Raw genomic sequence first — 57,671 nt, forward strand, 5'->3', positions numbered from 1 at the left:
GAATCTCTCGGCGTACTTTTCCTCGTCAATCTTTTTTACGCGGCTGTCTATCCAGCCAAAACAGATTGCTTCTTCCAGGGCTTCGGTGTAAGAGAATCTGCTTTTTCCGGTATCTTTTTTGTAAAAGATCAGCCAGATTTCTGTCTTCCTCGAATGGTTTGCTTCAAGCCAGTTTCTCCATTCTTTAATGGATTCAACTTCTAAGGTATTCATGAAAGTAGATTTGAGTTGATTCGTTTATTATGGTTTGGCTTACTTAGAGACAATTTCAATAAGGTTTAAATCTAAAAGGCTAGAGAAATTCCATTTTAATCCCATTTGAAACGCTATTGGTGATGAGGCATTAGGATTAACTCTTCAGTTTCTTCAAAACGAAAACCATTATATAGTATACAAGTGTATTCATTTGTATTCAATAGCATTGTATTGCATCATGAATTTAATCTTACTACATACTGAAAGGAGATACAACATGAGAACAATAGAAAAATCCTTTGTGACATTGGTTGTTCTTGCTTTGCTTCTTTTCCAGCCTATTGCGGTTAGTGCATTAACTGCCGGTGAAGCTAAACAGGCATGGTATGACGCAAAGGAGGCAACTCTTGAAGCTCAGGAAGAGCACAGGGATGCTAAACTCGCATGGGCCGAAAACAAAACCGATGAAAATAATGAAAAAGTAATTGAGACAGGGAAAGATTCCTTAAATGCAGCTCTTGATGAAGCTGAAGCCTGGCTAGTGTGGAAGAATCTTGAAGTTGAGGAAAACCCGGAAATTCCGGAAGACCTGAAAGAAACAATTCAGGAGGATGTTGACACAAATCTCGCGAAGATTGATGACTTGAGAGCAGAAGTCGACGAAGTGGAAAACCGGCTTGAACTGGGAATTGTTTTCCTGAAAATGGTTGGCAGTTATCTTGAGCTTGTTTCCGATGTTGCAAGGAATTCCGGCTTTGTTTGGGTTCATATTGCAGATGAGCATGCAGGTACCCTAGAGGAATACGAGTCAGAGCTGCGCATGATAGCAGATGACATGGACGACAATGACGAGATAATTGAGAAGCTGGATATGGCAAAATCAGAAATTGAAGATGCCCGGGAGAATATCGATAATGCTGAAGAAGAATACGAGCAAGTACGTCTTCCCGGAACTCCTCTGGTTATGTTTTCCAACGGGAACAACTATCTTCGGATTGCAAGAGGCAACATGATCACTGCTCATGGTCATCTCAATGAAGCCTATACATTAATCGTCAGGGGAGCGTGATAAAATGAAAACCACAATCCTGATTCTTGGAATCATAATGGGACTCCTGCTTGTCAGTGGATGCGCCCAGCAAACTGATATTGTTGAAGAAGGTACAACTGATGAAGTTGTTCAGGAAGAAATTCCGGAAGAGTCATCAGGGGACGAGAACCTTTCCAACGAATCAGAGGACCTTCCCATTTCACAGGAAGAACTTGATAACTTAAAAGAAGAACTTGAAGGGCTTGAGTTTGAAGATCTGGGCGGTCTTTCCGAGTAAATTCTTTCTGAATATGGCACATAGGCATGATTGTTGTCAATCAGTTTTTGAACTTGATTTCAACAATCTTTCCTCTTTTTTTGTGTAAATCTTTATCTTCCACAAATAAACCAATAAGTAAAAATACTAATCGTCTTTTTCTAAATAGAAGCTTCATTTAAAGATCCCTGAAATAGAAAATGCAAAGGAAACAAAATGGAAAACGTCCTTAAAATCGTAATAACAATTTTATTTTGCTCGCTTTTTGTTTTCACATTATATGCCTCTGACATAAGTCCATCCATGGAAGAGGAAGTGATTAGCAGTTATAACTACAGGGTTGATATAAAATCCGGTGAACCGATTTATGATGTGACATTGTATTTACCTGTACCACTTTCTGAAGATGGGAACGTTTTAACTGCAAATGATTTGACCAATATTCCATCCGGATGGAACTGCAGTATAATCAATACTTCCGAAGGACGAATGCTCATGCTAAAGGCTCCCATTATCAATCCTAATTTTCATGGTTCTCCAAATGAAAATGACGACATTGATGAGAATGTAAACTTGCAGGCTCAGACTTCTCCAAACAATATTTCTTCACCTTTTTACCATCAGGGGATTAGCATCAATAAAAATTCTGATCGTGAACTCAATACCATGAATCCTTTTGAGGGTGAACCTTTGCTTTTTCCGAGATATAGCCTGGCTAAAATGGATACGAGATCATCGGATGAACATTTTTATGTTCCTGATTTTTCATTGCATGGTTACGAAAGCAGGGTTTATACTTACTATAGAACCTCGCCAAGAAATAATGTTGAAATTCTTGTAGAAATTTCCGGTTATAATCAGTGGTGGACGTCAGGATGGACGGGAAACAAGTATACTGATCAGGTAACTATAGCTTCAACAGGTACCCAGATGGGATGGCAGAATGCCAGAGGACTTATAACTTCAGGTACAGGGAACTATCAGTAATATTTTCCTGTGTAATTGTGCCTTTATTCCTCGTCCTGATTCATTTCATCTTCCTGTCCATGCTCTTTCTCTTGCTCGTCAACAACACGTTGTTGTTCGGCAATAGCTTCAACATGTGCCACTTCACCGCGAAGTCCGCGACGACGCCTGTCTAATTCCTGTATAGCTCCCCCTCTTCCGTAGAGCAGGAGTACATCCCTGTCCATTATCTTTGTAGTAGCAACAGGTGCACCAATGTATTTCCCACCGGGTTTTTGTATTCCCAGAACAAGCAGGCCTTCATCAGCCAGTTTGGAATCTGCAAGAGTCTTTTCAGCCAGCCAGTCCTCAGGTGAGACTTCAAGCTCGGAAACCTGATAATCACCGCCAAGGTAGATCAGGCTTGCAGAATCGGATGTTTCAAGATCGGTCCATCGCCGAAGTGCAATCGTAATAAGTCGGGATAGTCTCTTGTCCACCCACGTACTTTTTGTTAGCAATAGAAGACATGTAAGACCGAGAATAATTACCAGTCCCTGTACTTCAATATTGTCAGAGCCGGCATTTGCAACTACCAGAATTGCTGATGCAATCACTGTAACAATTCCTGCATTTCCCACTAGCATTAGCAGCATAAGAATCCTGCGTCTTACCGGGTGATTCATCATTTTTTCGGATTCGGAAGTTGTAAATCCTGCTCCTGTCAGAGCTGAGCGCGCCTGAAACCGTGCGACTTCCCTTGAAATCCCGGTCAGGGTTAATGCAATCGTTGCGATACGTGTGATAATCAGTGAAATAATGATAATTGCAAATAATGTGATGAATGCTGCTAACATGGAACTCTGACCCGTTTTTAATCTGTTAATCCTTATTAAATTATTTTTCCCAGTTTAACTAAGTTAAACCGTAATTCCATTTTCTTCAATTTCCTCAGGGTATAAATCCTTAATGTGTTTCATAGTTTTCCAATTGTTTTTCAAATACATGTATATTATTTGTTTTATATTATTATTTCACAGGTCCGGTTATTATGGCATTGCTATTACAAGAGTTTATAAAAGTAGGTAACAATTAGAGTATCAGGTGATTTCATGAAAGTAATTTCAATTGATTCAGAAGCTTGCACCAGTTGTGGTACCTGTGTGGACGTATGTCCATTTGGGCTCATAGTTTCAGTCGATGATTCATCTGTGCCTTTTATGCCTGACGAAGTCGGGGATTTTTGTTCCGAATGCGGGCATTGCGAGGTATGTTGTCCCGAAGGGGCGATTTCAACGGAATTTAAACTTCCACGTGCCGGAATTTCAGGTTCTGCTTCATCGGCTATATCGCCGGAGCAGCTCGGCAATTATATGCTACATCGCCGTTCGGTACGTAATTACAGTGATAAAATAGTTGAAAAGGATAAGATTGAATCTATCCTTGATGTTGTAAGATATTCTCCTTCCGGCATGAACAATCAGCCAGTACACTGGACGATTATACACGATCCCGCAAAAGTCCGCAAACTTGTCAGCCTGACCATTGACTGGATGCGTGAAATTGCAGAAAGCGAGGAGGAACATCCTCTTAAAATGATAGTTTCCGAATTGATTTCATCTTATGAAATGGGAGGGGACCCTATCTGCAGAGGTGCACCTCATCTGGCAATTGCCCATGCTTCTTCCAAAAACCCTATGGCATACACTGATTCCATTATCGCCCTTTCATGGTTTGAGCTTTTAGCACCTTCATTTGATCTTGGAGCGTGCTGGGCAGGTTTTTTGCAGATAGCTGCAACTTCTTACCAGCCACTAATTGATGAATTGGATCTTCCAGAGGGGCATGCAGTACAACATGCAATGATGTTTGGTTATCCTGAGTACAAGGTACACAGGATTCCAGGAAGGCAGCCTTTGAGAATTAACTGGAAGTGAAATTTGGAATGAAGTCCACAGGCTTCATTTTTTCTTTTTCTCTTATTTTTTCACACACAGGTAGTCAGCCATAAAGTCGTCCTGATAGTCAACCAGTTTTATCTGGAAGCCGGCTCTTTCAAGCAAGCCCTCCATAACCCATTCAAAAGTAGAGAATTCTTCCCGGATATGTGTTTTTATTTCTTTTATTGTTTCTTCCCCGGCTTTTTCTGAGATAGCTTCCATAGCATCAAAAAGAAAGTTTTCATATTCATTCGTTTCAGGAGAATAAACCACATCTTTCAGGTAAAACTGTCCACCATCTTTGAGCATTGAATGAATGCGTTTTAATGCAATAATTTTCCAGAAATCGGGTAGATGATGCAGAACTAATTGGGAGACTACAGCATCAGCTTTTTCACCATCATGCTCATAAGTGAGAAAACCGGCATTATGAAACTCAATGTTTTCCACATTTCTTGACTTTGCTTTCCTATGTGCATATTTGATCATTTCATTGGAAATATCGATTGCAAAAACTTTCTGGCAGCGCTTTGCTATTTCAATGGAAAACTCGCCGGTACCACATCCAATTTCAATAACAAGGTAATTTGGTTTTATATGGAGTAATTCAAGGATATCTTTAGTTTCTTCCTTTACATCCCTCATTTTTTTCATATTCTCATCGTAGTTGATTACCTGTTCGATATCGGTGTAATCGACGCCAGCCTGTACAAACTCATCATAATACCAGTCTGGTTGATCCATTTATTATCTCCTCGATTGCAATCTTGTTTGATATCCAGTTTGTTTTGATGGTATCTTAGTTCTTTTGTCTGAAATGATAGGTTAAACTAGGAAAAGAACAAAATTATGGTTATTCAGGGGAAATGGAGGATTTGAATGTCAAAAGGAAAGGCAATTCAAAATGATATTCATCAAGCTCTTTTGGAACTGGATGAGGGTAGAGTCGAGCATCTTACTTCAGAGTACTTGCGTGCTGGATATGAAGTTACCAGTTTGCTACAGACAATGAGTAATGCCGTATCTGAAATTGGAGCAAAATTTGAAAATGGGGACTGTTATCTTCCACAGCTCATCAATTCTGTTGAAATAATGGAGAATACAATCAAACTGATACACGAAAAGCTTGCTGAATCAGATGAACTAGCTGAGGAAAAAGGAGTCCTTGTTATTGGAACTGTGAAGAACGATGTTCATGATCTGGGAAAAAACGTTACTTCCAGTATGCTTAGGATTGCTGGCTTTAGGGTAATCGATCTGGGCACGGATCTTCCTGCTCTCGACATTGTGGAAGACGCTCTTGAAAACGACGCGGATATCATTGCAATTTCATCTATGACGACAGTAACTATGCCGTGCCTTGCTGAAGTAATTGCAATTCTTGAAAACATGGGTGTAAGGAGCCGTTTCAAAGTACTGATTAGTGGAGCTCCGGTTACTCAGGAATATGCCGAACTGATTGGTGCGGATGCATATGTGAAATCTGCGGAAGAGGCGGTAGTAACTGCAAAGCGGCTGATGGGGAGATAAATTAATTATCTGAAATAGGAAACCCGCCAAAAATGAAAAGGGAGGTGGTACTCCTGGCGGGTTTGAATGGATGCTGCCTATAAAAATTCTGAGAGTTCCGCTATGGACAGATGTATCACAGCACATAATGATATGCATTTTTTTCCGTATAAAGATAACCCTCAGTAATTTCCAATCGTTCTGAAAAATAATTTTGATGAAATTACTTTATTTTCCACCATATGCCCTGACGTGATTCCATGCATTATGATATTTCTGAAAGGTATTTTTTTGTTCATACATCCGTATGTTTTCCCTCTGATATGTCTCCCTATCTTTTCCTATAGGACAAACCTTGATACAGATCCCGCATGGCGATATGTGCCGCTCCCGGAGTTTGGAACTGTATAAGGCACAGGCTTTTTTGTTTGTAATACCTTCCGGGTAGTCTTTTTCATCAAGGGCATTTACCGGACAATGTTTGACACACAGCATACATCTTGTGCAAAGTTCCTCATCAGCTATAGGATACGCTTCCAGCTTTGCCGTGGTAAGAATGGTTCCAAAACGTACCCTTGGACCATATTTCGATGTCAATAAGGTGTTATTTACTCCAAAGGTTCCCAACCCTGCAAGAAAAGCTGCATGGCGGTGTGAGAAGAATGCAATTGGTTTTTCCAGCAAAACATCGATAGATCCATATCCATCCCTGGGTATGAAGATAGATGGGTGACCCTTTTCCGTGAGAAAAATAGACAACCTGTAAGTGTATTGATCAAGAAGAGAGTTTATTGTCCTGTATAATTCGTGATAATAAATTGATGGTGTGGTTTCCAGAACAGGAAGATTAACAGGTAAGCCAATGACAATTGCAGACCTTGCTTCCGGATATATCGACCGGGGAAAAAACTCTTTCGGCATCCATGGATGGAAAGGCGGAGTCTCCCAGCTTTCCACACTGGCAACTCCCACGATGGGAATTTCCATCTCCCTGCATTTGTCCAGAAGAATTCTCTTCAGGTCTTTGTTCATGCTTCACCATTGCAGAATCGGGAAGGCAATCATGGATTTTCCCTTATTTTTCCCACGAGTTCGGCAGATAGTTTCTCTATATCCTGATAATCCTTGTCGGTTGGAGGACCATTTACATCAATGGCACCCAAAATTTCGATTTTAGTGCCGCTAAGCATTTCTTGTGCCTGTTTTATTGAGCCTCCTCCCCAACCGTAGGAACTCAGGGCTACAGCATATTTTGCCGGTGGTTTGAGGGCTTTTACGAGGTAAGTGCCATACACGGCCAGCGGGTGCATGCCTCCAAGGACTGTTGGTGTGCCAAGGACTATGGCCCTTGAATCCACAAGTTCACGGGCTATATCCCCAATATCGGAATTTTCAAGGTTGAAAACTTTCACATCCATGCCAGCCCGCACAAGCTCCTGAACCATCCTGTCAACCATTTTTCGGGTTGAGTTCCACATGCTTACATATACAACAATGACTTTTTCCAGTGTTTCTCCAGCAGTCCATTTTTTGTAAGCTTCCAGAATTAGTTCGGGATTGCGATGAATAGGTCCATGGCTTGGCGCAATGATTTCAATATCGAGATCCTCGATTTTGCTAAGGGCTTTTGCACCCAGCTTGCGGAAAGGCATCATTATTTCACCGAAATAGCGTTTTGCCATGGGGATTAAATCTTCAACTTCATCCGAATAGAATCCTGCTGCAGTGTGGGATCCGAAGAAATCACAGGTGAAGAGAGTTTTTTCTTCTACCAGATATGTGAACATGGTTTCTGGCCAGTGGAGCCAGGGTGCAGCGATGAATTTGAGAGTTTTTCCTCCAAGATCCAGCGTGTCACCATCCTGAACGATTTTTATCCGTTCCTCAGGGACATCATATTGAACCATGGCCATTTTTGCTCCCTTTTCAGAAGTTATCAATGTGGCTTTTGGAACACTATTCATTATTGACTGGATTGTAAATGCATGGTCGGGTTCCGCATGGTTCATTATAACGTAATCGAGGGAATCCACTTTTGAGTACCTGTTGATGTTTTGCCTCAATTGTTCTTCAAAACCCGGATTGACGGTGTCTATGAGGGCGGTTTTTTCGTTGCCCTGAACAAGATATGAATTGTAAGACGTGCCCTGTGGAAGAGGTATTAACGCATCAAACATGCGTCTGTCCCAATCTTTCACACCTACCCAGTACACACTTTCAGATATTTTGGTTATGTCACCCATATTACCAACTTCCCTAAGTAAAGATCAAGACACTGGAATATATCTGTTTGGATTGCGGCTATTTGATGCTGTTTTTAAGTATAAATTTGAAGTGGATACCAATACGATAATAAAGAACTGAGGATAATATATTGGTTGACTAACGAGGTGATATGTATGAAAAAGACAATTGAAAACCTTTCCAAAGCTTTTGTAGGCGAAAGCCAGGCCAGAAACCGCTACACAATGTATTCCAAGATTGCAAAGAAGGAAGGCTATGAGCAGATTGCAGATATCTTCCTTGTAACGGCAGATAATGAGAGGGAGCATGCAAAATGGGCTTTCAGGCTGATTAACGAGCTAAAAGGAAATGATGCTTCACTTGATGAACTCATGATTGAAGCTGCGGTTCCTACCATTCAGGGAAACACCATTGAAAACCTGAAAGCTGCAATTGCAGGCGAGACCTATGAAACCACTACAATGTACCCCGAATTTGCAGATGTTGCAGATGAAGAAGGTTTCCCGGAAATCGCAGAGCGCCTCAGGGCAATTGGTGAAGCTGAAGCACATCACAAGGACAGGTATGAAAAACTTCTCAAGGAAGTGGAAAACGGCACGGTTTTCAAAAAGGAAGAAGAGGTCGAATGGGTATGCCGGAAATGTGGTTACGTTCACAAGGGAACCAAACCTCCTGAGGAATGTCCTTCCTGCGATCATCCCTCCAGCTATTTCGAGAGAAAGTGTGAAGCTTTCTAAAACTAAAGTGATTGAGGTTTTTATTCCTCAATCCTCACTTTTTTTATCAATCTATACACTTTAAAAGTTTGATGAGGCACTGAGTGGTACCTCACTGACTATCTGGGAAGCATTTCCCTGCTGGTGGATGTCAACGGCACTGAGTTACTCTACGGTGACAGCTCAAAAAACCACGTAAAATTCATATCCCATACGGTTTATTGGAAGTGCCAATGTGGCTTGATGCATTGTACATGGCTTTTGATTATCTCATCAAAGTCATTCCCCCCATCATCATTGGCGTTCTTGTGATGGATTTCGTTGTGGAAATGGGCTGGGTTAAAAAAATCGGCTTTATTGCTTCTCCACTCATGCGCTTTGGTCATCTCCGTGAGGAAATCGGGCTTAGCTTTATCACTTCTTTTGGATCTTCCGCTGCAGGAAACTCCATGATAGCAAGACTGCATGATGACAATCACATTGACCGGCGGGAAACCATTGTTGCAACCATGGTGAACTCATTCCCCTCAAGCATTGTACTTTCAAGGGATCTGCTTCCTGTGGTGGTCACACTGCTTGGAACCACAGGTCTGATTTATCTGGGAATTGTGATTCTCATCGGTTTCCTGAAAACGCTCATGGCACTGCTGGCAGCACGTTTTCTTCTTACACCCCGCTCATTTGAGGAAATACACTACCACAGGGAAAAAATAAGTTACCGGGAAGGTGTATCAAAAACCCTTCGCAGATCTAAGCCCTCCCTGACACGAATTACACTTACCTTGATAGTTGTTTCAATTCTTGTTTTCCAGCTAATGGAAACCGGCATATTTGACTGGATTGCATCCATCATGCGTGAATCCTTCCTGGTTGGGTACGTTCCGGCCGAAGGGTTGCCCATAATCGCAGGCTGGTTTGCCAGCAATATTGCAGCATACACCATAGCAGGCAATCTCATGACTGCTGATATACTTTCCACCAGGGACATTATTCTGGCTCTGCTTGTGGGGAGAGTACTGGCAAGTATTCCCCGGATAAAAAGCATGATGCCATATTACGTTGGTATATTCAGGCCAAATCTCGGAATACGGATAATGTTCGTTTCTCTTGCAATGCAGAATGGTATCATGCTGGCAATGGTTGCAGCAATTCTCTGGTTCTGGTAAAAAAAAGAATGTTAGAAGAGACATGAAGAAAAAGCTTACTCGAGCTTCTCCTTCAAATATGCTTTAAAGGCATCATAATCAGTGTTGAGATGATCCATGAATTCCTCCTTTGCCTCAACATCTTTCAGGCTCTGGGGCGGTTCAGGATCTACTCCGGTTGCAGCAATCACTTCTGCCGGGAACTTTGCCGGATGGGCTGTTTCAAGTGTAACCGCAAGCGTATTGTCGCCGGTGGTTTCCCTGTAATCCAGCAGTCCTTTTATACCCACAGCCCCGTGAGGTTCGATGCTGATGTTATAATCCTCAAAGAACTTCCTGATGGTGGCTTTTGTTTCCTCGTCGGTTACTGATACGGATGAAATGTCGTTATTCAGTTTTTCCATGTCAGGAAGTTTGCTGATGTTTCCTTTTTCGTCCATTACCCCGCCATAGACAGCTATCAGTCTTGCGAGGTTGCTTGGATGCCCGACGTTCATTGCATTGGACAAACAATTTCTGGAAGGTTCAATCTTTGCATATTTCCCGGTTTCAAGGAAAACCGGCACTTCATCGTTTTCATTAACTGATGCAAGGATTCTCTTTATAGGAACTCCCATCTCCCGGGCAAGAACACAACCCATCATGTTACCGAAATTTCCTGAAGGAATTGAGTAAATGATTTCTTCGGGATAGTTCCTGAGTTTTGCATAAGCATAGAAATAGTATATTGATTGCGGGATAAGACGCCCGATGTTAATGGAATTCGCAGATGAAAGATTCAGGTGTTCGAGCTCATCATCAGCAAATGCCTGTTTGGCCAGTGCCTGACAGTCATCGAATTTACCATCCATGGCAAGTGCGGTGATATTCTTATCAAGAGTGGTCATCTGTTTTCTCTGGCGATCAGAGACTTCAGTTTCCGGGAATAAGACAATGACCTTTATGTTGTCAAGACCGTAGAAAGCATGAGCAACAGCGCTTCCTGTATCGCCGGAGGTGGCCGTGAGAATTACCAGGCTCTTATTTTCCTGTTTAAGGTAGTACTGCATGAGCCTTGCCATCATACGAGCTGCAAAGTCCTTGAAAGAAGCTGTAGGGCCCCGGTCAAGTCTCATAATGTAGGTCTTGTTGTCCACTTCTTCCAGAGGCACATCGTAGTTGTATGCGTCGTACGTGATTTCCCGGAGAGAATCATCATCGATTTCGCCTTCCAGAACCTTTGAGAGGATCCTGAATGCTATTTCCGGATACTTTTCATTCTTCAATGAATTAAGTTCTTCTTCCGAAAAATGTGGAAGTTCTTTTGGCAGGTATAGCCCCTTGTCAGGAGCAAGACCTTTGATAAGTGCAGTTTTGAAGGTTGCTTCATCTGCTTTGAGGTTAGTGCTGTAGAGTTTCACGGTTATCAGTCACTTAGCTTGGTATATGGTAACAGGTAAGTATACAATAATTAGGAATAAGAATATGAAAAGATTACTTTTTTAATTAACATTTCGCTGAAAATCCCAAATCATCCACGAACCTCTGCATGTTTTTTGGAAATTAATTGCAAGAAGGATCCAGCAGGGTAAGTTGCTTTTTGGAACCTTCGTTTGGTATCGAAAAGGTAAACGTACTGCCCTTTTCAGGTTCGCTTTCAACCCAAATTTTGCCACCATGCATTTCCACATATTTTTTTACCAGAGCAAGCCCAAGTCCGGTTCCATCATATTGCCGGCTGGTGAACGAGTCAATCTGGGTGAAAGGAGCGAATATTTTGTCCATATCGTCCTTTGATATTCCAATACCAGTGTCGGAAACAGAAATATAAATGAAATTCCTTGCACTTTTTACAGTGACTTCAATCTTTCCGCCGTTGGGAGTGAATTTAATTGCATTGCTGAGCAGGTTATATAGTATCTGCTTCATTTTTTTCTTGTCTGCATATAAAGCAAGGTATTTTGCTTCCGTATGAATTGAAAAACTGATCTCTTTTGCTGCCAGTAAAGGGAAAACCAATGCTTTTACCTCATTTAAAATCGTAGGAATCTGGAAACTTTCATATTCCATCTCCATGGTTCCTGCTTCGATTTTTGAAAGATCCAGTACCTCATTGATAAGATCAAGGAGATGTTTTCCGCTTCTTACAATGTTGGAAACGTATTTTTCCTCAATGTTATCCAGATTTCCATTCTGGTTTTTGGCCAGTATCTGGGAAAAACCAATTATTGAGTTAAGGGGTGTGCGGAGTTCATGACTCATGGTTGCAAGAAATTCACTCTTTAGCTGGTTTGCTTTCTCAGCCAGGATTTTGGCCTGAAGCAGCGATTCTTCAATTTCTTTTCTATGGGTAATATCCCTGCCAATACCCACTACGCCGATAAGCTGCCCCTCAGAATCGTACATGGGAGTTTTAATAGTTTCAAGGAGTTCCGTGTGGCCATCGTCTGCATACGTCACTTCCTCTTCATTAATGATGGATTTGCCGGCCTCAATTACATTCCTGTCATTCTTTGTAAAGAAATCCGCAAGTTCCTTACCCACAAAATAGTAATCTGTTTTTCCAATGATTTCTGCCTCTTTTGCACCAAAGAAGCGCTCAAATTTTGAGTTGCATGCAAGATAGACGCCATCAGGATTCTTAAGCCACACCAGATCTGGAATGGTCTTAATTAAAGCACTAATCTGCCCTTCTCTTTCCACCAGTTTTCTTTCTACGATCTTTTGCTCGGTTATGTCCGTAGCTGTAAACGTAACCCCTTTTGAGAGATCGGTGACATCTAATGGTGTGGAAGCGAGTAAAATATCGATTATTTCTCCGCTCTTTTTCTTCCATCGGGTCTGAACGGCCCCCGTTCCTTTCTCGGCAATTTGTTTGTATTTTTCACTTCCAACAAAATCAAAGTCCTGTTGCGTGGGATAAAGTATTCGGGCGGTTATCCCTATTAATTCTTCACGGGAATAGCCGGTCATTTCACATATTCTGGGATTTACATCAACAAAAACCCTGTTTTTCACAATCCCAATACCCGAAGGTGCAGCACGAAAAATGCTTTTCAGATAATCTTCATTTGTATGCAATGTCATTTGAATACAACTAATTAATCCAGTTCTTACTATTTAACAATAGGGAATTGAGTGTATGGAAACAAGTATCAACTACTGTGTTCCTTTCTTTTTTAGTTAACAGGAACCACATTTTAAATACAAAAACAGTTTCAAAACATTTATATGTAAGGAAGTTTTTGGAGTTCCCCGGAAACATTCGGACTAGTGGGCTTATACCCACCCCCAACACCCCACCACTTCCAAACTGTTGTTTTCCGAATGTTTCCCGCCGAAGAATAGCGTTATTTTTGAATCATAGTTTCCAGCAGTTTAATCCTTTTTAAGATAGCAAATTGCTTTTTGTGCCTGCGGATCTGCTGCGATTACAGCACTTGCTCCATCTGCAGCTTTTCTTACATCTATCAGCTTAATCACATTGGCAAAATCGGAGAAACGGGGCAGGATCTCTGGCAGCAGGTTTCCGGATTCTTTGAAGAATAGTTCATTGAATTCCGATTCTTTCCTGTCAGGGTAGGCTGGCATATAGATTATCTGTCCTTCCACAAGATCCTGGAAAAAGTGTGTTCCGTAGGATACTTCCGGTGTGTGTCCGGCTTTTTCCCTTGCTATTTCAACCAAAACTGAAGTTCCGTCAATTTCCGAATATGTGACGTTGACTCCAAGTTCAATGTTACTGCTTCCCCATCTGCCGGGTCCCATCATTATGAAGCTGGAGTTCATTGATCTCATTTTCTCATTTACGTGCCCAACTACCCTCCCTATGGATTTCTTTATGTCCATGTCCTCAATGTCATCATAGGATGTCGGTTCAATGTACAGGATATAACCTATGTTTTCTATTGTGCCTCCATTTATGATTTTGTCAGATCTGAACAGTATATCTGTAGCCGGTATTTTTTGAGGAATTTCGATTTGACCTGTGATTCCGGGAATGGTCATGGGCCTGCATTGCACAATGTTCAACTTTATTTTCTTTTCAGGATCCAGAGATGCTGTAAACTCAATATCTACAGGTTGTTCGTACACTCTTTCTATGGTTGCCAGCATTTCTTCGATTATGGGGATAAAATCAGTCTTTGAAATCAGGTTGTTGAATGTGAGAACCATCTGTTGGGCCGTACAATCCGTGATTTTCTTGTAAGGATCGGTGAGGTATCCGCCGGTTAAGATTGAAACAAACATTCCAAGGTTCGGATAGTCACAGTCTTCAACCAGATCCCTGAAATGCACTGTCTCAAGGTTATTTTTCCTGAAATCTATTACGTCCACTTCCCATTGGGAGTATTTCGTAATCTGGTTTCCTGCTTCCGGTCTTAATCCGGGATGACTTACCGCTATCATGCGGGGATAATCTCTTCCAACCCTGTCAACTGCCCTTGTACCGAGCCCAAAGACAAGCCTTACCATACCTTTGTTGGGATCTATCCGTTTTGTCCAGGTAAAGAGATTTCTTGAAAATGTAACTCCCGCCAATGCCGGGAAAAAATATTGCTTGTAAGGAATACCGGCTACCCTTTGGACAAGTATCGCCATTTGCTCATCTTCATTTTGCAACCCTCTTTTTCTTCTGTAGGAGAGTGCGTCGGGATTAAGTGCGCTGGCATATACAAGTTTTACAGCATGCATAAATGCTTCAAGTCTTTCATCAGGAGTACCCTGATTTGCACAGAATTCACTCCTGTATTTTCCCGCAAAAGCATTCCCAAAGCTATCCTCCTGCAGACTGCTTGATCTTGCAATGATTGGCGCCTGTCCGAAATAATCCAGCATATCCCTGAATTCTTCTACAATTTCCTCAGGGAATTTTCCTTCGAGGAATTTTTGTTCTACTTCCTCGAACTCTTCCCTGCTCATATCGGAGCTTTCAGCCATTTTGACTTTCAGGCGAAACAGGTCATTCTTAATAAGGAAAGTAAAAAACACATCCGAACCGATATAAAAGGAATCGTGGGATTCCATTATTTTCCTGAAATCCTTTTTTCCGTTTGATTTTATTACGATACTTCGTGCAAGAAGCATACCTGCTGCCTTTCCACCCACGCGTCCCGAGCCGATTATCCGGTCCCGGATGCTGAGCAGGTCTTCCAGCGTAAAATATTCGTCTGCAAGTTTGTTGAATCTCGGATGGTTGCCTATTACCATTCTTGAAAGTTCCTGCTTGAGAGCCAATATATCAGGATCGGTTATTCTGGATTCCGGGTTTATTGCATAGTAATATTTTAATCTTGAGTAGACACTTTCCCATGGTGCAATCGTCTTTATTGAACGTTTTAATCCCTTCTTTCGCTCAGTGGATGAAACCGCCGCAGCTTCCCCGCTATTGAAAACCGGCTTCCATTTTTCTTCTGAAACAAGATGTGGAAGATACATGTCCGGGGAATACCTGGCATAAACCTTGAGGGGGTGAAGGTAAGTGTTGTCTCCTACGTGGTAGTAGCTCAGCAATATTTGTGTGGTGTCACGGATTGCTGCGACAGCTGAATGGCTGTGCCTTCCTTTTGTAAGTGCAAAATATGCTATGGTATCAAGTTCGAACAGGTACGGACATGTCACTTTGAAGAAGTCTGCAAGAAGCTCATCGGTTGCCCATTCTGTTACAAGGGAAGAAAGATTGTCAAAAACGTAGAATATTTTTTCCCCGTATTTTTCGATTGTGTGATGTACCTGGCTGCTGAAATAGTCAAAACCCGGACTTGGGTTGATTGTAACAATTTCAACATTTTCGGTATCCTGAAGGATGGGCTCGTGGGGAGCAAAGCGGATATAAACGCATTTGTATCCCGCATCCAGTCCTTTTTGGACGAATTTATTTGCAAAGTGCCTGTAATCATCCAGCTCCTCGATTTTCCATACTACATTGTCCCCGAGACGGAAATAATGCAAAATCTCATCAAGCTGGCCTACTCCGCTACTTATTTTTTCTTTTTGTTCATACTCTGCAACATGATTTTTTTCCGAAACCTTTTTGCTTTCCACACCTGATCCCCCATGATCATTACATTCAAGATGTGTGGTAACCCTTGATTTATCTTTTGCAACTTCGCATTTAAACATGGATAAAACTATCTTCAAGAAACTTTGCCGATAAGCAGGTCCAATCTTAATGTGTTTTTGGTGAAACAGGATTATGGATTTCTTCTGGTGAATACTTGATAGCAAGGACTCGCACAATTACGATAACAAGCAGTAGTGCCGAAAGAGAAAGGATAAATGCCGGCTCAAGCTTACTTCCATACATTCCAACTGCAACTTCACGCATCACTATGAGGATTGTAGCATCAGCAACATATGTGAGTTTAATGCGATCATGTTCGTGATAATCAACAAAAATGTTAAAAAGATCTATTAATATGAAGATGGTAAGCACGTTGGATACCATTTGGTTAAAACCAACCTCAAGTGATGTGAATACTGCAAATTTAAGATCCAGAATCGTTTTTGCCATTCCTACTATCAGGGTTAGGAGAAGAACATAAAGAACGATAGTTGTTATAAAGTCAATTGTTTTCCTGAACAGTTTTGTGTTATCCAGTTTAATCTTTTTTGGAAATAACTTATTAATTCCTGACATTTTTATTTAATATCTGGATGCACCTAATATATAGTTAATTAAAATATTCTATATATGGCCTCTGCAAATATATATTATACTTGCAGGATGGTTAATCCTGATTATTCTAATTCAGATCTTTTCGAAAAAGCTTCTCTGGAAATCTTACTGGCAAATAAAAAAAGTAAAGATTAAAAGAGCGCTGCTATTGTCTGTTCATGCAAAAAAGAATGGAAATCCGATTGCTTATCGGATTACATTATGCTTACAATCGTTAATTCAGCCCAAAGAGTGAATACAATAATTGCAAACCCCAGCAACCCTTCTGTTAGATTTCCCCGAATCATGTTTTCATTTATTGTCATGTCCTACACCTGTAAAATTATTCTCTGGTTAAGAATTGCTATGTGTTAGAATATATCTATAATGTACATAAAATTGGCCAGCTATGTACATGATGGCGCGCTGCATATTCTTTTTTAACCCCGAAATCCGGTATTGCTGTCATACGTATACAGGTAAATGAAAAGAGCATTTGTCTTTAGATTCCTATATGAAATAGGGAAAAACTTTTGTGAAAACAATTCCCCTGTGGTTTTCTGTTTCATATGTCTTCAGCTGTAAAACAATAACAGGGATGTTGCTGGTAAAAAGATGCAGCAACCTTAAAGTAGTGTAATTGATAGCTTTTGCTGCAATAACAATACAATGATTGGAGCCAGAATGATTGTTTTCTTCCAGATTCCAGTATTCAATTGCTTTTGTGATATAGGCAAAATCTACTTCTCCACTATGGATCTCGACTTCATACATCTTACTTGAATCCAGATCATAAAACAAAGCAGCCAGACTACTGGAATCCCTGTAAAACTCTTTTATACATTTTATTGAGAGATTCCCAAGTCTTAGAAGAGCTGGCCTCATTAATATTTGTTCCAGTGCCCAATCTGCATCAAATTCGGAATCGTCATCTAAAGAGAATGAATTGTAAACTCCCTGTTTCAATAAAACACCCCGAAGAATATTTTATCAATGTACACAAAATATCGTTTTAAGATATTTGTGAACCTTCTCCCATTACCCCATAATACATGGATTTGATTTTATATAAAAAATGGTAATTTTAATTTTCCAGAGGTTATTCAAAAATGAGTATTCTCATCTTTGTCTTGTACCATTAAAAAAGATAAGGGTAAAAAAATTTAAAATGGAGGGATGGAAGCAGGCCATTTCTGCATTACCCATTACGTAATTATCACGTGTTCTCCTGTGCGCCCACTTCCCCAATACACCCCACCTAATAATTAATTGGTTTTTCAATGTTATATATCATTACGAACTTTAGATACTGTTTTTAAATTCTAATCTTTTGTTGAATGCGTTTCTCAAAAATTTCTGCGGAATAGGACAATGCACTGTGTTCCTAATTTTTGCTAATAAAATAGCTTATGCTGACGGGTCACAGTTCAATGTCATTAAATGCGATTTCTTGTATCGTTAGAGTAAAGTAAAAACACTTCCTCTTAATTATTAATATTAGTAAATTGAGAATGGTTATGACTCATTTCAGAACTGGAAAATCCGCATTGTGATTTTCTGAACCTGATACAAATGGGGGGAATTATTGTGGATTTGGACAAAAAGGTTGAAGATCTTGAAGATGAATTGTCAGATCTGAAATATATGCTTGAGTTACTCAAAAAGGATGTGGATGAGCTAAATAAGCTGCGCAACAAGCCTAATGAATAAAAAATCTATTTCCAGAATATCCTTCACTGTGATGATAGTGTTTGGATGTTGTTTTAATTACCTTTTTTTGCTTGATTCTTTTTTTAAATCAGTATCATCGATTACTTTCACTTAACTTAGTATTAATTCTTATAGTAAGAATTGCAGAAAGTATTGTGCAATTAAAAGAGGTTTTTGGGTATGGAAATCATAAACGAGCCAGAGATAACAGAATTGGAAGAGAGAACTGTAGCATATGTTTCCTTCGTTGGCAATTACGTGGGAAATGCTGAGGTTTTTGCAGATTTGTTTGGTAAACTGGATAACTGGGCAGGCCCTAAGCAATTATTCGGACCAAACACTCTTTTTATGTCTGCTTATTACGATGATCCGGGAGTCAGCCCTCCGGAAGAACTCAAGCTGGATGCCTGCATGACCATCGCCGATGATGTTGAAGTTGAGGGTGAAATCAAGAAGCAAAAACTACCCGGTGGAAAATACGTCGTGATGCGTGCGGAACTGACAGGCGCCGAAGAATATGGTCCTGCATGGGAGACGATCGTTGAGTGGCTTATACAGAACAACCTTGAGATCGATATGTTCCGGGCAAGCTATGAGATCTATTTGAATGATCCGGAAATACATCCGGAAAAGCATCATATCCTTGACATTTGTATGCCTGTTAAATGAAGCAGAATAATACTGATAGTAAAGGCAAGAAGTGTTTCAGGAGAAACACTCGCCTTTGCGTATTTTATTAAAGTTAGGCTCATTCAGAAAACAGTTGGCTGGCTGTGACATGCTTTTCCCTGAAAGGAAACTCTTTATCGGATGTTTCAACTTCTTCTTCAGGCCGAATTGAAATATCCATTATTTGCCTCCTCTTCTGGCAACATTTAGCTAAAATCTAAAAATTCAGTTAAAAAGCAGTTTTTTTCGTATTTAAAATAATCGCAGACGTCCCCGTTACATCGGATTACGCTCCCCTTCACCTTGCCTTCCGATATCTCAAGCTCGATGGCACTGGGTTCAGCGATTCCAGGGACAATTGCACTTCCCGGGGAAAGCAAAAGCACTTCAAAATCCTCGATTATGGGATGGTGAAAATGCCCGAAAACCAGTACATCAACGCCCATTTCTTTTGCAAGATAACGCAGGCCGTCCGGGTTATCAGATGTCAGTTGTCCCTTGTGAATTACCCCGATCTTAATGCCTTCGACCTCGATGACTCTTCTTTCAGGAAGGAGTTCCATTATTTCAGGCACGTCGGTATCCCCTCGAACCGCTACAAGATTGCCAAGCTTCGCCAACTCATTATAGCATTCCATTGTTTCAAAATCCCCTGCATGGATAATCATGTCACTGTTTTTGATAATTGTAACCAGATCATCCGGAAGCAAATCAATGAGCGATTTTCCGGGTTTGATATGAGTATCTGATAAAATGATTATTTTCATGTGTCCCCATCCTTTATCTTATTAAAAGGTTGTATTGAAAGCATATACTGCTTTCTCCGATTTCATCACAGTGATGGGAGATTGGAAAATTTTCAGCATTTGCAGTCTCATCCGTCAGTATTTCCTTTTTATTACTGATTCTCCTGACAGATACAATTTGGCAGGTAATAACCAGATATAGTAGAAGCCTCTAAACAAAACTAATAAATGGCTGTTGACAAAGTATAAAATTGAATTTAAATAAAAATATTCAAAGGAACCGGGATCAGCGAGATGGCTTGAATGAAACAAAAAGAAAAAATAATGCTTGGTTGGAGGGAGTGGGTGTCGCTTCCTGATTTGGGCTTGCCTGCCATTAAAGCAAAAGTTGATACAGGTGCCAAGACATCTTCAATACATGCATTTGATGTAGAACATTACAGTGAGAATGGCGTTGAAATGGTTCGCTTTTTAATTCATCCCATACAGGATAACCAGGATTTTTATATTGAATGTGTATCTCCAATAAGCGATTATCGTCAAGTCAGTGATTCGGGGGGGCATAAGGAGATGCGCTATGTTATTGAAACATGTGTCACTATTGCATCTCACAGTTTTCCAATTGAATTAACACTTACAGATCGTGATACAATGCGATATCGAATGTTATTGGGGCGTAGCGCACTTAAAAATTGGGCACATGTTGACCCAAGTGTCTCATTTCTGTGTGGAAAGCTTGAAGCCGAATCTTTATATGGGTTAGAATCTGAGGTTGGAAAATGAAAATTGCCTTGCTATCAAGAAACAAGAATCTTTATTCGTCCCGTCGCTTGATTGAAGCAGCAGACGAAAGAGGACATGAAGTTGTAGTAATAGACGTATTGCGTACTTACATGAACATCGCTTCTCACAAACCTTCTATCCACTACAAAGGCAAGGAACTTGATGATTTTGACGCCGTGATACCCAGAATCGGTGCTTCAGTAACATTCTATGGTGCTGCCGTTTTGCGCCAATTTGAAATGATGGGTGTCTTTCCTTTGAATGAATCCGTTGCAATTACCCGTTCCAGAGATAAACTTCGTTCTCTGCAGCTACTTTCCCGCAAAGGCATAGGCCTGCCTGTAACTGTTTATGCAAGCAAACCAGATGACATAAAAGATATGATAAAAATGGTCGGTGGTGCTCCGCTTGTTATCAAAATCCTTGAAGGAACACAAGGCATTGGGGTAGTATTGGCTGAAACACAAAAGGCTGCAGAAAGCGTCATTGAAGGTTTCATGGGTGTAAAGGCAAACATTCTGGTGCAGGAGTATATAAAAGAGGCCAATGGAGCTGACATTCGCTGTTTTGTAATCGGGGGCAAAGTGGTGGCAGCTATGAAAAGACAGGCCTCGAGTGGTGAATTCAGGTCAAATATACATCGGGGCGGTTCTGCCGAATTTATTCGGATTACTCCTGAAGAACGCTCTACAGCAGTTCGTGCTGCAAAAATTATGGGGCTTAATGTCGCCGGTGTTGACCTCTTGCGTTCCAACCATGGACCTGTAGTAATGGAAGTCAATTCCAGTCCTGGTTTGGAAGGAATAGAAAAAGTTACGGGAAAGGACATTGCGGGTATGATTATTGAATACATTGAAAAGAATAATAAATTCGGCAAAACTCGTACAAGAGGAAAAGGCTAATTGATGCAACAACCAATTACAATAGCCGGTATAACGATTCAGCCCGGAACGCGGAAATCTATTGAATTGCCCATTCCCAGTTTTTATACTCATACGTCAGCATCAATGCCGGTTCATGTGGTACATGGGCGTAAACCGGGGCCATGCTTACTAATATGTGCTGCCCTGCATGGTGATGAAATAAATGGTGTGGAAATTATTCGCCGTGTTTTAGCGCACAAAACCATTGATAAGATAAAAGGCACTCTCATAGCGATTCCAATTGTAAATGTCTTCGGGTTCGTCTCCCAGTCTCGCTATTTACCGGACAGAAGAGACTTGAACCGTTCTTTCCCAGGTTCAAAAAAAGGATCGATGGCTTCCCGTCTGGCAAATATTCTAATGGTCGAAATAATTGACAAATGTACGCATATAATTGATCTTCACACCGGGGCAGTCGCCCGTGATAATCTTCCACAAATACGCGCATGTCTGATAGATGATAAAGAAACCGAAGCCTTTGCCCGTTCCTTTGGTGTGCCAGTAATAATTAACACTGAACTGCGTGATGGTTCGCTGCGCGAAGCGGCTCGTGAACACGGCATATCAGCTTTATTATATGAGGCCGGTGAAGCACTTCGTTTTGATGAGGTAGCTATTCGGGCCGGTGTAAGGGGTATACTGGGAGCAATGTCCCATTTGGGCATGAGGCCAAAAGCTACTAAGAAAAAAGATAAAAAATCTGTTATTTCCCAATCTACTCACTGGATTCGGGCGCCAGAAAGTGGAATCCTACGCTCCATTATCCCTTTGGGTGCTCCGGTCAAAAAGGACGATATATTAGCTTACATAAACGATCCATTAGGTGAGATTGAAACAAAAGTCACGAGTCCTGATTTTGGAATTGTCATCGGGAAAACAAATTTGCCGCTTGTTCATGAAGGCGAGGGCATCTTCCATATTGCAAAATATCCAGAAGCAGAAGAAGTTTCCAATTATATAGAAAATTATCGCGATGACCTGAATCCCACCAATGATGAAGTAGAGACAACTGAAGTTCCTGTAGTATAATTTTCCACCTGACATAAACCTCCGGCTATTTTGTCTATAATCGGTTTATGTATTGAAGAGCAGAGCAGTTTGTCTGGGTTGGATATGTTTCTAATTGCCTCCGTGAGCTTTCAAACTACTCTTTGAAAGCTCCCGAAGATGTTGATGCTGTTATCAGGCAAGATCGAAGCGGTCAAGGTTCATTACCTTATCCCATGCCGCTACAAAATCCTTCACGAATTTCTCCTGTGAGTCCTCACATCCGTAGACTTCCGCAAGTGCCCGAAGCTGCGAGTTTGACCCGAAGACAAGATCGACGCGAGTGCCTGTCCAGTTGAGTTCCCCTGTTGTGCGATCATGACCCTCGAACACATCGTCCGAGATTGCTTTCCATTCCGTGCTCATGTCGAGCAGATTCATGAAAAAGTCATTTGTGAGCGTCTCCGGACGCTTGGTGAAAACTCCATGCTGAGATTGTCCAAAGTTGGTATTCAAAACACGCATACCGCCTATGAGGACTGTCATCTCAGGAGCTGTCAGTGTTAGCAGTTGTGCTCTATCCACCAGCAGTTCCTCTGGCAATACAGCGTATTTGGCTTTTTGGTAGTTGCGGAACCCGTCAGCTTTTGGTTCGAGTACGCTGAATGAAACAACGTCGGTTTGCTCATCTGAAGCATCCGTGCGTCCCGGCGTGAAGGGAACTGTTACATCATGACCGGCATTTTTTGCCGCTTGCTCGATACCTGCGCATCCGCCCAGAACTATCAAATCGGCAAGTGAAACTTTCTTCCCGCCTGACTGGGTGTTGTTGAACTCCTTTTGGATTCCTTCAAGGGTCGTAAGTACAGTCGCAAGTTGTTCGGGCTGGTTGATTTCCCAATCTTTTTGCGGAGAGAGGCGAATGCGGGCACCGTTAGCTCCACCGCGTTTGTCGGAGCCGCGGAACGTGGAAGCCGATGCCCAGGCGGTCGAGACAAGTTGAGAGACCGATAGTCCCGAGGCAAGGATCTGACTCTTGAGGTCTGCGATATCCTGTGTGTCTATAAGCTCATGATCCACTTCAGGTACCGGATCCTGCCATATAAGAGCCTCTTCCGGGACCTCCGGGCCGAGATAGCGTGAGCGGGGACCCATGTCACGGTGAGTAAGCTTGAACCAGGCGCGTGCAAAGGCATCCTTGAATTCTTCCGGATTTTGCAGGTAGCGTCTTGCGATGGGTTCGTAGATTGGATCAAATTTCAATGAGAGATCCGCAGTGGTCATCATTGGTCGATGTTTTTTCGATGGGTCGTGGGCATCAACTATCATATCGTTTTCGTCTACATCTTTGGCCAGCCATTGATTGGCACCTGCCGGACTTTTGACCAGTTCAAAATCATATTTAAGTAATATCCTCAGATAACCCAGGTCAAATTTGGTAGGGTTCGGTTTCCAGGCGCCCTCGATGCCGCTACTGATAGTATCTCCAGCTTTACCGATTCCGAAACTGCTCTTCCAGCCCAGACCTTGCTCTTCAATAGGTGCTGCTTCGGGTTCAGGTCCCACATGAGATGCCGGGCCCGCACCATGACATTTCCCAAATGTGTGTCCACCGGCAACCAGTGCCACAGTTTCTTCATCGTTCATGGCCATGCGCGCGAAGGTCTCACGAACGTCGCGGGCGGAGGCGACCGGATCCGGGTTACCGTTCGGCCCTTCCGGATTCACATAAATTAGGCCCATTTGCACAGCGGCAAGAGGATTCTCAAGATCGCGTTCTCCTGAGTAGCGCTCGTCGCCTAGCCACTCGCTCTCAGCTCCCCAGTAAATATCCTCTTCGGGCTCCCAGATATCTTCGCGCCCACCACCGAAGCCAAAGGTTTCGAATCCCATGGACTCAAGTGCACAGTTGCCGGCTAGAATCATCAGGTCGGCCCAGGAAATTTTCCTGCCGTATTTTTGCTTGATAGGCCAGAGTAAACGACGTGCTTTGTCAAGGTTCACATTGTCCGGCCAGCTGTTGACAGGAGCAAAGCGCTGGTTGCCAGCCCCCCCGCCTCCACGGCCATCGCCCATGCGGTAAGTACCTGCGCTGTGCCACGCCATCCGGATGAAAAGCCCTCCGTAGTGACCGTAATCGGCAGGCCACCAGTCCTGTGAATCGGTCATCAGTGCATAGAGGTCTTTTTTCAGACCCTCCAGATCAAGTTTCTTGAATTCTTCAGCGTAGTTGAAATCTTCCCCCATCGGATTGGATTTGGAAGAATGCTGGTGCAGAATGCTAAGATTTAACTGATTTGGCCACCAGTCCCGGTTTGACATGCCGCCCCGGGCATTGGATCCCATTACTATATCCTTGCTACCTTCGTCCATGATGTTTTCTCCTTTTGTTGTTTGAATTTACATACCGTGCTGCTATGAATATCAGATTTTGCTCTCCATTTTGTTAGTCGGACACATTTAGAAAAACCAATCTCAAAGTGCTAGCAAAGCTCAATTTTTAATTATGCCACCCCAAATTAACTAAAGCTTTATTTTTTTCTCTATAAATAGACTCTCATACAGTTCTAAATTTGTAGTTTTTAGGTGTATTTTTGAGAGACCACAGTTTCTAAAAACGAATTTCCCGGATAAAGAGTACCCTGATTACCGGACAATTTTTGTGATTTTAACCAGTGTGATTAGAAGTCTCCCCGATCCTTGAGTCCTTCTTCACTTCAACTGTTCATGTAAGTCGTTTACATATTCCATTCTTGTAACAATAATCAACTCATCATCCTTTTCCAGAGTTGGGTTTTCACCAGCCAGAATAAAATCCTTTTTCCTATAAAGACCAATAACCGAGCTCTTTTTTGGAAGGGATACTTCGGAAGTCTTTAGCCCTGTTGCTTTTTCACCAATTATAACGCTTATAAATCTAACATCAGATCGCACGAGGTTGCTCAATTCCACTGTGTTTACGCCTCGCAGCAAATCGGATACAATCATCGAAGAAATATTAGAAGGATTGATGATGTGATTAAATCCGAGCTTTTTTGCAACTTCCATAAACTGCTTCTCGTCGGTCTTTACAATAATTTTATCGACATTTTCTTCCTTTGCAATGAGCCCTATCATTATGTTGTTTTGATCACTGCTTGTGCATGCAACAATCGCATCTGCTTTATCGATTTCCGCCTTTTCCAGGATATCAGGCCTTGTTCCTTCGGCCTGTATGACAGTGCAATCCAGGGATTCTGCAAGCTCCTTTGCAATAGCTGGATTCTTCTCTATAAGCACAACTTCATTTCCCTGATCGATCATATTTTTTGTCAGATGTTTTCCAAGGCTGCCTGCACCAACTATAATCACTCTCATAATTTTCACCAGAAATTAAATTTTTATCCAGGTTCTCGGCATAGCTAATATTAACAGGGGAATGATTTCTATTCTCCCAAGCAGCATATCCGTGCAAAGAATCACCTTAAGGATTGCGGGCATAGATGCATCCGTCACACCTGCAGACAGTCCTACAGTTCCCAGTGCGCTTGAAACCTCAAATATCGCATCTCCGGCACCCACTCCGTTAAGCATGAATATGTATGCAGATATTATTAATACAATTGCATAGAGCAGCACGAATACCGTTAGCTGCTTTAGCTCTTCATTCTCTACAACATGATCCTTTACCATAAGTGGAGTAATGGTTTCCTTGGGAAGGAAATATCTTGCAATCACTATTTTGATGAGTTTAACAAGGACAATCAGACGGAATATCTTTACTCCTCCGGCAGTGGATCCGATGCCTCCTCCTATACACATAAGGCCGCTCATTAAACCCTTTGAAGCATCAGAAAGTACGGAGAGATCAGTAGTCGAAAAACCTGCTGTAGTGAGTGCCGAAACTACCTGGAAGAGTATATCAGAAAGGTGCATGTTTGTTTCCGGCTCTCTTGAAATACTATATGCAAGGGCTACCGTACCAACAGCGATTACCAGTAAAAAATATCGCACTTCAAGGTTTTCTATCAGCACTTTCGGATTTTTAATCATTTTTGGGTATATTGCAAAACTAATCGCACCCATTATGCAGGAAATTGTGATCATGAGAGGTATCAAAGGCCCCTGGAATGCGGCTATGCTTTCCGGATGGGTGGAGAATCCTCCTGTAGATACGCTGCTGAAAGCATGGCAGACAGCATCAAAAAAGGTCATTCCTCCCAGCAGGAGGATAATGATGGCAATTAAAGTGATTCCTACGTAAATTCTTCCAAGCAGCCGGGTAGTTGATATTACGTTTGGAAGAATCTTTTCTCCTCCGTATACCTTGTATATTTTTGCTGCATTGATACCCGGAGTGATGAGAATCGATAGCATTATCAGGAGGATCCCTATTCCACCAACCCATTGTGACCATGAGCGGGAGAAAAGAAATACGGGTCCCAGATCCGCTGGCGCGACACTAAGTCCTGTTGTTGTAATTGCTGAAACGCTTTCGAAAAACGCGTCTATAAACGGCATGCCGGTTGAAAGAGCCATTGGTACGGCACTTATCAGGGATGAGAGCGGGAACACAATGGCTACGAGTATTATCGCTTCTTTTGTCTCAAGTTCATAATGTGGTAGAAGTTTATAGATGGTAAATCCCGCTATAAAGGCCGCAATAGCTGTCACACCATAGAATATTGCAGTTGCGTATTCTGAAAAAATGATTGCAACAACAACCGGTACCAGTTGAACAAAAGCAATTATCATTAGCAGATATCCAATATATTTCAACACAGCACGGGGATTGATGGGTGATAAAAGCTCATACATCCTTTTCTGATAATAGCTATTAATTTAAGTTCTTTCGTATTCACCGTGTCAGGGCTATTGATATTGCTTTAAGTGCAGGGAGCTTGAGTTTTCTGTGATTGGGTGAAGCAGAATGTTATTTAAGGAATGGTTTTTCAGCTTGAGATTGAAGCCTATGGGAGCCAGAAAGGTTACTGCTGAGTTCAATTCTATGTTAAATAGTAAAACCAAGTACAGAAATAAGAATACTGCTTGGAGTTCTGTTTTATTATTGAAGAGTAGGGAATTAGCTCATCATCTTGTTGGTAAGAGAAAGACACTTGATTTTGTGAAACCTGCTCACCAAATTGAGAGAAATAATTCTGATGATATGAGGCAGAAGATAATGGATATTTCCTATTCGGAGTGGATGAAAATGGGATTCTCGAAAGGTACTTTGCATTATATGAAGCAGAATGCTAAATCAGGTAAAACGTTTAGTCTTAATTCTCATGTAAAGGAAAGATTGAAAGGGATTTGTTAAGGGGTTTCTGTAGTTGTATTTACCAATTTAAGCATAATTGTTCCAGAAGAGTTCTTTTCGAGACGCACATATGTTAAAAACAAATCTTCATCTCTAATCGAGTATCCTTGAATACCACCACGATGATTGGAGAAATGTTGTGTTTTAACAAAATCCTTTTCTTCAAGTGAATAACCATTGGGTATTGGAATAGTTAATACTTCAATCTCAATGTTATGTGGAAGATAATTGTTAAGTGAAATATTCGTAAACATTGAATCATTTGTGAACATTGGTTCATCAAATGTTACCATTTTAGGAAAAGACACTTCTGTATAATTGTAGAGCGTTACTGTAACATTTACAACCTTAGATGTATCATTAACAAGAAAAGTATTCTGTTCTTCCACTATTACGTATTTCAAGTTGCTCTCACTATCAAAATCACTTTTAAGAGGTAGGTCTGGATGCACTTTTGCCCATGAAACAGCTATGGGCATTTTTATGGAATAGTCTCTAAATATAACTTCTTTAGCTGGTGAAACTTCATACCTTCGTATGTCTATTTCTTCTATAGATATTAAGTCAATTTTTTCTTCGTTTTCCGTAACTTCATAGCTAAACAAAAACACACCTGTTGAAATTGGTAGTATGATTAATACCACTCCTAACAAAACTAAATGTGGGTTTTTCAGTTTAAGGTTCGAAAAAAACAAGCCAATTTCTTCAATAATAACCTTCATTGATGCTTTGTGAATCGCCAAATAGACGAAGAAAAATATGCATAAAAAGAAGATGCTCATAACAATGTTATTGATTACATTAAACATGTAAGCTCTAAAGGAGCTGAAGTATATTGCGACAGCTAATTCAACTACAAATAGGATTAAGAAACAAATTGATAAAAAATATGCAATAAAAATTGATTTGACTACTTTGATATTTTCATATAATGGCTTCGCGGATGCAAAAGCACCAATAAAAAGCCCAATCAATATCCAATAATATATTTGCTTGTATGTATTGACTATTTCATCTGATTCAATTTTTCCAAAATCATAGCCAGTAATAAAATATTCCATTGCAAAAATAATTCTGGCTAAAGGGACCACTAGACCCATAAAAACAATAAAACCACAAACAATTGAAAATGACAATTTATCAAAGTCTGAAAAAGTCTTCCATAACTCACTATTGTAAAAATACATGAAAAATATCAAAAAGCCAGTGATTATCATTATACTTAATAATCGGGGGTCGACTGCCCCAAAAACAATATTTCCAAAATAATCCTCCATTGCTTAGGAATAACTCTACATAGTTAAAAAATCTGTTGGAGTTAGGCTCAATTAATTGTATTGTATGCTATTCCAGAAAGCGTAGTGTTTTTTCTAGTTACCTATAACCCCGATCTAATATGCGAGGGGTATAATTCGAACCTCTGAAAACACAAAATTTTATAAGAGTAGCATTTTTACAAGATGCCTATAACCCATAAAACAAGTGCGAGGGGAGGGATTCGAACCCTCGAAAACCTTCGTTACCGGATCTTAAGTCCGGCGCCTTTGACCTGGCTGGGCAACCCTCGCAAGTAGCAAAAATAAATTAAGCCGAGGTCGTTTTGAACGGATTTAAATAGCCCGTTTCGGAGTAGATAATTAAAGTTAAGTTACTTAAGCCTTATTATAAAACTATGAAATTACATTTCCTTGGTACTGGTGTGGGTATTCCGCAGGCTGGGAGAGTGCAATCCGGCCTACTGGTTGAACCGGATTATAGTCGTCATTTTCTTTTTGATTGCGGAGCCGGGGTTCTCCAGCGACTTTTCGAAAGCGGGCACAGTCCACTTGACATAGATGCGATTGTGATTTCACACCTGCATCTGGACCACGTTGCTGATGTCCTCCCGCTGCTCAAGAGTCGCTGGCTTTGTGGAAAAACCACCTGCCGAATAATCGGTCCTGAAGGTACCCAGGAATGGTTTGACAAAATGTTTGATGTTTACCCCTACCTTCAGGGACATTTTGATCTGGCAATAACCGAAATTAATCCGGACATTGAACTTGATCTTGGCTGGAACTGCAAACTCAGCTGCGCTCCCGGAATACACAGTATCCCATCCCTTGGCTACCGGCTTGAAGGAGAAGGGAATAGCCTTGTCTACTCTGCCGATACCGAACCCTGTGAATCAATCATGGAGCTTACAAGGGAAGCGGATGTACTGGTTCATGAGTGTTCATTCCCTCTTAATTTTGAAGTTACAAACCACACAACACCAGACATGCTGGCCCCATTCCTGAAAAATATTGATGTTGAAAAGCTCTACCTGACGCACCTGTATCCGCACATGCAGGGTCATGAAGAAGAAGCTCTGGAATTTCTTAGAAAAGAGTTCACAGGAGAAGTGGAAATAGCAACCGATCTCCTTGAAATTGAGATCTGAAGGTATCAGACCTGAATCATTTTGACATCAACTTTATGGCTGTCAGCATCCAGTTCAATCAGCGCAGCCGAACCCTGGGAGGCCATTCCCGTGTTAACTATTGTGGTTCCCTGCTCTTCCATTATGCCACCATCCTCGTGAATATGGCCGCTAACGATAAGGTCAACCCTGCCAAGCAACTTGGCTGTTGATTTGCATCCCACATTTCCGGACTCAACCCTGTCCAGTGTACAAAATGGAGGTGAATGACTCAAAAGTACTATGTAACCACCATTTGCTTTCGCATCCGAAACAAGCTTTTCAAGAGAGGAGGCGATTTCGCTTTCCTCAATTTCAAAAGGCGTATTAAAAGGAGTGGGATTGGAACCACCCATTCCGATAAAAGTAACATCCCGGAAAACCTGCATCCTTTTATGCAAGTTTGTAGCATTTGATTTTTCAATTGTTTCTACAATAGTGCGAAGATCACAATTCCCCGGAACTGCGAAGACCGGAACTTCAAACATGTCCAGAAGTTCCACTGCCTTTTCATCAGGGCCAAAATTGGTGATATCCCCTGCAACAAGGACAAGGTCTATGTCACCTGCTTTTTCAAGGATATCCGGTATCCGATTGAATTTTCCATGGGTATCGGATATCGCAAGAATACGCATTATTGTAAACTCCTGTCTTCAGAAGCTGCGGTCGCCGCCAAGGATTCCTCCGAGAGCACTCTCGCCGATTCCTGAAATACCTCCGCGTTCACCACGGTTCTGGGCACCGGCACTGGTGGCAGCTACAATCCTGTCAGCAAGTCTTGAGAATGGAAGGCTCTGGAGGTACACGGTTCCGGGTCCGGATACGGTTGCAAGTACAACACCTTCTCCTCCGAAGAGCGCGTTCTTGAATCCGCCGACAAACTGGATATCATATCTCACAGATTCCGAGAAAGCAACAAGACAACCGGTATCCACCCTCAGGGTCTCGCCTGCTGTGAGTTCTTTCTTGATGATTGTACCACCTGCATGAACAAATGCCAGACCGTCTCCCTGAAGCCTCTGGAGGATAAATCCTTCTCCTCCGAACAATCCTGCGCCGATACGCTTGGAGAAGGCAACTTCGACTTCAATTCCTTTGGCAGCACACAGGAATGAATCCTTTTGACACAGGAAACTTCCACCCTGCTGGGATAAATCAATTGGGATTATTTTTCCCGGGTAAGGTGCACCGAATGCTACATGCTCTTTTCCGCTTCCTTCGTTTGTGAAGGAGGTTATAAAAAAGCTCTCGCCGGTGACCATTCTTTTCAGACCTTTAAACAGCCCGCCACCTGTTGAAGTCTGCATTTTGATGTCGGGGGACATGAACATCATTGCTCCTGCTTCTGCTCTTACACTCTCCCCTGGATCAAGCTCGATTTCCACAAGCTGCATATCGTTCCCAATAACCTCGTAATCGATTTCATCTGCCATTTTCCAAATCCTCCGAAATAAATTCTATCAGAAAAATGAGCTTATAGGCTTATATAATTAATGAAGTGGAAAATGCTGCTTTTCAGCATTTTATTGTTTCAATGGTGGTCGCAGCCCTGATCCGTTTTTATTTTAGATTTATAGGAGACAGATCCATAAATCACAAAGTATATTACCATGAAAATCTAATGAGTATTTGGTGGTATGAAATGAAAGTAAATTCTTTTTCACTATTACTTATCAGTGTCCTTATCTTTGGATTATTGGGCGCTGGCAGTGCTCTTGCAACCTATGATGGATACTATGTCAATTATTGCCAGTATGCAGAATTGGACAAGACAGATCACTCCAGAACAGTTTGTCTTGGTGCCGAGTTTACCTATGATATAAGTATTGACTTTAATGAGTCAGCCGCAGAAGCCAATGTCACAGTTCTCAGGGTGACGGATATTCTGCCCCCGGGAGTTGACTTTGTGAGCGCTACAGATGGAGGCGTATACGATGCTTCCAGACACAAGGTTTATTGGAGGTTTGAAGATCCTGATCTTCCAAAAACTCTGGGTGTCACAGTCCGTGAATCTTCCGGAGAAATTGGAACATGGCACAAAAATACTGCAATAGCTAGATTTGTAATTCTTCCGGACGGCCCCTCAGATTAGGTAGACACAGTCAGGATAGGGAAGCAGACCTGCGACTGGACAAAAGTTGTCGAATGTGAAGAAATTCCTGAATTCCCAACTGTAGCACTTCCAATAGCAAGCATCATTGGAATCGCATTCATACTACAGAGAAGGAATGAAGAGTGAGATTCGTTTCTCACTTATTTCTTATTTTTGATTTTGACATTAGCCATACTTTCCATCAGAATGGATTCACCTTTCATTGTATTTTTTTTAAGTTTACTTCAAAAAGAGAAAGTAATATATTATATTAATCTCAAATGTGTTGCATTACAATCAGGTGGTGGAATTTCATGAGACTCAAGTTAGCTTTAATTTTATCAATAGTGTTAATCTTCGGAGTAGTTACCTCCGGTTTGGCTCTTGCTGACGTCGAACCGACTTCTCCGGCAGAGGCATTTGTTACATTTGAAAAGACTGATGATCAGGACACGGTTTGTGCTGGTGGGAATTTTGCTTATAATTTAACCTTCGCTTTAGATCCATCTTTTGATGAGGTTTACCTGTTCCCATACCTGGATCCGTCCTACCAACAGGTTGTTCTCATCAACGTTACTGATTTCCTTCCTGATGGAGTCAATTTTGTCAGTGCCTCTGATGGCGGGGATTACAATGCAACCGCTCATTCTGTTTTCTGGTCATTTGAATATCTTCCGGAGGAAACCGGAGGGGAAGAAAAGACCTTAACTATCGATGTCACTGAAACCTCGGGCACACCCGGAATTCTCTTAGTTAACGAGGCAGAGTTGGATCTGGGAGTTTTCGCCGAAGATACTCCGGGAATTACTTCAGCTCCAAATGGTTTGGTTGAAGAATACAGACAAGTTGCTTTCCTCTTGGCTGCTGATGAAACAAGAGTTGCAGATTGTGGGGGGGAAATCCCGGAATTTCCAACAGTTGCGCTTCCAATTGCCGCAATTCTCGGACTTGCTTTTATCTTCCAGAGAAGGAAGAATGAGTGAGGGTTGGTTCCCTTACTCCGTTTTCTCGTTTTACATTAAAACTCAGTTCTTCGTAAGAAATATAGTTTCTAACTTTAAGTCTCATAATCATTATGAGACTGTCTATTTTTATTGAGAAAGTAGAAACTTATATAAACAATTAAAATCTACCGCTTAATAATATAATGATGGTGGTATAATATGAAGCTGAAATATTTGACAGGAACTCTAGTCGCCATGCTCCTAATTGGGCTTATTGGTGCCGGAACAGCAATTGCTCCCGCAGTCGATTACTATGATTTTCAAAAGACAGACGGGTTGGAAGAGATTTGTGCAGGTGAAACATTCACATATGACATTACCTACAATATCACTGATCCCTCAGTTTTAAGACCTCTTTCACTGACTACAGCTGCTCCAACAATGCAGTACATGGGGTATATTTTTATAGATGACATTCTACCTTCGAATGTATCTTTTGTAAGTGCTACAGATGATGGAGTTTACAATGCGAGTACTCATTCTGTAGAGTGGGATCTTGAGTACCCTGAATCAACCAAGACTCTTACCGTTACGGTCACTGAATCATCTGCTTCTACAGGTTATGTTTTATTTAATGCAGCTTATGCAGAATTTGAACCTGAAGTTCGCACGATTGCTACAATTGACACCGTTTCATCTGAACCGCAATACAGGAAAGCAGGTGATAAGACCTTGGTAATAGATTGCCAGAAGGAGGAAATTCCGGAATTTCCAACTGTAGCACTTCCAATTGCCGCAATTCTCGGACTTGCTTTTATCTTCCAGAGAAGGAAGAATGAGTGAGGGTTGATCCCTTACTCCGTTTTCTCTTTTTAAAACTATTCTTTTTTTGACTCGTTTTCAAATTCAGGCGTAAGAACCTATATCTTTATATACATTGCAACGTGGAATACTGCTCGAACCTAATTGCATTTATTCCGGAGTTTACTATGAAACACTTTTTGATAATCGGTCACAAAGCCGTTACAAGCGGGGATTATTCCCTTAATGACATGCCCGGTTCAGCCGGAAGGATGGACATCCTTTGCAGGTGTGTCAGTTCTGCTTTTTTCTTATCTCATGATCTTCGCAGGGATGTCCAAATTCATTTGCTCCTGCTCGGAGAGCCACATCCGGGAAGGTATGTTAGATTTGAAGGGGAACATGTTCGCTACCTGAGTCCGGATGAAAGAAGCGCAGGTGCACTAATCAAAAAAGCATTACAAAAAGATGTTTCCAGTTTTGAAAGCCGTTCAACTCCTGGCGTGAATACCCGTACTGCCACTCTTAAGGAATTGCTTGATGAATTTTTGGAAAAGGGTTGTGAACTTGTGTATCTCAGGGAAGATGGTGATGATCTCAGAAGCACCGCAGATTTTGCGGAAGATACTGTTTTTATACTAGGTGATCATGTTGGGGTCACTGAAGAAGAAGAGAAACTAATACTGGATGCAGGAGCAAGACTTCTTTCCATAGGTCCCCTGTCACTGCATGCAAATCACTGTATTACAATAATTCACAACGAACTTGATCGCCGGGGAGGAGAGAAACAATGAGTATCCTTGAAATTGCAAAGAAGATTTTGCCGGAAGGCCCCATCTGTGATCACTGCATGGGAAGGCAGTTTGCAAACCTTTCCACAGGTCTTACAAATGATGAGAGGGGAAGAGCGGTCAAGCTTGCACTTGCAATGGAAGCTGATAAACTGAACAAGGATGAAGACGATAAATCCCTTCTGGAACAACTTTCTCCTTCAAGCCGCAATGCCAGACTTAGCCTTAAGGATTCAGGAAAAAAAGATGAACAATGCTGGGTTTGCCTTGGTATTTTTGACAGGGTTGAAGAGTGGGCAGACAGAGCCCTAAAGGCTGTTGAAGAAATTGAATACTCAACTTTTGTCGTTGGTACAAAGGTAAGTGGTCTTCTTTCTGAAAATGAGGAAATCCTCTGGGCTGAATCCGGTACAACCTATGGTGAACCTATAAAGAGCGAAATTAACCGGGAAGTCGGGAAACTGATAGCTGCAAAGAGCGGCAAAGAAGTGGATATCAAGAATCCTGATGTTGTTATAACTCTCGATATTGCAAAGGAAGTTGTTTACACTCAGATTCGTTCCATTTATATTGCAGGCCGATACAGGAAATTCATTCGCGGAATTCCGCAGACGCGCTGGCCATGTCGTAGCTGCCGTGGCAGGGGTTGTGAGAAATGCAACCAGACGGGACAGCAATATCCTGAATCAGTTGACGAACTGATTCGCGGACCTGTTATCAAAGCTACAAATGGTGAAGACACACGCTTCCATGGATCAGGCAGGGAGGATATTGATGCCCTTATGCTTGGAACAGGCCGGCCGTTTGTTGTGGAAGCTTTATCTCCCAAAATCCGTACTATCGATGTAGCTGCTATTCAGGACGAGATTAACCGTGAATCTGCAGGAAAAGTTGAGGTTGAAGGGCTCAAACTGGTCTCAAAAGATCTGATTCACGCATTAAAGAGCTCAAAGGCGGATAAAGTTTATAAGCTTAAAGTTACATTCAGTGACCCGGTTCCAGAGAACACTCTCCGATCAGCCGTTGAAAAACTCACAGGCTCACGGATTGAACAGCGAACCCCAAATCGCGTATCCCATCGTCGTGCGGATCTCGTAAGGGAACGAAATGTGCATTCCATGGAATTACTTGAGTACCATGATGAATACTCAATATTCAAAGTGGATTGCCAGGGTGGTTTGTATGTCAAGGAACTTGTTTCCGGGGATGAAAACCGAACATCTCCAAGTCTGACTGGTCTTATTGGTGTTCAGGCTCTTGTAGAAGAACTGGATGTCATTGACGTAAAAATAGATCTCTGAACCAAAATAAAAGCAAAATCACGTTTATCATCATATTGTGGAGGAAAATAGAATGCCTACATCCCATGGTCCAAAATGTTGTACCAGATACAAATTGAAGAAGACAGTAAGAGAAAGAGGACTCTCACCAATAAGCAGGGCTATTCAGGACTTTGCTGAAGGCCAGATGGTCCACATTGACATTGATCCAAGCGTACAGAAAGGAATGCCAAACCCCAAATTCCAGGGTAAGACCGGGAAAGTAGTTTCACAGCGCGGTCGTGCATACATCCTCCATGTACGTGAAGGCAATGCAACAAAAGAGGTTATTTCCCTTCCGGAACACCTCAAGCCACAGAAGTACTGACACTCCTATAGGAGCTTAAACAAAATTACTGGAAAGTTCGATAGATATATCTATCCGAACCTTCTCATAATAGATCAGCTTTCCGGATTTTGAATATCCGGATAACTGAACTTATACAATTACAGGGATGCGTGTACCCGATGATAGTAAAGGAAGTTCTTGAGGAAGAATTGCTCACATTACCGGAAGCCCGTGAGATCCTGGATGGGATCCTTCAGGAACGTACCGAACGTGATGAAGAGCTTGGTTACGAGTTCAGGAAAGCTGTAAACCATGCTGATCTTTTTTCCAAGACAACGGCTGCAAAAGCCAGGACGCTTGTTAACAAGCTTCTTGAAATGGAAAAAATGAAACCTGAAATCGCAATTCACATTGCTGATTTGATGCCTCTTTCAAGGGATGAAGTGAGATCTATTTATGCAAAAGAGCGCTTCACTCTCTCTGATGAGGAACTCGATACTATTCTCGAGTTGGTAATGGAAAATATGGAATAAATTTATATTCCATATGTTACCTTTTTTTGATATAACTTGGAGGATATGATGCACGCCAAGGGGAAAAAACCAGAGCGAGAAGAGTACGCATGGGTACTTGACTACTTACCTTACGGGAATCCGAATGACAGCAGGCCAACTTACCAGAAAAAGCCTCTTGTTCAGGGTGTCGGCGACAATCAGTTTGTGCTGATGGAATTGGTACCTAAGGAAGGCGTAGCTCCTGAAATCCAGTCAAGGGTTTACATTGGTGAAGGTGATCGTGAAGAGATCGATCATGTTAAACACCGCATTCATTATAATGACCTGAGCAGTGGCTCACAATTGGAGATTCCCTTTGTTCTTGAACAATCGGTAAAGCATCATGAAGAAAGATTTGTTAAATTCTTCAATGAAGCCCATCCCATCACAACCCGCCTCCATATGCTGGAATTGCTTCCGGGTATCGGTAAAAAGCTCATGTGGGCTATAATCGATGAGCGCAAAAAAGGGGAATTCAAGAGTTTTGCAGATCTTCATGAGCGCGTAGGTGCAATGCACACCCCTGAAAAGGTTGTTGTGAATCGTATTCTTGAAGAATTAAAGGATGACAACATCAAATATCGCCTTTTTACCCGTCCAATGCATCGCAGGCAAGACTGAAAGGGTGGGCTAATTGGTCCGGGATCTTCTTGTAAGATATGGGGTAACAGGCGGATCCCATGATCAACATTTTCTCATTGATGAGGACATTCTAGATCTGATAGCTGATGCTGCAAACCTTTCTAAAAACGATCACGTTCTTGAAATAGGTGGTGGAATTGGAAATCTTACACAACGCCTTCTTAAAAAGGCGGGAAAAGTCACTGTAATTGAATATGATCCATATCTTGTCGACGTTCTCAACGATCGATTTGGTGACATGGATAATTTTGAAGTTATTCACGGTGATGCAGTAAAAGTTGATTTGCCTTCCTTTAACAAGGTTGTTGCAAATCTACCATACTCTATTTCTTCTCCAATCACTTTTCGCCTTTTAAAACACGGTTTTGATCTGGCTGTTTTAATGTACCAGTATGAGTTTGCAAAACGCATGATATCGCCATCAGGCTCTAAGGAGTACGGAAGGCTTTCAGTTGGCATCCAGCACTACGCAGATGCGGATATCATTATCAAGATATCTCCCTCGGCTTTCAGTCCCCGGCCGGAAGTATGGTCAGCTGTAATTCGCCTTGAGCCACACAAATCTCCTTTCCCTGTCAAAGATGAGGAATTTTTCCTCAAACTTGTGGAGGCTGCCTTCTCACAGAGAAGAAAGAAGCTCAAGAATGCCATTTCCAGATCCATTCCCTCCGAAGAGAAGCAGTCCATCCTTAACCAGCTTCCTGAATCCCTGATGAGCAAAAGAGCTGAAGAGCTTTCCCCGGAAGATTTTGCATCCCTTGCAAACACAATTCTGGAATTAAAGGAAAAGGCAGGAGGAATCTAATGGCTTATGTGGTTTATAAGGGAGCCACGGTTTATTTTTCTGAAAATGTATATGAGCCAGCTGAAGATTCCTTTCTCCTTGCAGATGCCTGCATTGACTACATAAGAGACAACAGTCGTGTTCTGGAAATCGGGACAGGAAGTGGCTTTGTATCAGCCGTTATTCGTGCAAACAAGAAAAATGTAGATCTCATTGCTTCAGATTTAAATCCACATGCCCTCAATTGTGCAAAGAACAATAATGTTGAGGTCATACGCTCTGATTTATTTGGAGGCTTCAAGCCTGCACACCAATTTGATACAATTGTTTTTAATCCTCCATACCTGCCCACCGGGGACGATGAGCGCCTTCAAGGATGGATCAATTTTGCATTTGACGGAGGGGAAGATGGCAGGGATACCATCCGGCGATTCCTGTCAGAAGTAAACCAATACCTGAAACCCAATGGCAATATGCTGCTTTTGGTCTCATCTCTTACAAATCCCAAAGAAGTCATTCGTTTGATGAACAATGAGGATTTCAATGTCAGCACAATTTGCGAAGATAGTTGCTTTTTTGAGAAATTAATGGTACTGCATGGAAAGCTGGATAGCTAACCGTTTTACACCATTCTTATATATGGCGATAAACATATTTTTAATACACATTTCGTCCTGACTTTATTTTTTGCTTATCCGGAGTTGGAAAAAATGCAATATAGTATGGGAATTGATGCTGGTGGGACTTATACTGATTCGGTCATTGTCCGGGATTCGGATGGAAAAATTGTGGATTCAAGCAAGGCACGGACAACTTATCCTGATCTGCTTGAAGGTATACGCAATTCAATTGACGGACTTGATAAGTCTTACCTTGAAAACATAAAACTTGTTTCTGTTTCAACCACTCTTTCTACAAACACTATTCTTGAGCACACTGGTTACCCTGTGGCTTTGATTTTGATTGGTGACTTATCAATTCCCGAAGGTCAGTCAATTGAGAATTATATCGCCGTTTCCGGTGGGCATGGAGCCTATGGAGAGGAAGCTGCAAGACTTGATATTGATTCAGTAAGGGAATTTGTCCTTAAAATGAAAGACAGGGTTTCAGCCTTTGCCGTATCTTCTTATTTCAGTATTCGTAACCCAGGCCATGAACTGGAAGTAAAGGCACTTATTCGTGAATTAACAGGCCTGCCAGTTGTTTGCGGGCATGAACTTTCCCAGGATTTGGGGGCTTTTTCCCGTGGAATAACCGCATATCTCAACGCACAGTTAATTCCGATTACTGATCATTTCATCGATGCGATTATGCATGAGATGGATCGAAGAAAAATTCATGGTCGCCTTCTGATGTTAAAATGTGACGGCTCAGTTGTGGGAATTGATGAGGCAAAAGAGAAGCCAATTGAATCAATTTTCTCAGGACCGGCTGCAAGTCTTGTAGGAGCATCATATCTTTCCGATGTCCAGACATGTGTTGCAATCGATGTAGGTGGTACAAGTACTGATGTTGCAATGGTAAATTCGGGTTTGCCGGAAATTACTGATGAAGGAGCTATTGTAGGCGGATGGCAAACAAAGGTAAAGGCTATTCGCATGGAAACCTCGGCTATGGGTGGTGACAGTCACATTTGGGTGCAAAATCAGAAAATCAATATTGGCCCACGTCGTGTTATTCCTATATGTGTGGCAGCAACCAAATGGCCCGGTATAAAGGATAAACTGAAAGTTGCCCGTATCCCTTCAAAAATGCAATTGTGCGAAAACATCCAGCCAACCAAGTTTTTTATTCGTACCGGGAAAGAATCCGGGGAACTAAGTCCTACTGAACAGGATCTTCTGGATCGCATTGGAGATGAACCAGTTTCAGTTAATGAAATCTATTCGGATCATCTTCCTTCCCCCGTATTCCTTGATCTATTGATCAAAAAACGCCTTATTCAGGCAATCGGTTTTACACCTACTGATGCACTTCATGTTCTTGGGGATTATACCGAATGGGACGTTGAAGCTTCCCGACTCGCAGCCGGTCCCCTTGGAAGAATGACGTATAAAGAAAGGACTGAGTTCTGTAAGGAAGCTAAGACCATATTCGCAAAGAATATGGCTCTCTATATCATGGCCTACCTTTTGCGTGGCATAGATAAGGAAGAAATAGAAAAAATACTGGAAAACAGGGATGATTTCTATTCAGCCTTTAAATTGAGTGTTCCTGTTGTTCTTCTTGGTGGGCCTGTGCAGGCTTATGTTGAGGAAATCAACAAATTCTTTGATGCCGATGTGATCCTTCCGGAACACGCTGAAGTCGGGAACGCTGTTGGAGCACTTGTAGGAAAAGGAATCAAGAGGATTGAAATTCTGATACGTAACGTTTACAAAGGACGAAAATCCGGTATTATGATGTTTTCCCCGCATGGTCGGGAGGCTATCAAATATGCCACTTATCCGGATGCTCTTGAAGCCGCCAATACTCTCGGAAGGGAAATGATTATGGAATATATGAAAAGTTCCGGTCTGGACGGCGGAGATGTGCGCATCGAGGTCACACAGAATGACATTAAGCTTCAGGATGGCGGCGGTATTCCTATTGAAACCAAACTTACATTTGTCGGTGTAGGAATGCCACGGCTGGACAACTAAGAAAAGAGGTTTTCATGCCAACACTTGCTTTACTTGCCTGCAGGATGTTTGAAGACGAGATTGTGCATCTTCTTGAAGAGGATTCGGACTATCGTCTCATTGTTGTAGACAATGACAACACGGGGGGATTCGAAAGAAAAGTAGCTGAGCAGGGGATAGATTATGAGCTTGTCCCATTTGACCAAATCGAGGCATCCATTGGACAATCAGAGCAATTTACTATTATGGTAAATCTCCTGGAATTTGCACTTGATGCAAAACCGGAGAGGCTTCGGGATAAAGTGTACCAGACAGTGGAAGAAATGGTTGAATTATGTGATGGTATTCTCGTTCTTTATGGCTTATGTGGGAATGTGCTGGGTTCAATTGAATCTGACTTTGAACATATGGATATCCCGGTTCGCATTCTCAAGGATTCCCTTGGAAACATAGTCGATGACTGCATTTGTGCTTCATTTGGTAGCAGGGACGAATACCTGAATGCGCTTGAAGGTGAAGAAAGAGGTGTAGGAACTTATTTCCTGACCCCGATGCAGGCGATTAACTGGAAGGAAATGGTTGTTCTTGCGGGGCTTACTCCAGATCCGGATAATATTGAAATGACAAAAATGGTTTTCGATTATTCCGGCTACAAAAATGTTGGTAAGGTAAATACAGGGCTTAATTACGAAAAGGAATTTGATAAAACAGTTGATGAATTTGCCTCCCTTTTTGATTTCAATACCAGGCATTTTGAAGGTTCAACCCGGGTAGTGGATAACAGCTATCGGGCTATAAAAGAGGAAATTCTGAAGAAGAAATAACAGGTCTTGCAAATTCACATATGGTTTTGAACGAATAGATATTTGGTTGTATAATTTGAGGTGGCAGTATGAAATATAGTCTTGGAATAGATGCAGGTGGAACTTACACTGATGCAGTAATCCTTAGGGATTCTGATGGAGAAATTGTTGCAAAAATGAAAGCAAGGACCACTTATCCCGATCTTCTTCTCGGTATCCAGAACGCGCTTGATGGACTTGATCAGTCCTATCTTGACGATGTTTCCCTTGTATCGGTTTCGACAACTTTAGCCACAAACACCATTCTTGAAGGCACAGGTTATCCCGTTGCTTTGATTATGGTGGGCGAAGCTGACATCCCGGCGGATGCGTCCTTAAAATACGCAATAAATATTGAAGGCGGGCATACCCCTTCAGGCAATGAAAAATATCCTCTTGACATTGAAGCTGCAGAAGCTTTCATTAACGAAGTCGGTGAAAAAGTTTCTGCTTTTGCTGTTTCTTCTTATTTTAGCATTCGTAACCCTGAGCACGAACTCAGGATAAAGGAACTGATTACAAATTTGACGGCCCTCCCGGTTGTATGTGGTCATGAGCTATCCCAGTCACTTGGAGCTTACGAACGTGGAATCACTGCTTACCTGAATGCCCAATTGCTTCCGATATCCACGCAATTCATGGATACTGTTGTTTCTGAAATCAGACGACGCGGGATTGAGGCAAAAATGATGATGCTCAAGTGTGACGGCTCCATTGTTGGTATCAGGGAAGCCCTCAAGCATCCTATCGAATCTATCTTTACCGGCCCTGCTGCCAGTCTTGTAGGTGCTTCTTATCTGGCAAATCGTAAGAATTGCGTTGTGCTTGATGTAGGCGGTACAAGTACCGATGTTGCAATGATTATTGACGGTTTTCCGGAGATTACCGGGGAAGGTGCGATTGTTGGAGGCTGGCGGACAAAAGTGGAAGCAATCCGGATGGAAACATCCGCATTAGGGGGAGATAGCCATGTATGGACTAAAAATGAGAAGCTATACATTGGTCCCAAGCGTGTCATTCCTCTTTGTGTTGCTGCAACTCAATATTCCGATATTCATTATAAACTCACTAAAAAGCAGCACATCATGCGAAGCCAGCTTGGGGAAAATATCCAGCCGGCCAAAATGTTCCTGAAAACAGAGCATGAACCCATTGAGCTTACTGAACGGGAAGAAGAACTGCTTGGCAGGATTGATGACACTCCAAGGACCATCAATGAGGTTTACTGGGAGAAAAGCAGTTTCCCCTCTCCCAAGACAATGACTAGCCTCATACAGAAACGTCTTGTACAGGGAATTGGGTTTACACCAACCGATGCCCTTCATGTGCTTGGAATATATAACGAATGGGACACTGAAGCATCAAAACTTGGTGCGTCACTTATAGGCAATTTCTGCTACAGAGAAGCAGAACAAATAAGTGCTTATGTAAAGGAAGAATTTACCAAAAATATGGCACTTAATGTTCTTTCCTATGTTTTTGAGCATATCCCGTCCTCAGAGATTCGCAAAGCTCTTGACCACGAATACTATGGTCAGTTCAAAGTGAATGTTCCGGTTGTTTTGCTTGGAGGACCGGTGAGTGCATATGTAAATGATGTGGGCAAATATATGGATGCTGAAATTATCCTACCTGAGCATTCGGAAGTGGGCAACGCAGTCGGTGCTCTCGCAGGCAGAGGTCTCAAACGCATTGAAATCCTTGTCAGGCCAAATTACAGCAAGGCTATGGACTATAACCTGAAAACGGATTCGGTTTCTTCCTTTTATCCGGGAGGCAAAGAGATTCTTTCATCCTATGATGAGGCAATTAAGTTTTCAGAAGAGATGGGAACAAAACTCATCATGGAGTATATGAAGGATGCAGAGCTTTCTGAAGGTGAAATTTCCATTGACATAAAAAGGAAAGATCTGACTTTCCCTGACAGTCATGCCCTTATTGAGACTCGCCTTATCCTGACAGGTACTGCAGATCTCAGGAATGGTAATGGGAAAAGTGGAGCTTGATTCCTCCGTAAATGATTAAAGTAAAGGAGTCTCTATTTGAATTCATGCTGGAGTTGAGAAGTGGTTCCTATTGCCTGAAAGTGCGTCCTGATATTATTGGGTCAGAACAGCAATTCCGTGAAAAATTAGATTTGTCCGATGTTAATGGTGTTCTTTTCAATGCCGGTCTGACAATCAACAATTCGTCCCAGAAAATTGAATATGATGCTGTTCTTTGGAAGGAGAAGAATATTTGTTTCATGGAATACAAGGATTCTCTTTCTGCCCATAAACGCATGAAAGCCAAGCGTGTCCAGCAGGTTTCTGACAAATCAAGAGATATTGCGAGGGCTTTTGGGTTTTTGAAGTATGATTTTGTTGTAGTTGTTAATGGTCAGCCATCAATTGATCAGAAAAGTGGTGTCAGAGTAATTTCCCTTGATGATCTTCCATTCTTTGAACCTGACTACAAATGTGCATACAAGGAACTTGACAATCTCGACAGCCTTATAACAAAATATTCCCGTGATCAAAATCCTGTTAATCCGGAAAAAGATAAAATAGTTTCAGAATTAAGCAATCTCAAAAAAATAATTATTGATTCATCCAGGGAGCAAACATGACAGTAGTAGGCTATGGAGAAGCACTTGGTGCCGGCACAATCATTAATGCTATTGCAACACTAAAAGGTGCTGCTTTTGGAGTAGATATGAAAACACGTTCAAAGGTTGAGTTATCCCATGGCTCCGGTGGTATCAAGGGAGTGGCGGAAGGAGTACCGGATGCCGATACGAAGCTTATTGAACTGGCAGTCCAGAAAACGTTAAAGCAATTTGGCCTGAAAATGGAAGGCATAGTGAGTACCCAAAGCGAGATTCCAATGGCCAGCGGGCTAAAAAGCAGCAGTGCAGCAGCCAATGCAACTGTTTTGGCGACCCTTGATGCAATTGGTGAAACCATGGAGCCCCTTGATGCAGTGAATCTCGGAGTGGACGCTGCAAAAGAGGCAGGGGTTACAATAACCGGTGCTTTTGATGATGCATGTGCCTCCTTTTTTGGCGGGGTTGTGGTAACTGATAACAGCAACAATACATTGCTTGAAAGAGTTAAAAGAAAAGACGAAGTCTTGATCCTTGTACCTGACAGGCAGGTTTTCAGCAGCAAGACGGATGTATTGCGCTCAAAGGCAATTGCTCCGTGGATTGAGATGGCTTACGATCTTGCTCTTGCTGGTGAATATGAAAAAGCTATGACTTTAAATGGGATGCTTTATTGTGGTGCACTTGGCTTTGATACAAAACCTTTGATGATTGCTCTTGATTGTGGAATCCATGGTGTGAGCCTTTCAGGTACAGGTCCGTCTTATGTTGCTCTAATGGAAGGTAATGATTCTACCAGGCTGGAAAATGCATGGAAAAAATATGACCCTGCCGGAAAGATGATAAAGACGGAAATCAATAATGTGGGAGCACTGACAATCGTATAAATTGTTGATTCATATGACATTAGATGACATCCGCCACAAGATTGCGAGTATTGATGAGCAGATAATCGAGCTGTTAGCCCAGAGAGTTGCACTGGCTGAAGATGTCCTGCGTTACAAGCATCAAGAAAACATGTCAATTAATGATGAGAACCAGAACACAGTTGTAATTGAGCGCTCAAATGCTCTGGCAACAGAGCACAATCTCGATACGGCTGCAGTAAAAGAGATTTTTGAAATTCTTATCAGGATGAATATTGAAAGACAGCATGAATTAAGTGGTGAAGGAAACTTACCCTAAGGAGAGAGAAATAAAATGGTTGATATTGCAGTGATAATGGGCTCTGAATCAGACAGGGCAATTGCAAACCGTGTGACGAATGTTCTGGAAAATACTGATTATTCATTTGAAGTCAAGGTTATTTCCGCTCACCGTAACCCTGACGAACTTGACGAATATGTGAATGCCAGTGATGCTACTGTTTTCATAACAATTGCAGGCCTTTCTGCAGCTCTTCCCGGAGTAGTTGCTTCAAAGACCAAAAAACCTGTAGTTGGTGTGCCTGTAGGTGCCAAACTTGGCGGTCTGGACGCTTTGCTTTCAATTGCACAGATGCCTCCCGGGGTACCTGTAGCAACAGTTGGTATTGACAACGGTGCAAATGCTGCACACCTTGCCATCAGGATACTGGAAGCTGCCAGATAAAGAACTTATTTTCCAAAGCAAAGATCCAGGCAACATTTTTCGTCCCTGTTGCCTAGGGTCTGCCTTACTTTTATATCGCCTTCAATGTTTGACCTGCTGAGTAACCTTGAGAGAATACCGGCAGTAAGATTACACATGATTGGATTGATTTTAGCTTCGTCTCCCCATGGGCATTTATGTGCCTGTAATCTCACGAAATTGCCATCGATTTTTTCGGTGTAATAATTTCCTCCAATCTCACTGAGGATCTCACAGCCTATTTCTCCAATATTATCTGCATTTATCACATTGTTCTCTTCGTGATAACGATGCAAAATATTTTTTTCTACCATATCGAGCATTTGTCTCATCACTACTTTTTTTTGCTCAACCGGAACTGTTGCAAGTAATGATGGGATTATGGCAGTTAGGATTTCACGAACTTGATTCTGTATTTCAAGTTTGTTCCTGTCCCGGAGTATCTCGTCGTGGTATCTTTTAAGCTTCAGGAAAGATCGAACCCTGGTCTGGAGTTCCAGCTTATTTACAGGCTTTGTCAGGAATTCCTCGGCTCCGCTTTCCAAACCTTTAATGAGGTCATCCTTTTCGGAAAGGGCAGTAATCATGATAATTGGGATGTATGGATTGTCCTCATTTTCTTTGATTTTCTGGCAAACTTCATATCCATCCATGCCAGGCATCATTATGTCGAGGAGAATAAGGTCAATGTTTTCGTCCTGTACTTTTTGGAGTGCTTCCTCGCCATTTGAAGCGAAAATAACATCGCATTCCCTGATGAGATATGCTTCCAGTAATTCCAGATTTTGTGGCTCATCGTCCACCGCAAGGACAGAAGCTCTCTCCATTGTATTACCTCTCGTTTTTTCTCCAGATAAAGAAGATATCGTTTTTCAAATAAGATATACCTTATTCACCAGATCCAAGGACGCAAATACCTTCCGAATTTATCACAAATTTGCTAAGATCAAGGGGAATATTCGTACCCCTCATTTTAGGTATGAAGATAAATCTTTCCATTTTTGAGGTATAGGGATTTTCTTTTACAAGGAAATGAAATGATCCGTATGTTGAATAATCCGCTACATGTTGTGTCATCTCATTTGCAGCCATGTCAAGAACATAAATTACAGTAATCTTTTTTTCTGCCAATATCAGGTTAAGGGTATCGAATTGATTCCTGAAATCACGAGGTGTCATTCCAAGTGCAAATACTCCTATATTGTCAATTACCAATACGTCAATATTATCCGGAACAAGGTCAGATATTCCCATGATATCTATTTCGCTGACACTTAGTCCACTTATAAGGTTTGAAGCTGCGGTTGTGGTTTTACTTCTGATTTCAAGGATTTTTTTAATTGTCAGTGTTTCCTCTTCCATATAACGTGAAAAATCAAAACCAAAGATTTCAGCCTCTGCTACTATGTCCGCACTTGTTTCTTCGGTTGCCAGCATTAGACATTTCTTACCGTCTTCGCAGGCTCTGCTAATCACATGCATTCCAAAAATAGTCTTTCCGGAGCCGGCGGTACCGGTAACTAAAAAGCCCTTGTTTTTCGGCAATCCGCCTTCAATTTCCCTGTCAAGTGCTTCAATACCAGTTGAAATCCTTTCCATCTATTAATGCAAATAACTTATTTCTATAAATAATTTGACAGATTATATTAGGGCGAGCGCTGATGTCTTTTTCTTACAATCATAAAAATTATAATCAATGTAAGAAACACCAGAGGTCCTGCTATCAGGTAATTCTCCATGAAAGTAAGATCTGCTTCCGGCAAAACTGAATTGTTTTTCTCAACTGTGGTAATACCGCTGAAAAACACAGTTGTCAGGAAAAGTATTGCCAGAATCCCGAGAAGTAGTATATTCTTAAATTTCATGAGGATCTACCCCTGATTCCCCTCACAACTGTTGTTTATGCACGATATCCAATAAGTATGTCGGTACTTTAGGTACGTTAGCTTTTATCTAAAGCAACTGGAGGCTTCTCCGGTAATTCAAAAGTAAATTTAGTTCCCTTCCTCAATTCGCTTTCCACATGTATTTGTCCGCCGTGGAGTTCCACAAGCCTTTTAACAATTGCAAGTCCGAGGCCTGTCCCTCCATATGCCCTTTTTGTGGAACTGTCTGTCTGGTAAAACCTGTCAAAAATGGAGTTAATTTTTTCCGGCTCAATCCCGATACCGGTATCTTCAACTGAAATCTGGATCATAGTACTGATTTTTTTTGCACGAATTGTAATTCGGCCGTTACTATGGGTGAATTTCACTGCATTACTAATCAGGTTGTTGAGGATTTGTATGCATTTATTCAGATCAGCAGTAATGAGGGTAACTTCCGGATCAATTTCCATGTTTATGGATATGTCCTTGTTTTCTGCAAGTGGAGATGATAATTCAGTTGCATGTGTCAGGAGATTTGGAACTAAAAACTCCTCATAGACCAGATCTATCTTTCCGGATTCAATTTTTGCAATATCGAGTATATCGTTGATGAGGAATAACAAATGTCTTCCATTTTCGATAACATTTACAACGTATTGTTTTTGTTTATCGTTAAGGTCTCCGAATGCTTCTTTTAAAAGGACATCAGAAAAACCAATTATTGAGTTTAGTGGGGTCTTAAACTCGTGGCTCATATTAGCCAGGAATTCATCTTTTGCAAGACTGGCTTCCTCAGCTTTATTCTTTGCTTTGATAAGTTCCAGATCCGCCTTTTTTCTCTCGGTTATATCGGTTGTGTTACCAAAAGCCTGCAACTTTCCGTTTTTTCCAACAGAGATTGAGCCTTCGGATTGGACCCAGATAATTTCTTTATTTGGTTTAATGAGCCGGTATTCAAGATTAATTTCCTGCCCGACATTTTCCATTGCATGTGTAAAAGTCTGGTAGACACGGGACAAATCATCCGGATGCACGTAGCTGAACAATTTGTTCCAGTCATCACCGATTGTTTTCGGCTCGACTTCCAGAATTCGATCTGCTACCGGGGATATAAAAGTGTTTACAAAATTTCCATCCTCGTTAAAATCTGTTTTCCAGACGATGCTCGGTATGGACGTTACTACCTTTTTGTAGCTTTGTTCACTTTCCCGGATTCTGTCTTCCATAACCCGCTTTTCGGAAATTTCTGTAGCCACTTCAAAGCGGACTTTTCGACCGTCATGCCAATCAATTACCCCATCGGTGCAACGATACCATTTTTTCTTCAATTCGTTGTAGGAGTTCCAAACGTAAGGTTTTCCTGAAGTATCATCAAAAATAATATCGTTAGTACAAAATGGGCAAGGTGATTTACGATTCTGTATCACCGAATAACATTTTCGTCCTACTGCATTTCCGAAATTGTTTATCATGGCAGTGTTCATGAATAGAATTTCATAGGAGTCAGGATCTGAAACATAAACGATATCATCCAAATCATTGAAAATAGCTGCAAGTTGCTCTATTTTTTGGTCAGGACAGCTAGTTGGCCCTTCGTGTTTTTGTACACTAACCTTCCATGAACCAAAAAGCTCATCTTTGCTTTTGAATAAGGAAAAGCCAACCTGAGCAGGAATTGTTAAACCATCTTTCCTTAATATTTCCTATTTTGTGCATCTTGAAGGGGTGGATGAAGTTGAATATGAATTGCTTCTTTGCAACGTTTGGAGGCAAGTAGAATATTTTTCAGGAATCAGAATGGCAATCTCTTTGTTATATATTTCATCCTCAGAGTACTGGAAAACATCCTCAGCCTTTTTATTCCAGAAAATAACCTTATTTTTCGAATTGGTAAGAATAATTGCCTCATCCGAGGATTGAACAAAAGAGTGAAAGATTTCCATATTGTCTGCTTGACAACATACATTTGCTTGTTTTTCCATTTTTGCACCGTTTTTAGCGAAGTAGTACAAATGTAGGTTAATACAATGTAGGAATTCTTAGTATATGTATTCTTTTGAAAAATATATAAATGTTAAAATAACTTTTCCTGCCTGCCAATTAATTCAAGTTATTTTTTTTTATTTACAGAGTTTGTTTCTTTTCGAAACCTTAAAGCAGCTTTATAATAGTCAGATATATCTAGCAGGAAGACACTTATTATCTGTACCTAAATTTATGGCTATATATTTTTAGTAACGTTTTGAAATTATTGTGACTTACTTATCGAATTAAATGTGAGCTAACCATGGAAACGGAAATATCTCCCAACGATGAGGAACTTGCAGGAGAAAATTTTGAGGACACCAGTTCAATAGAGGTTCCAAAACTCTTGATTGACCAAATCATAGGGCAGGATCATGCGGTAGAAGTTGTCAAGAAAGCTGCAAGCCAGAGAAGACACGTTATGATGATTGGTACTCCCGGTACCGGTAAGTCAATGCTTGCAAAAGCCATGGCTGAACTTCTCCCTAAAGAAGAGCTTCAGGATATTCTGGCATACCCAAACCCGGAGGACAATAATAATCCAAAAATACGGACCATACCTGCAGGCAAGGGCAGGGAAATAGTCATGGCCCACAAAATGGAAGCCAGAAAGAAATCCCAATCAAGGAACATGTTAATGATGTTCCTGATTTTTGGTATTGTGATGTATTCTTTCTATGTGGGACAATTGCTCTGGGGTATAATAGCTGCTATCATGATGTTGATTCTGACACGGCAATTCATGCCAAGAGAAGAAGCAATGATTCCAAAACTCCTTGTGAGTAATTTTGAAAAAGATCATGCACCTTATATCGATGCAACAGGCACTCATGCAGGTGCACTTCTGGGTGACGTAAGACACGATCCTTTCCAGTCCGGAGGACTTGAGACTCCTTCCCATGACAGGGTAGAGAGTGGAGACATCCACAAGTCACACAGGGGTGTTTTGTTTATCGATGAAATTAACACCTTGAGGCTGGAATCCCAGCAAAGCCTGCTTACCGCATTGCAGGAAAAGGAATACGCCATTACAGGCCAATCCGAACGCAGTTCCGGTGCGCTTGTCAAAACCGAACCTGTTCCATGTGACTTCATCATGGTGGCTGCAGGTAACCTTGACGCAATGGAAAAAATGCATCCAGCACTTCGCTCACGTATAAAGGGATATGGTTATGAGCTCTACATGCGCGAGTCAATGGAAGACACTCCGGAAAACCGCTCATATCTGGTTCGTTTCGTTGCGCAGGAAGTTATGAGAGACGGACACATTCCGGATTTCGATAAATCCGCTGTTGAAGAAGTCATCCAGGAAGCACGCAGGAGAGCAGGTCGCAAAGGTCACCTTACACTCAAATTGAGAGATCTTGGTGGTCTTGTGAGGGTCGCAGGTGACATCGCACACTCAGAAGGAGCAACAGTTACCACGGCCCATCATGTGCTTGCCGCAAAGAAAATGGCACGTTCCATTGAACAACAGCTTGCAGACAACTATCTTGAAAGACGTAAGGACTACCAGTTATTCTCCAAGATGGGAGCAGCTGTGGGCAAAGTCAATGGTCTGGCAGTTATGGGAAGTGATTCCGGTATTGTATTGCCTATTATGGCAGAAGTCACTCCTCCCCAGTCGCAGGCTGAGGGGAGAGTCATTGCAACCGGTATGCTGAAGGATATTGCCAAGGAAGCTGTGCTCAATGTATCTGCAGTTCTCAAGAAAGTAACCGGTAAGGACGTAATTAAGCAGGATATCCACATACAGTTTGTTGGTACTTATGAGGGAGTTGAAGGTGACAGTGCTTCAATATCCATTGCAACAGCTGTGATTTCCGCACTGGAAAATATTCCAATCGATCAAAGTGTAGCCATGACTGGTTCACTTTCTGTTAGAGGGGATGTGCTTCCTATAGGCGGAGTTACATATAAGATAGAAGCTGCAGCACAGGCTGGAATTAAGAAAATAATAATTCCAAAATCCAACGCAGACGATGTTCTTATAGAGGATATCTATAAAGACAAGGTTGAGATTATTCCTGTAACAACAATTACTGAAGTAATCGAACACAGCCTCGTTGGCAGCAAAAAGGACAGTATCCTGCAAAAGCTTCGGGAATTTACTGATATGAAGCTTGAGATTCCGGATATAAGTGATGCTATCAGCAATCCGAATAGTTCCAGTTCAGGAATGCAACAAACATGAAACCTGATTTTTTTGATGTACGTCTTATTGAGGGCAGTTCCATGGCAATTGTCCTCGATAACGGTAAAGTTGAGGAAATATCCAGTAATCACGGGAATGGTTGCAGTGTTCGTGCGCTTTCCAACGGTTGCTGGGGTTATACCAGGATGGAAGGAACCTGCGATACTGAGAAAGCAATAAAAACGGCTTCTGAGCTTGCAAAAGATATCAGTGCCGAATCAAATAATGAACCATTTTCTCTTGTTCCAATAGAAGAACCGGAAAAGACGAATCTTCCAGCTGTGAAGATTGATCCACGTGACATACCGGTCGAAGAAAAGGTTGATTTCCTCAAGGAGCTCGATTCCCGTGCTCGCTGTGAAGGTGTCAACAGCACCTCAGCCATCTACTCTGAAAGTACGGTTGATGTTCACTATACAAGCTCTGAGGGGCTTGACTGTGAATATAGTATGACTAAAGTGGGATTTGCAATAACTGCCGTTGCCTCGAGGGAAGGATTGTTCCAGGCAGGCAGGGAAAGCAAATTCGGAGTTGGCGGTTTTGAGCTTTTCAAAGGTGACATGCCACTTGAGATGGCGGAACATGCCGGAAAAACTGCTGTGGAATTACTTGATGCAAGCCCGGCCAAAGGAGGACGTTTTCCTGTAATTCTTGATCCTGAACTTGCAGGTGTCTTTGCGCATGAAGCTGTAGGCCATGCATCCGAAGCCGATCTTGTACTTGAAGGGAGCTCAATACTTGAAGGTAAAATCGGGGAAAAAATTGGTTCCGATAAGATTACGATAATTGATGATCCGACTCTGCACGAATTTGGATATTATCCATTTGATGCGGAAGGTGTTCAATCCCACAAAACCACTATTGTGGAAGAAGGGGTTTTGAAATCATACTTACATTCACGTGAAACAGCATCCAAGCTGGGAGGAAATCCAGGAAACTGCCGTGCTCAGGGCAGCTCTTCTCCTGTTGTAAGGATGAGTAACACGTACATCGATAACGGTGACTCAAATCTGGATGAAATGCTTGCTGAAATCGGGAACGGAGTTTATCTTGCTGGTTCCCGCGGTGGGCAGGTTAACACTGGTGAAGGGGTTTTCCAGTTTAATGCTGAAAAGGGATACATCGTTGAAAACGGGGAAATAGGTGAATTACTCCGGGATGTTTCATTGTCAGGAAAGACCCTTGAAATCCTAAACAATGTTTCCATGGTTGCGCGGGATCTGAAAATGAATTCGGGAAGATGTGGTAAATCTGGCCAATTAATTCCGGTTTCAGATGGTTCTCCTCATCTTTTAGTATCAAATGCACTTGTTGGAGGTGCATAATTTGGATTATTACGATATTGCCGGGAAAGCCCTTAAAGCAGCTGAAAAGTTTGGGGCTAATGAAGCTGAAATTTATATTTCTTCCGGGAAATCCACCAGTTCGGATATCCGCAAGAATTCCATTGAAAGTGCTCATGACAAGCATAGCTTTGGCATCGGGGTACGATGTGTTGTGAATGGTGCCGTGGGATTTGCCAGTACCAATGTTTTCGGGGATATTGAAACAACAGTACATGATGCAGTAGCATCAGCCAAAGTAATGCCGGATGATCCTGACTGGAAGAATCTCCCGGTAAGCAGTCACTATAGTGAAGTTTCAGGTCTTTTCAATTCTGATGTTGCTGATTTATCACTTGGGGATTGTGTCCTGAAAACCAGGGAAATGGTGGAAGGTGTTTCTTCTGTTGATGGAATACTGGCAACCTCAGGTTCATTTTCAAGAAGCACAGGTTTTCATTTAATAATGAATAGCAATGGAGTTGAAGTTGAGGAAAAATCAACTGCAGTTACCGGTTTTGTCGATGTCATTACTACAGGAGATGCAATTTCCACAGCCTATGATTTTGAGGTTTCAAGAAACCTCGATATTGATTTCTATGGGCTTGGGAAAAGGGCTGCAACTCTTGCTTCTGAATCTATTAATGGAATAGAGGTTGAAGGTGGCAAGAAGGATGTAGTCTTCCACCCATTTGCTCTGGCAGATTTAATAGAAAATGCATTTGTACCATCTATTGATGCTGATAATGTACAGAAAGGGCGCTCCAGTCTGGTTGACAGGATTGGGGAAAATATTGCTTCCGATTCACTTTCAATTTATGACGATGGAACCCTTGAAGGAGGTCTTGGTTCTTCACTTTCGGATGATGAAGGGGTTCCTTCGCAGAAAACGACTGTAGTTGGAAACGGGGTTCTGGAATCTTACCTCTATGATTCATACACTGCCGGAAAGGCAGGAGTTGAAAGTACTGGAAACGGTGTGAGAAATTCCTATGCTTCCCTTCCGAGAGTTGGAACCACAAATCTTGTGCTTGATTACCCATCTTCAGACATAATTCCTGAAATCGATAGCGGTGTAATTATCAATACTGTTATTGGAGCACATACTGCCAACCATATTTCCGGTGATTTCTCTGTTGAAGCAAGGAATGCTTTTGTAATTGAAAATGGTGAAATTGGTTCTCCGATAAAATCATTAATGGTTTCCGGGAACATTTTTGAGTTATTGTCAAATGTACAGGGAGCAGGAAAAGATGCTAAAAAGGTTGGTGGAATTGTTCTTCCTCCAATCTGGGCAAGCGAATTGAATGTGGTGGGCTGATATCATTATCGCAGTAAGCATTATATATCAGCCAGAACAACAATAGTATAAACTGTAGCAACCACTACAGGTTATAATTACTGTGTAAAGGGAATGGATTTTTGTAGTTCGGGTGTCAGTATGACAGAGAACAAAAGGATTAAGATTTTAGTTGTAGATGATGAGCCTGACAATGTAGAACTTTTAATGGCTTATCTCTCAAACGATTACGATATAATTCCTTCTTATAGCGGGAATGAGGCACTTGGAATACTGAAGGCTGATGAAGCAAATCTCCCGGACCTCGTTTTAATGGATATCATGCTTAAGGATGGCATGGATGGCGTTGAGGCCGCACGCCATATTCTTGTGAATTACGATATTCCAGTTGTGTATATCACTGCCTATGCTGATGAGAATATCATGAGAAGGGCAAAATTAACAGAGCCTTTTGGTTATATTCTTAAGCCCTTTGAGGAAACTGAACTTCGAACCAATATCGAAATTGCTCTCTACAAACACCAGATGGAGCAAAAACTCAAGGCAAGCCAGAAATGGCTGACTGCTGTTCTGAACAGCATTGCAGATGCTGTTATTGCTACAGATGAGGAAGGCAATATAAAGCTCATGAATCCTTTTGCCGAAGCTCTGACCGGATGGAATCACGAGGAAGCCATGGGAAAGCCACTCACCAGTGTTTTTGCAGTTGAAAGTGATGAATCCGGTGAAGAAGCCGAAAATCCTGTGAAAAAGGTTTTGAGGGAAGGAATGTTTTATGGGCTTGGTAACAAAACCATGTTAATTACCAAAAACAAGACTCGTGTACCTGTGGATATTATCGGTTCACCTATCAGGAGTGAAGCCGGTAGTCTTCTTGGAATACTGATTCTCTTTTACGATATCTCCGATCGTAAACGCATTGAGAAAATGATTTTTTCAGGAGAAGGGCCGGATTACTAACCAGCCCTCTTAATCTCTTTTTTGTTTACTGCTTTCTTCTCAGGATAGCATAAGCACCTGCAAGGAGCAATGCGCATGGTAATATTCCAATTGTACTGAGGGCATTATTCCCTGTACCCTCTTCCGGAGTTTCATTTGATTGAATTTCACCACTGCTTTCTTCAGACATGCTTTCAGAAAACTGATCTACTGAATCTTCTGGAATTGTGCCGGATGTAATTGCAAAAGGGGATGCTAGTTTTTGGGTTTCAGCTTCGTAGGTTACATATTCTTCGGTTTCCGAGACAATCGATACTGAATCCAATGGTATCCATCCATCATCAGTATACATCATCATTGTAACATCTTCAGCAGGAATCCCATTGCTCACGAGCCAATCCTTTGATACTTCAAAAGTGATTACTGCATTCTCAATACTTTCTTTGAATGCTGCGTTTCCAGCCCAGATGTTCAGGTTACTGTACACATTCCCTTCTGGCTTCTCACTCGCAATTGTGGATGTGCCTTGCAGGACTTCAATTATGATCTTTATCTGGCCGGAATTCTTGTTTGCAGTTAAACTGATGGATCTGACTGTGTTGCCTTCCTCAGTAAACTCATAGGTTGCAGGTGTGCCTTTCTCAAGGTATTGGATTGCGAAATCCTTGAAGAGAATATTTTCAAGATCTTCTCCTGTGTTTCCTGCTCCTCCTCCGCCGCCGCCTCCACTGCTGCTACTGCTGCGTGATGGAGTGGATGGTGTTGTGACAACGATATAACCTGTGTATGTATCAGAGCCGTTTTCATTGGTGGCAGTAAGATTTACGCTATGGTTTCCGGCTTCAGTAAATGTCCAGACCGGCTCGCTTGCATTAGAGTCCTCTGTGCCATTGCCGTCAAAGTCCCATGAAAGAGTTGTGAAATTGGTTGAAGTATCATTGAATTGCACTGTAAGAGGCTTGTTTCCGGATGTCACATTGGAAGTGAAATTGGCTTCAGGGAGCTGATAACCCAAGTATGAAGTTGAATTGTTCCATGCAATATTTCCTGTGAAATCAATTGCTGAAACATTGATATTCTGGTTTCCAACAAGTGCTGTAAGCGTTCCGTTCCAGAGGTTGTTTCCCTGAGAAGTCAAACTCTGATTATTTGCAGTAACTGCATTAACAATATGGTCATCAGTTACATTGACACTAATGAGGATGTTTTCTCCACTGTTTGGAGTGGAATTGTTAAGGTTAACAGAATGAATGGTTGGTTCTGTAGAATCTTTGAGAGTGGTTGCAGTATCATTTTCCCACGTTGCATTTATATTACCTGAAGTGTCGACAGTTCTTGTTTCGATTTGATAGGTAGTTGAGAGATTGAGGCCAGTGGCATTGTAGAATGAAGTGGGATTACTGACATTGGCTTTAAATGTTCCATTAAGGTAAATCATTGTGTAATTGAAATCTGAATCTACCGGGTTTGTCCATGTCCAGTTTATCGATGAAAATCCGGTTGTATTTCCGGTAATTTGAATTGAAGAAGGTGGCTCGATGTCAAAGGTTCCAGAAAGAACAAGCGCGAAGGGTTGTGGATCCTCTGGGACATTGGTACCGTTGACGGAAATATTAAATATTCCAGCTTCAAAACTTTCCAGATAAATCTGCTCGACGTTGTTAATTGTATCTGGTTCACTTCCATTTGCATAGTATAAAGTACCATTTGGACTTTCCAGAATGAGATCAAGATCATTAATTAGAGTTTTTGAAGCAGCCGGTTCCGCGGGATAATCTGTCCATACAAGTGAAATTTTAAGCGCAGTACTATTGCTAAAACTTTGCTGAATTTGCCATTTTTCCGTGGTATTTAAAGTTATATTATCATAATAGAGGAATCCTGATGGTGAAGATGGAAACAAGGAATTATTTAAGTCTACTCTTCCCCAACCCTGATCAAATGATGAATGTCCAAG

At 41.7% G+C, this 57,671-nt stretch carries 59 protein-coding genes and 1 tRNA gene (2 of these 60 cut by a window edge); 36 read left to right on the top strand and 24 right to left on the bottom strand.

The window, feature by feature from the left end:
- Positions 1 to 213, bottom strand: partial view of a YdeI/OmpD-associated family protein gene (locus tag J2755_RS02105; protein ID WP_209679025.1) — the start only. The gene continues 339 nt to the left of window position 1, outside the view; the window shows 213 of its 552 coding nt (coding positions 1–213); it begins with the start codon at positions 211 to 213; the stop codon falls past the left edge of the window.
- Between the two features lie 259 nt (positions 214 to 472).
- On the opposite strand from J2755_RS02105, the gene J2755_RS02110 reads away from it, so the two are divergent.
- The 3 genes from J2755_RS02110 to J2755_RS02120 all read left to right on the top strand — a co-directional run bounded on the left by J2755_RS02110 (position 473) and on the right by J2755_RS02120 (position 2,489).
- The gene (locus J2755_RS02110) at positions 473 to 1,264 is read left to right on the top strand and encodes a coiled-coil domain-containing protein (protein WP_209679029.1); all 792 of its coding nucleotides are present in this window, start codon (positions 473 to 475) and stop codon (positions 1,262 to 1,264) included.
- 4 nt (positions 1,265 to 1,268) lie between these two features.
- The gene (locus J2755_RS02115) at positions 1,269 to 1,523 is read left to right on the top strand and encodes a hypothetical protein (RefSeq protein WP_209679032.1); all 255 of its coding nucleotides are present in this window, start codon (positions 1,269 to 1,271) and stop codon (positions 1,521 to 1,523) included.
- A 195-nt stretch (positions 1,524 to 1,718) separates the two neighbouring features.
- Positions 1,719 to 2,489, top strand: a complete 771-nt coding sequence (locus J2755_RS02120) for a hypothetical protein (RefSeq protein ID WP_209679035.1) — start codon at positions 1,719 to 1,721, stop codon at positions 2,487 to 2,489.
- A 23-nt stretch (positions 2,490 to 2,512) separates the two neighbouring features.
- Here the strand turns inward: J2755_RS02120 and J2755_RS02125 are convergent, their stop codons facing one another.
- Positions 2,513 to 3,304, bottom strand: a complete 792-nt coding sequence (locus J2755_RS02125) for a TrkA C-terminal domain-containing protein (RefSeq protein WP_209679037.1) — start codon at positions 3,302 to 3,304, stop codon at positions 2,513 to 2,515.
- Positions 3,305 to 3,559: 255 nt separating this feature from the next.
- Here J2755_RS02125 and J2755_RS02130 point away from each other — a divergent pair, with 255 nt between their 5' ends.
- Positions 3,560 to 4,384, top strand: coding sequence for a nitroreductase family protein (locus J2755_RS02130; RefSeq protein ID WP_209679039.1), 825 nt, complete (start codon positions 3,560 to 3,562; stop codon positions 4,382 to 4,384).
- A 42-nt stretch (positions 4,385 to 4,426) separates the two neighbouring features.
- Here J2755_RS02130 and J2755_RS02135 read toward each other — a convergent pair whose 3' ends face one another.
- Positions 4,427 to 5,131, bottom strand: a complete 705-nt coding sequence (locus tag J2755_RS02135; RefSeq protein ID WP_209679041.1) for a class I SAM-dependent methyltransferase — start codon at positions 5,129 to 5,131, stop codon at positions 4,427 to 4,429.
- 135 nt (positions 5,132 to 5,266) lie between these two features.
- On the opposite strand from J2755_RS02135, the gene J2755_RS02140 reads away from it, so the two are divergent.
- Positions 5,267 to 5,917 carry a cobalamin B12-binding domain-containing protein gene (locus J2755_RS02140; protein WP_209679042.1) on the top strand — a complete coding sequence of 217 codons (651 nt, stop codon included), beginning with the start codon at positions 5,267 to 5,269 and terminating at the stop codon, positions 5,915 to 5,917.
- 207 nt (positions 5,918 to 6,124) lie between these two features.
- Here the strand turns inward: J2755_RS02140 and J2755_RS02145 are convergent, their stop codons facing one another.
- Positions 6,125 to 6,928 carry a 4Fe-4S binding protein gene (locus tag J2755_RS02145; RefSeq protein ID WP_245312602.1) on the bottom strand — a complete coding sequence of 268 codons (804 nt, stop codon included), beginning with the start codon at positions 6,926 to 6,928 and terminating at the stop codon, positions 6,125 to 6,127.
- A 29-nt stretch (positions 6,929 to 6,957) separates the two neighbouring features.
- Positions 6,958 to 8,139, bottom strand: coding sequence for an FprA family A-type flavoprotein (locus J2755_RS02150; RefSeq protein ID WP_209679043.1), 1,182 nt, complete (start codon positions 8,137 to 8,139; stop codon positions 6,958 to 6,960).
- Positions 8,140 to 8,295: 156 nt separating this feature from the next.
- Between J2755_RS02150 and rbr the strand changes: the two genes are divergently transcribed.
- Positions 8,296 to 8,877 (top strand): rubrerythrin, encoded by a 582-nt coding sequence (rbr, locus tag J2755_RS02155; RefSeq protein ID WP_209679044.1) that lies wholly within the window; start codon positions 8,296 to 8,298, stop codon positions 8,875 to 8,877.
- 206 nt (positions 8,878 to 9,083) lie between these two features.
- A complete protein-coding gene (locus J2755_RS02160) occupies positions 9,084 to 10,022 on the top strand; it encodes a nucleoside recognition domain-containing protein (protein ID WP_342591047.1) in 939 nt (312 codons plus the stop codon).
- A 35-nt stretch (positions 10,023 to 10,057) separates the two neighbouring features.
- Here the strand turns inward: J2755_RS02160 and thrC are convergent, their stop codons facing one another.
- The 5 genes from thrC to J2755_RS02185 form a co-directional block, all read right to left on the bottom strand.
- The gene (gene thrC, locus J2755_RS02165; protein ID WP_209679048.1) at positions 10,058 to 11,401 is read right to left on the bottom strand and encodes a threonine synthase; all 1,344 of its coding nucleotides are present in this window, start codon (positions 11,399 to 11,401) and stop codon (positions 10,058 to 10,060) included.
- 142 nt (positions 11,402 to 11,543) lie between these two features.
- Positions 11,544 to 13,067 carry a PAS domain-containing sensor histidine kinase gene (locus J2755_RS02170; RefSeq protein WP_209679049.1) on the bottom strand — a complete coding sequence of 508 codons (1,524 nt, stop codon included), beginning with the start codon at positions 13,065 to 13,067 and terminating at the stop codon, positions 11,544 to 11,546.
- 291 nt (positions 13,068 to 13,358) lie between these two features.
- The gene (locus tag J2755_RS02175; protein WP_209679053.1) at positions 13,359 to 16,103 is read right to left on the bottom strand and encodes a PEP/pyruvate-binding domain-containing protein; all 2,745 of its coding nucleotides are present in this window, start codon (positions 16,101 to 16,103) and stop codon (positions 13,359 to 13,361) included.
- A gap of 46 nt (positions 16,104 to 16,149) precedes the next feature.
- Complete coding sequence (locus tag J2755_RS02180; protein WP_245312604.1) at positions 16,150 to 16,620, bottom strand: phosphate-starvation-inducible PsiE family protein; 471 nt, start codon at positions 16,618 to 16,620, stop codon at positions 16,150 to 16,152.
- Between the two features lie 528 nt (positions 16,621 to 17,148).
- Positions 17,149 to 17,604: a hypothetical protein gene (locus tag J2755_RS02185; protein ID WP_209679055.1), complete on the bottom strand. Its 456-nt coding sequence runs from the start codon at positions 17,602 to 17,604 to the stop codon at positions 17,149 to 17,151.
- A 621-nt stretch (positions 17,605 to 18,225) separates the two neighbouring features.
- Between J2755_RS02185 and J2755_RS11405 the strand changes: the two genes are divergently transcribed.
- Positions 18,226 to 18,348 (top strand): hypothetical protein, encoded by a 123-nt coding sequence (locus J2755_RS11405; RefSeq protein WP_280954356.1) that lies wholly within the window; start codon positions 18,226 to 18,228, stop codon positions 18,346 to 18,348.
- Positions 18,349 to 18,528: 180 nt separating this feature from the next.
- The gene (locus J2755_RS02190) at positions 18,529 to 19,017 is read left to right on the top strand and encodes an AraC family transcriptional regulator (protein ID WP_209679058.1); all 489 of its coding nucleotides are present in this window, start codon (positions 18,529 to 18,531) and stop codon (positions 19,015 to 19,017) included.
- Positions 19,018 to 19,223: 206 nt separating this feature from the next.
- Here J2755_RS02190 and J2755_RS02195 read toward each other — a convergent pair whose 3' ends face one another.
- Complete coding sequence (locus tag J2755_RS02195; protein WP_209679061.1) at positions 19,224 to 19,784, bottom strand: YfcE family phosphodiesterase; 561 nt, start codon at positions 19,782 to 19,784, stop codon at positions 19,224 to 19,226.
- 282 nt (positions 19,785 to 20,066) lie between these two features.
- Between J2755_RS02195 and J2755_RS02200 the strand changes: the two genes are divergently transcribed.
- Genes J2755_RS02200 through J2755_RS02210 form a run of 3 tightly spaced genes read left to right on the top strand, consistent with a single transcriptional unit; the run spans position 20,067 to position 22,498 of the window.
- Positions 20,067 to 20,546 (top strand): ATP-dependent zinc protease family protein, encoded by a 480-nt coding sequence (locus J2755_RS02200; RefSeq protein WP_209679064.1) that lies wholly within the window; start codon positions 20,067 to 20,069, stop codon positions 20,544 to 20,546.
- On the top strand, positions 20,543 to 21,448 hold the full coding sequence (gene rimK, locus J2755_RS02205) for a 30S ribosomal protein S6--L-glutamate ligase (RefSeq protein WP_209679067.1): 906 nt from the start codon (positions 20,543 to 20,545) through the stop codon (positions 21,446 to 21,448). The genes J2755_RS02200 and rimK overlap by 4 nt, the downstream gene beginning before the upstream one ends.
- Positions 21,449 to 21,451: 3 nt before the next feature.
- Positions 21,452 to 22,498 (top strand): succinylglutamate desuccinylase/aspartoacylase family protein, encoded by a 1,047-nt coding sequence (locus J2755_RS02210; RefSeq protein WP_209679070.1) that lies wholly within the window; start codon positions 21,452 to 21,454, stop codon positions 22,496 to 22,498.
- Between the two features lie 153 nt (positions 22,499 to 22,651).
- On the opposite strand, the gene katG is transcribed toward J2755_RS02210, so the two are convergent.
- From katG to J2755_RS02225, 3 genes are all read right to left on the bottom strand, one after another.
- Positions 22,652 to 24,829: a catalase/peroxidase HPI gene (gene katG, locus J2755_RS02215; protein WP_209679074.1), complete on the bottom strand. Its 2,178-nt coding sequence runs from the start codon at positions 24,827 to 24,829 to the stop codon at positions 22,652 to 22,654.
- 339 nt (positions 24,830 to 25,168) lie between these two features.
- Positions 25,169 to 25,813, bottom strand: a complete 645-nt coding sequence (locus J2755_RS02220) for a potassium channel family protein (RefSeq protein WP_209679077.1) — start codon at positions 25,811 to 25,813, stop codon at positions 25,169 to 25,171.
- A gap of 15 nt (positions 25,814 to 25,828) precedes the next feature.
- Positions 25,829 to 27,190, bottom strand: a complete 1,362-nt coding sequence (locus tag J2755_RS02225) for a TrkH family potassium uptake protein (protein ID WP_245312606.1) — start codon at positions 27,188 to 27,190, stop codon at positions 25,829 to 25,831.
- Positions 27,191 to 27,365: 175 nt separating this feature from the next.
- Between J2755_RS02225 and J2755_RS02230 the strand changes: the two genes are divergently transcribed.
- Positions 27,366 to 27,755 (top strand): CRISPR-associated protein Cas1, encoded by a 390-nt coding sequence (locus tag J2755_RS02230; protein WP_209679083.1) that lies wholly within the window; start codon positions 27,366 to 27,368, stop codon positions 27,753 to 27,755.
- On the opposite strand, the gene J2755_RS02235 is transcribed toward J2755_RS02230, so the two are convergent.
- Both J2755_RS02235 and J2755_RS02240 read right to left on the bottom strand, forming a co-directional pair.
- On the bottom strand, positions 27,752 to 29,032 hold the full coding sequence (locus tag J2755_RS02235; RefSeq protein WP_209679085.1) for a hypothetical protein: 1,281 nt from the start codon (positions 29,030 to 29,032) through the stop codon (positions 27,752 to 27,754). The genes J2755_RS02230 and J2755_RS02235 overlap by 4 nt on opposite strands.
- A gap of 206 nt (positions 29,033 to 29,238) precedes the next feature.
- A tRNA-Leu gene (locus J2755_RS02240) sits at positions 29,239 to 29,323 on the bottom strand.
- Positions 29,324 to 29,427: 104 nt separating this feature from the next.
- Here J2755_RS02240 and J2755_RS02245 point away from each other — a divergent pair.
- Positions 29,428 to 30,177, top strand: coding sequence for an MBL fold metallo-hydrolase (locus J2755_RS02245; protein WP_209679088.1), 750 nt, complete (start codon positions 29,428 to 29,430; stop codon positions 30,175 to 30,177).
- A gap of 5 nt (positions 30,178 to 30,182) precedes the next feature.
- Here J2755_RS02245 and J2755_RS02250 read toward each other — a convergent pair whose 3' ends face one another.
- On the bottom strand, positions 30,183 to 30,830 hold the full coding sequence (locus tag J2755_RS02250; protein WP_209679093.1) for a metallophosphoesterase family protein: 648 nt from the start codon (positions 30,828 to 30,830) through the stop codon (positions 30,183 to 30,185).
- 18 nt (positions 30,831 to 30,848) lie between these two features.
- A complete protein-coding gene (locus tag J2755_RS02255; RefSeq protein ID WP_209679096.1) occupies positions 30,849 to 31,628 on the bottom strand; it encodes a TIGR00266 family protein in 780 nt (259 codons plus the stop codon).
- A 209-nt stretch (positions 31,629 to 31,837) separates the two neighbouring features.
- On the opposite strand from J2755_RS02255, the gene J2755_RS02260 reads away from it, so the two are divergent.
- From J2755_RS02260 to purE, 18 genes are all read left to right on the top strand, one after another.
- The gene (locus J2755_RS02260) at positions 31,838 to 32,287 is read left to right on the top strand and encodes a DUF11 domain-containing protein (protein ID WP_209679099.1); all 450 of its coding nucleotides are present in this window, start codon (positions 31,838 to 31,840) and stop codon (positions 32,285 to 32,287) included.
- 93 nt (positions 32,288 to 32,380) lie between these two features.
- Entirely contained in the window at positions 32,381 to 32,434 is a 54-nt protein-coding gene (locus J2755_RS11290) for a hypothetical protein (protein ID WP_342591048.1), read from the top strand.
- Between the two features lie 167 nt (positions 32,435 to 32,601).
- Positions 32,602 to 33,270 carry a PEF-CTERM sorting domain-containing protein gene (locus J2755_RS11295; RefSeq protein ID WP_245312607.1) on the top strand — a complete coding sequence of 223 codons (669 nt, stop codon included), beginning with the start codon at positions 32,602 to 32,604 and terminating at the stop codon, positions 33,268 to 33,270.
- Between the two features lie 180 nt (positions 33,271 to 33,450).
- Complete coding sequence (locus J2755_RS11300) at positions 33,451 to 34,074, top strand: PEF-CTERM sorting domain-containing protein (RefSeq protein WP_245312609.1); 624 nt, start codon at positions 33,451 to 33,453, stop codon at positions 34,072 to 34,074.
- Positions 34,075 to 34,220: 146 nt separating this feature from the next.
- The gene (trmY, locus tag J2755_RS02280) at positions 34,221 to 34,826 is read left to right on the top strand and encodes a tRNA (pseudouridine(54)-N(1))-methyltransferase TrmY (RefSeq protein WP_209679102.1); all 606 of its coding nucleotides are present in this window, start codon (positions 34,221 to 34,223) and stop codon (positions 34,824 to 34,826) included.
- Positions 34,823 to 36,124: a tRNA pseudouridine(54/55) synthase Pus10 gene (locus tag J2755_RS02285; protein ID WP_209679104.1), complete on the top strand. Its 1,302-nt coding sequence runs from the start codon at positions 34,823 to 34,825 to the stop codon at positions 36,122 to 36,124. Before trmY ends, J2755_RS02285 begins: the two co-directional genes overlap by 4 nt.
- A gap of 52 nt (positions 36,125 to 36,176) precedes the next feature.
- Positions 36,177 to 36,470, top strand: coding sequence for a 50S ribosomal protein L21e (locus J2755_RS02290; protein ID WP_209679107.1), 294 nt, complete (start codon positions 36,177 to 36,179; stop codon positions 36,468 to 36,470).
- Positions 36,471 to 36,610: 140 nt separating this feature from the next.
- Positions 36,611 to 36,964, top strand: coding sequence for an RNA polymerase Rpb4 family protein (locus J2755_RS02295; RefSeq protein WP_209679110.1), 354 nt, complete (start codon positions 36,611 to 36,613; stop codon positions 36,962 to 36,964).
- Between the two features lie 48 nt (positions 36,965 to 37,012).
- Positions 37,013 to 37,606: a DUF655 domain-containing protein gene (locus J2755_RS02300; protein ID WP_209679860.1), complete on the top strand. Its 594-nt coding sequence runs from the start codon at positions 37,013 to 37,015 to the stop codon at positions 37,604 to 37,606.
- A gap of 13 nt (positions 37,607 to 37,619) precedes the next feature.
- The gene (rsmA, locus tag J2755_RS02305; protein WP_209679113.1) at positions 37,620 to 38,432 is read left to right on the top strand and encodes a 16S rRNA (adenine(1518)-N(6)/adenine(1519)-N(6))-dimethyltransferase RsmA; all 813 of its coding nucleotides are present in this window, start codon (positions 37,620 to 37,622) and stop codon (positions 38,430 to 38,432) included.
- Positions 38,432 to 39,028, top strand: a complete 597-nt coding sequence (locus J2755_RS02310) for a HemK2/MTQ2 family protein methyltransferase (RefSeq protein WP_209679115.1) — start codon at positions 38,432 to 38,434, stop codon at positions 39,026 to 39,028. Before rsmA ends, J2755_RS02310 begins: the two co-directional genes overlap by 1 nt.
- A 93-nt stretch (positions 39,029 to 39,121) precedes the next feature.
- A complete protein-coding gene (locus J2755_RS02315) occupies positions 39,122 to 41,053 on the top strand; it encodes a hydantoinase/oxoprolinase family protein (RefSeq protein ID WP_209679117.1) in 1,932 nt (643 codons plus the stop codon).
- Positions 41,054 to 41,067: 14 nt separating this feature from the next.
- Positions 41,068 to 41,856, top strand: coding sequence for a DUF1638 domain-containing protein (locus J2755_RS02320; protein WP_209679119.1), 789 nt, complete (start codon positions 41,068 to 41,070; stop codon positions 41,854 to 41,856).
- A gap of 68 nt (positions 41,857 to 41,924) precedes the next feature.
- Complete coding sequence (locus J2755_RS02325; protein WP_209679121.1) at positions 41,925 to 43,880, top strand: hydantoinase/oxoprolinase family protein; 1,956 nt, start codon at positions 41,925 to 41,927, stop codon at positions 43,878 to 43,880.
- Between the two features lie 11 nt (positions 43,881 to 43,891).
- On the top strand, positions 43,892 to 44,482 hold the full coding sequence (locus tag J2755_RS02330; protein ID WP_245312611.1) for a hypothetical protein: 591 nt from the start codon (positions 43,892 to 43,894) through the stop codon (positions 44,480 to 44,482).
- Complete coding sequence (locus J2755_RS02335) at positions 44,479 to 45,345, top strand: shikimate kinase (protein WP_209679123.1); 867 nt, start codon at positions 44,479 to 44,481, stop codon at positions 45,343 to 45,345. The genes J2755_RS02330 and J2755_RS02335 overlap by 4 nt, the downstream gene beginning before the upstream one ends.
- Before the next feature lie 13 nt (positions 45,346 to 45,358).
- Complete coding sequence (locus J2755_RS02340; RefSeq protein WP_209679125.1) at positions 45,359 to 45,643, top strand: chorismate mutase; 285 nt, start codon at positions 45,359 to 45,361, stop codon at positions 45,641 to 45,643.
- 15 nt (positions 45,644 to 45,658) lie between these two features.
- Positions 45,659 to 46,048: a 5-(carboxyamino)imidazole ribonucleotide mutase gene (gene purE, locus J2755_RS02345; protein WP_209679128.1), complete on the top strand. Its 390-nt coding sequence runs from the start codon at positions 45,659 to 45,661 to the stop codon at positions 46,046 to 46,048.
- Positions 46,049 to 46,053: 5 nt separating this feature from the next.
- On the opposite strand, the gene J2755_RS02350 is transcribed toward purE, so the two are convergent.
- The 5 genes from J2755_RS02350 to J2755_RS02370 form a co-directional block, all read right to left on the bottom strand.
- Entirely contained in the window at positions 46,054 to 46,893 is an 840-nt protein-coding gene (locus J2755_RS02350) for a methanogen output domain 1-containing protein (protein ID WP_209679131.1), read from the bottom strand.
- 61 nt (positions 46,894 to 46,954) lie between these two features.
- The gene (locus J2755_RS02355; protein WP_209679134.1) at positions 46,955 to 47,665 is read right to left on the bottom strand and encodes an RAD55 family ATPase; all 711 of its coding nucleotides are present in this window, start codon (positions 47,663 to 47,665) and stop codon (positions 46,955 to 46,957) included.
- 47 nt (positions 47,666 to 47,712) lie between these two features.
- Positions 47,713 to 47,931 (bottom strand): hypothetical protein, encoded by a 219-nt coding sequence (locus J2755_RS02360; protein ID WP_209679137.1) that lies wholly within the window; start codon positions 47,929 to 47,931, stop codon positions 47,713 to 47,715.
- 77 nt (positions 47,932 to 48,008) lie between these two features.
- On the bottom strand, positions 48,009 to 49,469 hold the full coding sequence (locus J2755_RS02365; protein WP_209679140.1) for a PAS domain-containing sensor histidine kinase: 1,461 nt from the start codon (positions 49,467 to 49,469) through the stop codon (positions 48,009 to 48,011).
- 168 nt (positions 49,470 to 49,637) lie between these two features.
- Positions 49,638 to 49,916, bottom strand: a complete 279-nt coding sequence (locus J2755_RS02370; protein ID WP_209679143.1) for a PAS domain-containing protein — start codon at positions 49,914 to 49,916, stop codon at positions 49,638 to 49,640.
- A 305-nt stretch (positions 49,917 to 50,221) separates the two neighbouring features.
- Between J2755_RS02370 and lonB the strand changes: the two genes are divergently transcribed.
- The 4 genes from lonB (at position 50,222) to J2755_RS02390 (ending at position 55,735) form a co-directional block, all read left to right on the top strand.
- Positions 50,222 to 52,153 (top strand): ATP-dependent protease LonB, encoded by a 1,932-nt coding sequence (gene lonB, locus J2755_RS02375; protein ID WP_209679146.1) that lies wholly within the window; start codon positions 50,222 to 50,224, stop codon positions 52,151 to 52,153.
- Positions 52,150 to 53,478 (top strand): TldD/PmbA family protein, encoded by a 1,329-nt coding sequence (locus J2755_RS02380; RefSeq protein ID WP_209679149.1) that lies wholly within the window; start codon positions 52,150 to 52,152, stop codon positions 53,476 to 53,478. The genes lonB and J2755_RS02380 overlap by 4 nt, the downstream gene beginning before the upstream one ends.
- Positions 53,471 to 54,796, top strand: coding sequence for a TldD/PmbA family protein (locus J2755_RS02385; protein ID WP_342591040.1), 1,326 nt, complete (start codon positions 53,471 to 53,473; stop codon positions 54,794 to 54,796). The genes J2755_RS02380 and J2755_RS02385 overlap by 8 nt, the downstream gene beginning before the upstream one ends.
- 120 nt (positions 54,797 to 54,916) lie before the next feature.
- The gene (locus J2755_RS02390) at positions 54,917 to 55,735 is read left to right on the top strand and encodes an ATP-binding response regulator (protein ID WP_209679155.1); all 819 of its coding nucleotides are present in this window, start codon (positions 54,917 to 54,919) and stop codon (positions 55,733 to 55,735) included.
- A gap of 25 nt (positions 55,736 to 55,760) precedes the next feature.
- On the opposite strand, the gene J2755_RS02395 is transcribed toward J2755_RS02390, so the two are convergent.
- Positions 55,761 to 57,671, bottom strand: the 3' portion of a protein-coding gene (locus J2755_RS02395; RefSeq protein ID WP_209679157.1) for a S8 family serine peptidase. It continues 1,488 nt past the right edge of the window; 1,911 of the gene's 3,399 nt are visible here — the last part of the coding sequence; its start codon lies off the right edge, out of view; the stop codon is at positions 55,761 to 55,763.

It is taken from the genome of Methanohalophilus levihalophilus (assembly GCF_017874375.1).
Classification (GTDB): domain Archaea; phylum Halobacteriota; class Methanosarcinia; order Methanosarcinales; family Methanosarcinaceae; genus Methanohalophilus; species Methanohalophilus levihalophilus.

Coding starts and splice junctions, on each gene's coding strand:
- J2755_RS02235 (WP_209679085.1), bottom strand. CDS start 29,032: ATGGAGGATTATTTTGGAAATATTGTTTTTGGGGCAGTCGACCCCCGA.
- J2755_RS02140 (WP_209679042.1), top strand. CDS start 5,267: ATGTCAAAAGGAAAGGCAATTCAAAATGATATTCATCAAGCTCTTTTG.
- J2755_RS02225 (WP_245312606.1), bottom strand. CDS start 27,190: ATGATAATTGCTTTTGTTCAACTGGTACCGGTTGTTGTTGCAATCATT.
- rimK (WP_209679067.1), top strand. CDS start 20,543: ATGAAAATTGCCTTGCTATCAAGAAACAAGAATCTTTATTCGTCCCGT.
- J2755_RS02360 (WP_209679137.1), bottom strand. CDS start 47,931: ATGAAATTTAAGAATATACTACTTCTCGGGATTCTGGCAATACTTTTC.
- J2755_RS02320 (WP_209679119.1), top strand. CDS start 41,068: ATGCCAACACTTGCTTTACTTGCCTGCAGGATGTTTGAAGACGAGATT.
- J2755_RS02125 (WP_209679037.1), bottom strand. CDS start 3,304: ATGTTAGCAGCATTCATCACATTATTTGCAATTATCATTATTTCACTG.
- J2755_RS02285 (WP_209679104.1), top strand. CDS start 34,823: ATGAGTATCCTTGAAATTGCAAAGAAGATTTTGCCGGAAGGCCCCATC.
- lonB (WP_209679146.1), top strand. CDS start 50,222: ATGGAAACGGAAATATCTCCCAACGATGAGGAACTTGCAGGAGAAAAT.
- J2755_RS02195 (WP_209679061.1), bottom strand. CDS start 19,784: ATGAAAATAATCATTTTATCAGATACTCATATCAAACCCGGAAAATCG.
- J2755_RS02355 (WP_209679134.1), bottom strand. CDS start 47,665: ATGGAAAGGATTTCAACTGGTATTGAAGCACTTGACAGGGAAATTGAA.
- purE (WP_209679128.1), top strand. CDS start 45,659: ATGGTTGATATTGCAGTGATAATGGGCTCTGAATCAGACAGGGCAATT.
- J2755_RS11295 (WP_245312607.1), top strand. CDS start 32,602: ATGAGACTCAAGTTAGCTTTAATTTTATCAATAGTGTTAATCTTCGGA.
- J2755_RS02170 (WP_209679049.1), bottom strand. CDS start 13,067: ATGACATTGCATACAAATGAAGATTATCTGAAAAGCATTTTTCGTGCT.
- J2755_RS02295 (WP_209679110.1), top strand. CDS start 36,611: ATGATAGTAAAGGAAGTTCTTGAGGAAGAATTGCTCACATTACCGGAA.
- katG (WP_209679074.1), bottom strand. CDS start 24,829: ATGGACGAAGGTAGCAAGGATATAGTAATGGGATCCAATGCCCGGGGC.
- J2755_RS02300 (WP_209679860.1), top strand. CDS start 37,013: ATGCACGCCAAGGGGAAAAAACCAGAGCGAGAAGAGTACGCATGGGTA.
- J2755_RS02255 (WP_209679096.1), bottom strand. CDS start 31,628: ATGGCAGATGAAATCGATTACGAGGTTATTGGGAACGATATGCAGCTT.
- J2755_RS02260 (WP_209679099.1), top strand. CDS start 31,838: ATGAAAGTAAATTCTTTTTCACTATTACTTATCAGTGTCCTTATCTTT.
- J2755_RS02150 (WP_209679043.1), bottom strand. CDS start 8,139: ATGGGTGACATAACCAAAATATCTGAAAGTGTGTACTGGGTAGGTGTG.
- J2755_RS02370 (WP_209679143.1), bottom strand. CDS start 49,916: ATGGAAAAACAAGCAAATGTATGTTGTCAAGCAGACAATATGGAAATC.
- J2755_RS02315 (WP_209679117.1), top strand. CDS start 39,122: ATGCAATATAGTATGGGAATTGATGCTGGTGGGACTTATACTGATTCG.
- J2755_RS02130 (WP_209679039.1), top strand. CDS start 3,560: ATGAAAGTAATTTCAATTGATTCAGAAGCTTGCACCAGTTGTGGTACC.
- rbr (WP_209679044.1), top strand. CDS start 8,296: ATGAAAAAGACAATTGAAAACCTTTCCAAAGCTTTTGTAGGCGAAAGC.
- J2755_RS02335 (WP_209679123.1), top strand. CDS start 44,479: ATGACAGTAGTAGGCTATGGAGAAGCACTTGGTGCCGGCACAATCATT.
- J2755_RS02310 (WP_209679115.1), top strand. CDS start 38,432: ATGGCTTATGTGGTTTATAAGGGAGCCACGGTTTATTTTTCTGAAAAT.
- J2755_RS11300 (WP_245312609.1), top strand. CDS start 33,451: ATGAAGCTGAAATATTTGACAGGAACTCTAGTCGCCATGCTCCTAATT.
- J2755_RS02210 (WP_209679070.1), top strand. CDS start 21,452: ATGCAACAACCAATTACAATAGCCGGTATAACGATTCAGCCCGGAACG.
- J2755_RS02180 (WP_245312604.1), bottom strand. CDS start 16,620: ATGTCAGGAATTAATAAGTTATTTCCAAAAAAGATTAAACTGGATAAC.
- J2755_RS02380 (WP_209679149.1), top strand. CDS start 52,150: ATGAAACCTGATTTTTTTGATGTACGTCTTATTGAGGGCAGTTCCATG.
- J2755_RS02290 (WP_209679107.1), top strand. CDS start 36,177: ATGCCTACATCCCATGGTCCAAAATGTTGTACCAGATACAAATTGAAG.
- J2755_RS02230 (WP_209679083.1), top strand. CDS start 27,366: ATGTTATTTAAGGAATGGTTTTTCAGCTTGAGATTGAAGCCTATGGGA.
- J2755_RS02340 (WP_209679125.1), top strand. CDS start 45,359: ATGACATTAGATGACATCCGCCACAAGATTGCGAGTATTGATGAGCAG.
- J2755_RS02145 (WP_245312602.1), bottom strand. CDS start 6,928: ATGAACAAAGACCTGAAGAGAATTCTTCTGGACAAATGCAGGGAGATG.
- J2755_RS02250 (WP_209679093.1), bottom strand. CDS start 30,830: ATGCGTATTCTTGCGATATCCGATACCCATGGAAAATTCAATCGGATA.
- J2755_RS02190 (WP_209679058.1), top strand. CDS start 18,529: ATGGAAATCATAAACGAGCCAGAGATAACAGAATTGGAAGAGAGAACT.
- trmY (WP_209679102.1), top strand. CDS start 34,221: ATGAAACACTTTTTGATAATCGGTCACAAAGCCGTTACAAGCGGGGAT.
- J2755_RS02175 (WP_209679053.1), bottom strand. CDS start 16,103: ATGTTTAAATGCGAAGTTGCAAAAGATAAATCAAGGGTTACCACACAT.
- J2755_RS02330 (WP_245312611.1), top strand. CDS start 43,892: ATGATTAAAGTAAAGGAGTCTCTATTTGAATTCATGCTGGAGTTGAGA.
- J2755_RS02325 (WP_209679121.1), top strand. CDS start 41,925: ATGAAATATAGTCTTGGAATAGATGCAGGTGGAACTTACACTGATGCA.
- J2755_RS02135 (WP_209679041.1), bottom strand. CDS start 5,131: ATGGATCAACCAGACTGGTATTATGATGAGTTTGTACAGGCTGGCGTC.
- J2755_RS02350 (WP_209679131.1), bottom strand. CDS start 46,893: ATGGAGAGAGCTTCTGTCCTTGCGGTGGACGATGAGCCACAAAATCTG.
- J2755_RS02110 (WP_209679029.1), top strand. CDS start 473: ATGAGAACAATAGAAAAATCCTTTGTGACATTGGTTGTTCTTGCTTTG.
- J2755_RS02220 (WP_209679077.1), bottom strand. CDS start 25,813: ATGAGAGTGATTATAGTTGGTGCAGGCAGCCTTGGAAAACATCTGACA.
- J2755_RS02120 (WP_209679035.1), top strand. CDS start 1,719: ATGGAAAACGTCCTTAAAATCGTAATAACAATTTTATTTTGCTCGCTT.
- J2755_RS02200 (WP_209679064.1), top strand. CDS start 20,067: ATGAAACAAAAAGAAAAAATAATGCTTGGTTGGAGGGAGTGGGTGTCG.
- J2755_RS02390 (WP_209679155.1), top strand. CDS start 54,917: ATGACAGAGAACAAAAGGATTAAGATTTTAGTTGTAGATGATGAGCCT.
- J2755_RS02245 (WP_209679088.1), top strand. CDS start 29,428: ATGAAATTACATTTCCTTGGTACTGGTGTGGGTATTCCGCAGGCTGGG.
- J2755_RS02115 (WP_209679032.1), top strand. CDS start 1,269: ATGAAAACCACAATCCTGATTCTTGGAATCATAATGGGACTCCTGCTT.